This window comes from Shimazuella sp. NTD247 (assembly GCF_059510415.1).
On record NZ_JCAJZU010000001.1, the window covers coordinates 748,833 to 806,503 of the forward strand.

57 protein-coding genes, 3 pseudogenes and 1 other annotated feature (2 of these 61 cut by a window edge) are annotated in these 57,671 nt (G+C 38.4%); of the genes and pseudogenes, 11 read left to right on the forward strand and 49 right to left on the reverse strand.

Annotation, left to right across the window (positions count from 1 at the left end; translation table 11 throughout):
* Window positions 1-2,445, forward strand: the 3' portion of a protein-coding gene (locus AC5WOC_RS03720; protein WP_496054027.1) for a BclA C-terminal domain-containing protein. Its footprint begins 93 nt before the window's first position; only the last 2,445 of its 2,538 coding nucleotides appear in the window; the start codon falls outside the window, past its left edge; it ends in the stop codon at window positions 2,443-2,445.
* A 148-nt stretch (window positions 2,446-2,593) separates the two neighbouring features.
* On the opposite strand, the gene AC5WOC_RS03725 is transcribed toward AC5WOC_RS03720, so the two are convergent.
* The 4 genes and pseudogenes from AC5WOC_RS03725 to AC5WOC_RS03740 all read right to left on the reverse strand — a co-directional run bounded on the left by AC5WOC_RS03725 (window position 2,594) and on the right by AC5WOC_RS03740 (window position 5,046).
* A complete protein-coding gene (locus AC5WOC_RS03725; protein ID WP_496054028.1) occupies window positions 2,594-2,965 on the reverse strand; it encodes a DUF192 domain-containing protein in 372 nt (123 codons plus the stop codon).
* A 215-nt stretch (window positions 2,966-3,180) separates the two neighbouring features.
* A complete protein-coding gene (locus AC5WOC_RS03730; protein WP_496054029.1) occupies window positions 3,181-3,924 on the reverse strand; it encodes an MBL fold metallo-hydrolase in 744 nt (247 codons plus the stop codon).
* A 292-nt stretch (window positions 3,925-4,216) separates the two neighbouring features.
* Window positions 4,217-4,369: pseudogene (locus AC5WOC_RS03735) on the reverse strand (phosphoribulokinase); the annotation flags it as partial.
* A gap of 124 nt (window positions 4,370-4,493) precedes the next feature.
* Window positions 4,494-5,046 (reverse strand): annotated as a pseudogene (locus tag AC5WOC_RS03740) (recombinase family protein).
* A 188-nt stretch (window positions 5,047-5,234) separates the two neighbouring features.
* Window positions 5,235-5,434, forward strand: a binding site (T-box leader).
* A gap of 37 nt (window positions 5,435-5,471) precedes the next feature.
* Here AC5WOC_RS03740 and proS point away from each other — a divergent pair.
* Window positions 5,472-6,902: a proline--tRNA ligase gene (proS, locus tag AC5WOC_RS03745; protein WP_496054030.1), complete on the forward strand. Its 1,431-nt coding sequence runs from the start codon at window positions 5,472-5,474 to the stop codon at window positions 6,900-6,902.
* A 248-nt stretch (window positions 6,903-7,150) separates the two neighbouring features.
* Window positions 7,151-7,408, forward strand: coding sequence for a hypothetical protein (locus AC5WOC_RS03750; RefSeq protein ID WP_496054031.1), 258 nt, complete (start codon window positions 7,151-7,153; stop codon window positions 7,406-7,408).
* An 81-nt stretch (window positions 7,409-7,489) separates the two neighbouring features.
* Here AC5WOC_RS03750 and AC5WOC_RS03755 read toward each other — a convergent pair whose 3' ends face one another.
* From AC5WOC_RS03755 to recA, 16 genes are all read right to left on the reverse strand, one after another.
* Window positions 7,490-7,864: a VOC family protein gene (locus AC5WOC_RS03755; RefSeq protein ID WP_496054032.1), complete on the reverse strand. Its 375-nt coding sequence runs from the start codon at window positions 7,862-7,864 to the stop codon at window positions 7,490-7,492.
* Between the two features lie 41 nt (window positions 7,865-7,905).
* Window positions 7,906-8,421: an SRPBCC domain-containing protein gene (locus AC5WOC_RS03760; protein ID WP_496054033.1), complete on the reverse strand. Its 516-nt coding sequence runs from the start codon at window positions 8,419-8,421 to the stop codon at window positions 7,906-7,908.
* 12 nt (window positions 8,422-8,433) lie between these two features.
* Complete coding sequence (locus tag AC5WOC_RS03765; RefSeq protein WP_496054034.1) at window positions 8,434-8,781, reverse strand: ArsR/SmtB family transcription factor; 348 nt, start codon at window positions 8,779-8,781, stop codon at window positions 8,434-8,436.
* Between the two features lie 157 nt (window positions 8,782-8,938).
* On the reverse strand, window positions 8,939-9,682 hold the full coding sequence (locus tag AC5WOC_RS03770; protein WP_496054035.1) for an SDR family NAD(P)-dependent oxidoreductase: 744 nt from the start codon (window positions 9,680-9,682) through the stop codon (window positions 8,939-8,941).
* Between the two features lie 116 nt (window positions 9,683-9,798).
* Entirely contained in the window at window positions 9,799-10,665 is an 867-nt protein-coding gene (locus AC5WOC_RS03775) for a 2-oxoacid:ferredoxin oxidoreductase subunit beta (RefSeq protein WP_496054036.1), read from the reverse strand.
* The gene (locus tag AC5WOC_RS03780; RefSeq protein WP_496054037.1) at window positions 10,652-12,412 is read right to left on the reverse strand and encodes a 2-oxoacid:acceptor oxidoreductase subunit alpha; all 1,761 of its coding nucleotides are present in this window, start codon (window positions 12,410-12,412) and stop codon (window positions 10,652-10,654) included. Before AC5WOC_RS03780 ends, AC5WOC_RS03775 begins: the two co-directional genes overlap by 14 nt.
* A gap of 161 nt (window positions 12,413-12,573) precedes the next feature.
* The gene (locus AC5WOC_RS03785; protein WP_496054038.1) at window positions 12,574-13,533 is read right to left on the reverse strand and encodes a dipeptidase; all 960 of its coding nucleotides are present in this window, start codon (window positions 13,531-13,533) and stop codon (window positions 12,574-12,576) included.
* A 57-nt stretch (window positions 13,534-13,590) separates the two neighbouring features.
* The gene (locus tag AC5WOC_RS03790; protein WP_022737614.1) at window positions 13,591-13,851 is read right to left on the reverse strand and encodes a stage V sporulation protein S; all 261 of its coding nucleotides are present in this window, start codon (window positions 13,849-13,851) and stop codon (window positions 13,591-13,593) included.
* Between the two features lie 113 nt (window positions 13,852-13,964).
* Window positions 13,965-14,762: a TIGR00282 family metallophosphoesterase gene (locus AC5WOC_RS03795; RefSeq protein WP_496054164.1), complete on the reverse strand. Its 798-nt coding sequence runs from the start codon at window positions 14,760-14,762 to the stop codon at window positions 13,965-13,967.
* A gap of 62 nt (window positions 14,763-14,824) precedes the next feature.
* On the reverse strand, window positions 14,825-16,318 hold the full coding sequence (gene rny, locus AC5WOC_RS03800; RefSeq protein ID WP_496054165.1) for a ribonuclease Y: 1,494 nt from the start codon (window positions 16,316-16,318) through the stop codon (window positions 14,825-14,827).
* A 440-nt stretch (window positions 16,319-16,758) separates the two neighbouring features.
* A complete protein-coding gene (locus AC5WOC_RS03805; protein ID WP_496054039.1) occupies window positions 16,759-17,433 on the reverse strand; it encodes an OLD family protein in 675 nt (224 codons plus the stop codon).
* A complete protein-coding gene (locus tag AC5WOC_RS03810; protein ID WP_496054040.1) occupies window positions 17,423-17,677 on the reverse strand; it encodes a hypothetical protein in 255 nt (84 codons plus the stop codon). Before AC5WOC_RS03810 ends, AC5WOC_RS03805 begins: the two co-directional genes overlap by 11 nt.
* The gene (locus AC5WOC_RS03815; RefSeq protein ID WP_496054041.1) at window positions 17,652-19,136 is read right to left on the reverse strand and encodes an AAA family ATPase; all 1,485 of its coding nucleotides are present in this window, start codon (window positions 19,134-19,136) and stop codon (window positions 17,652-17,654) included. Before AC5WOC_RS03815 ends, AC5WOC_RS03810 begins: the two co-directional genes overlap by 26 nt.
* Window positions 19,133-20,122, reverse strand: coding sequence for a metallophosphoesterase family protein (locus AC5WOC_RS03820; protein WP_496054042.1), 990 nt, complete (start codon window positions 20,120-20,122; stop codon window positions 19,133-19,135). Before AC5WOC_RS03820 ends, AC5WOC_RS03815 begins: the two co-directional genes overlap by 4 nt.
* 2 nt (window positions 20,123-20,124) lie before the next feature.
* Complete coding sequence (locus AC5WOC_RS03825; protein WP_496054043.1) at window positions 20,125-20,757, reverse strand: regulatory protein RecX; 633 nt, start codon at window positions 20,755-20,757, stop codon at window positions 20,125-20,127.
* Window positions 20,754-21,854 (reverse strand): recombinase RecA, encoded by a 1,101-nt coding sequence (gene recA / locus AC5WOC_RS03830; protein ID WP_496054044.1) that lies wholly within the window; start codon window positions 21,852-21,854, stop codon window positions 20,754-20,756. Before recA ends, AC5WOC_RS03825 begins: the two co-directional genes overlap by 4 nt.
* A 236-nt stretch (window positions 21,855-22,090) precedes the next feature.
* Here recA and AC5WOC_RS03835 point away from each other — a divergent pair, with 236 nt between their 5' ends.
* On the forward strand, window positions 22,091-22,405 hold the full coding sequence (locus AC5WOC_RS03835; protein ID WP_496054045.1) for a metal-sulfur cluster assembly factor: 315 nt from the start codon (window positions 22,091-22,093) through the stop codon (window positions 22,403-22,405).
* A 90-nt stretch (window positions 22,406-22,495) separates the two neighbouring features.
* Here the strand turns inward: AC5WOC_RS03835 and AC5WOC_RS03840 are convergent, their stop codons facing one another.
* The 22 genes from AC5WOC_RS03840 to AC5WOC_RS03945 all read right to left on the reverse strand — a co-directional run bounded on the left by AC5WOC_RS03840 (window position 22,496) and on the right by AC5WOC_RS03945 (window position 44,392).
* On the reverse strand, window positions 22,496-22,870 hold the full coding sequence (locus AC5WOC_RS03840) for a hypothetical protein (RefSeq protein ID WP_496054046.1): 375 nt from the start codon (window positions 22,868-22,870) through the stop codon (window positions 22,496-22,498).
* 222 nt (window positions 22,871-23,092) lie between these two features.
* Window positions 23,093-23,467, reverse strand: coding sequence for a hypothetical protein (locus tag AC5WOC_RS03845; protein WP_496054047.1), 375 nt, complete (start codon window positions 23,465-23,467; stop codon window positions 23,093-23,095).
* A gap of 1,042 nt (window positions 23,468-24,509) precedes the next feature.
* Window positions 24,510-26,174, reverse strand: a complete 1,665-nt coding sequence (locus AC5WOC_RS03850) for a DEAD/DEAH box helicase (protein ID WP_496054048.1) — start codon at window positions 26,172-26,174, stop codon at window positions 24,510-24,512.
* Window positions 26,171-27,424 carry a competence/damage-inducible protein A gene (locus tag AC5WOC_RS03855; protein ID WP_496054049.1) on the reverse strand — a complete coding sequence of 418 codons (1,254 nt, stop codon included), beginning with the start codon at window positions 27,422-27,424 and terminating at the stop codon, window positions 26,171-26,173. The genes AC5WOC_RS03850 and AC5WOC_RS03855 overlap by 4 nt, the downstream gene beginning before the upstream one ends.
* Before the next feature lie 11 nt (window positions 27,425-27,435).
* Window positions 27,436-28,020: a CDP-diacylglycerol--glycerol-3-phosphate 3-phosphatidyltransferase gene (pgsA, locus tag AC5WOC_RS03860; protein ID WP_496054050.1), complete on the reverse strand. Its 585-nt coding sequence runs from the start codon at window positions 28,018-28,020 to the stop codon at window positions 27,436-27,438.
* A 249-nt stretch (window positions 28,021-28,269) separates the two neighbouring features.
* Window positions 28,270-29,061: a helix-turn-helix domain-containing protein gene (locus AC5WOC_RS03865; RefSeq protein WP_496054051.1), complete on the reverse strand. Its 792-nt coding sequence runs from the start codon at window positions 29,059-29,061 to the stop codon at window positions 28,270-28,272.
* Between the two features lie 57 nt (window positions 29,062-29,118).
* Window positions 29,119-30,774 (reverse strand): helix-turn-helix domain-containing protein, encoded by a 1,656-nt coding sequence (locus AC5WOC_RS03870; protein WP_496054052.1) that lies wholly within the window; start codon window positions 30,772-30,774, stop codon window positions 29,119-29,121.
* A 75-nt stretch (window positions 30,775-30,849) separates the two neighbouring features.
* On the reverse strand, window positions 30,850-31,449 hold the full coding sequence (locus AC5WOC_RS03875) for a helix-turn-helix domain-containing protein (RefSeq protein ID WP_496054053.1): 600 nt from the start codon (window positions 31,447-31,449) through the stop codon (window positions 30,850-30,852).
* A 16-nt stretch (window positions 31,450-31,465) separates the two neighbouring features.
* Window positions 31,466-31,837: a helix-turn-helix domain-containing protein gene (locus AC5WOC_RS03880; RefSeq protein WP_496054166.1), complete on the reverse strand. Its 372-nt coding sequence runs from the start codon at window positions 31,835-31,837 to the stop codon at window positions 31,466-31,468.
* Window positions 31,838-31,860: 23 nt separating this feature from the next.
* Window positions 31,861-32,616, reverse strand: coding sequence for a DUF3388 domain-containing protein (locus tag AC5WOC_RS03885; RefSeq protein ID WP_496054054.1), 756 nt, complete (start codon window positions 32,614-32,616; stop codon window positions 31,861-31,863).
* A gap of 248 nt (window positions 32,617-32,864) precedes the next feature.
* Window positions 32,865-33,113, reverse strand: coding sequence for a DUF3243 domain-containing protein (locus AC5WOC_RS03890; protein WP_496054055.1), 249 nt, complete (start codon window positions 33,111-33,113; stop codon window positions 32,865-32,867).
* Between the two features lie 153 nt (window positions 33,114-33,266).
* A complete protein-coding gene (locus AC5WOC_RS03895; protein WP_496054056.1) occupies window positions 33,267-33,578 on the reverse strand; it encodes a hypothetical protein in 312 nt (103 codons plus the stop codon).
* 72 nt (window positions 33,579-33,650) lie between these two features.
* Window positions 33,651-34,397: an elongation factor P 5-aminopentanone reductase gene (ymfI, locus tag AC5WOC_RS03900; RefSeq protein ID WP_496054057.1), complete on the reverse strand. Its 747-nt coding sequence runs from the start codon at window positions 34,395-34,397 to the stop codon at window positions 33,651-33,653.
* The gene (yfmH, locus tag AC5WOC_RS03905) at window positions 34,397-35,689 is read right to left on the reverse strand and encodes an EF-P 5-aminopentanol modification-associated protein YfmH (protein WP_496054058.1); all 1,293 of its coding nucleotides are present in this window, start codon (window positions 35,687-35,689) and stop codon (window positions 34,397-34,399) included. Before yfmH ends, ymfI begins: the two co-directional genes overlap by 1 nt.
* Window positions 35,686-36,978 (reverse strand): EF-P 5-aminopentanol modification-associated protein YfmF, encoded by a 1,293-nt coding sequence (gene yfmF / locus AC5WOC_RS03910; RefSeq protein ID WP_496054059.1) that lies wholly within the window; start codon window positions 36,976-36,978, stop codon window positions 35,686-35,688. The genes yfmH and yfmF overlap by 4 nt, the downstream gene beginning before the upstream one ends.
* A gap of 422 nt (window positions 36,979-37,400) precedes the next feature.
* Window positions 37,401-39,755, reverse strand: coding sequence for an FtsK/SpoIIIE family DNA translocase (locus AC5WOC_RS03915; protein ID WP_496054060.1), 2,355 nt, complete (start codon window positions 39,753-39,755; stop codon window positions 37,401-37,403).
* 123 nt (window positions 39,756-39,878) lie between these two features.
* A complete protein-coding gene (locus AC5WOC_RS03920) occupies window positions 39,879-40,091 on the reverse strand; it encodes a YlzJ-like family protein (RefSeq protein WP_496054061.1) in 213 nt (70 codons plus the stop codon).
* On the reverse strand, window positions 40,066-40,791 hold the full coding sequence (locus AC5WOC_RS03925; protein WP_496054062.1) for a ClpP family protease: 726 nt from the start codon (window positions 40,789-40,791) through the stop codon (window positions 40,066-40,068). The genes AC5WOC_RS03920 and AC5WOC_RS03925 overlap by 26 nt, the downstream gene beginning before the upstream one ends.
* Before the next feature lie 56 nt (window positions 40,792-40,847).
* Entirely contained in the window at window positions 40,848-41,729 is an 882-nt protein-coding gene (locus tag AC5WOC_RS03930) for a hypothetical protein (protein ID WP_496054063.1), read from the reverse strand.
* A 133-nt stretch (window positions 41,730-41,862) separates the two neighbouring features.
* Window positions 41,863-42,225: a VOC family protein gene (locus AC5WOC_RS03935; RefSeq protein ID WP_496054064.1), complete on the reverse strand. Its 363-nt coding sequence runs from the start codon at window positions 42,223-42,225 to the stop codon at window positions 41,863-41,865.
* A 99-nt stretch (window positions 42,226-42,324) separates the two neighbouring features.
* Window positions 42,325-43,947, reverse strand: coding sequence for an MDR family MFS transporter (locus AC5WOC_RS03940; RefSeq protein ID WP_496054065.1), 1,623 nt, complete (start codon window positions 43,945-43,947; stop codon window positions 42,325-42,327).
* A 7-nt stretch (window positions 43,948-43,954) separates the two neighbouring features.
* The gene (locus AC5WOC_RS03945) at window positions 43,955-44,392 is read right to left on the reverse strand and encodes a MarR family winged helix-turn-helix transcriptional regulator (protein WP_496054066.1); all 438 of its coding nucleotides are present in this window, start codon (window positions 44,390-44,392) and stop codon (window positions 43,955-43,957) included.
* A 412-nt stretch (window positions 44,393-44,804) separates the two neighbouring features.
* Here AC5WOC_RS03945 and AC5WOC_RS03950 point away from each other — a divergent pair, with 412 nt between their 5' ends.
* The 6 genes from AC5WOC_RS03950 to nagE are packed head-to-tail and all read left to right on the forward strand — an operon-like array spanning window position 44,805 to window position 51,348.
* Window positions 44,805-45,671 (forward strand): PRD domain-containing protein, encoded by an 867-nt coding sequence (locus tag AC5WOC_RS03950; RefSeq protein WP_496054067.1) that lies wholly within the window; start codon window positions 44,805-44,807, stop codon window positions 45,669-45,671.
* On the forward strand, window positions 45,672-46,157 hold the full coding sequence (locus AC5WOC_RS03955) for a PTS sugar transporter subunit IIA (RefSeq protein WP_496054068.1): 486 nt from the start codon (window positions 45,672-45,674) through the stop codon (window positions 46,155-46,157). It abuts the gene before it with no gap.
* A gap of 10 nt (window positions 46,158-46,167) precedes the next feature.
* A complete protein-coding gene (nagA, locus tag AC5WOC_RS03960; protein WP_496054069.1) occupies window positions 46,168-47,343 on the forward strand; it encodes an N-acetylglucosamine-6-phosphate deacetylase in 1,176 nt (391 codons plus the stop codon).
* Entirely contained in the window at window positions 47,340-48,095 is a 756-nt protein-coding gene (nagB, locus tag AC5WOC_RS03965; protein ID WP_496054070.1) for a glucosamine-6-phosphate deaminase, read from the forward strand. The genes nagA and nagB overlap by 4 nt, the downstream gene beginning before the upstream one ends.
* 47 nt (window positions 48,096-48,142) lie before the next feature.
* On the forward strand, window positions 48,143-49,864 hold the full coding sequence (gene ptsP, locus AC5WOC_RS03970) for a phosphoenolpyruvate--protein phosphotransferase (RefSeq protein WP_496054071.1): 1,722 nt from the start codon (window positions 48,143-48,145) through the stop codon (window positions 49,862-49,864).
* Window positions 49,865-49,899: 35 nt separating this feature from the next.
* Entirely contained in the window at window positions 49,900-51,348 is a 1,449-nt protein-coding gene (gene nagE / locus AC5WOC_RS03975; RefSeq protein ID WP_496054072.1) for an N-acetylglucosamine-specific PTS transporter subunit IIBC, read from the forward strand.
* A gap of 48 nt (window positions 51,349-51,396) precedes the next feature.
* Here nagE and AC5WOC_RS03980 read toward each other — a convergent pair whose 3' ends face one another.
* On the reverse strand, window positions 51,397-52,362 hold the full coding sequence (locus AC5WOC_RS03980) for an N-acetylglucosamine kinase (RefSeq protein WP_496054073.1): 966 nt from the start codon (window positions 52,360-52,362) through the stop codon (window positions 51,397-51,399).
* Window positions 52,363-52,836: 474 nt separating this feature from the next.
* Between AC5WOC_RS03980 and AC5WOC_RS03985 the strand changes: the two genes are divergently transcribed.
* The gene (locus AC5WOC_RS03985; protein ID WP_496054074.1) at window positions 52,837-53,451 is read left to right on the forward strand and encodes a PH domain-containing protein; all 615 of its coding nucleotides are present in this window, start codon (window positions 52,837-52,839) and stop codon (window positions 53,449-53,451) included.
* Window positions 53,452-53,553: 102 nt separating this feature from the next.
* Here AC5WOC_RS03985 and AC5WOC_RS03990 read toward each other — a convergent pair whose 3' ends face one another.
* From AC5WOC_RS03990 to AC5WOC_RS04015, 6 genes and pseudogenes are all read right to left on the reverse strand, one after another.
* Complete coding sequence (locus AC5WOC_RS03990) at window positions 53,554-53,892, reverse strand: hypothetical protein (RefSeq protein WP_496054075.1); 339 nt, start codon at window positions 53,890-53,892, stop codon at window positions 53,554-53,556.
* 659 nt (window positions 53,893-54,551) lie between these two features.
* Window positions 54,552-54,952: pseudogene (locus AC5WOC_RS03995) on the reverse strand (RNA-guided endonuclease TnpB family protein); the annotation flags it as partial.
* Window positions 54,953-55,271: 319 nt separating this feature from the next.
* Window positions 55,272-55,715, reverse strand: coding sequence for a nucleoside-diphosphate kinase (gene ndk / locus AC5WOC_RS04000; RefSeq protein WP_496054076.1), 444 nt, complete (start codon window positions 55,713-55,715; stop codon window positions 55,272-55,274).
* Between the two features lie 75 nt (window positions 55,716-55,790).
* A complete protein-coding gene (locus tag AC5WOC_RS04005) occupies window positions 55,791-56,762 on the reverse strand; it encodes a polyprenyl synthetase family protein (RefSeq protein ID WP_496054077.1) in 972 nt (323 codons plus the stop codon).
* Window positions 56,763-56,780: 18 nt separating this feature from the next.
* Window positions 56,781-57,617 (reverse strand): menaquinone biosynthesis protein, encoded by an 837-nt coding sequence (locus AC5WOC_RS04010; RefSeq protein WP_496054078.1) that lies wholly within the window; start codon window positions 57,615-57,617, stop codon window positions 56,781-56,783.
* A gap of 14 nt (window positions 57,618-57,631) precedes the next feature.
* Window positions 57,632-57,671, reverse strand: partial view of a UbiA-like polyprenyltransferase gene (locus AC5WOC_RS04015; protein WP_496054079.1) — the final stretch only. It continues 827 nt past the right edge of the window; only the last 40 of its 867 coding nucleotides appear in the window; its start codon lies off the right edge, out of view; its stop codon occupies window positions 57,632-57,634.

Genomic DNA, 57,671 nt, shown 5'->3' on the forward strand with positions numbered 1-57,671 from the left:
AATTGTAATTCTCTACCGTGCCAACCCATTATCCCATTCCCTTGTTGTATAGGGCCAAAAGGGCCTACTGGCTCTACTGGACCAATCGGACCTAGAGGAGTAACTGGGGCTACTGGGGCTACTGGGGCTACTGGGGCTACTGGGCCTACCGGCTCTACCGGGGTCACGGGAACTACTGGGGCCACTGGCGTTACCGGAGCTTCTGGAGCTACCGGCTCTACTGGGACTTCTGGAACTACTGGAGCTACTGGGACTTCTGGAACTACTGGAGCTACCGGGACTACTGGAGCTACCGGAACTACTGGAGCCACGGGAACTACTGGCGTTACCGGAACTACTGGAGCCACGGGAACTACTGGAGCCACGGGAACTACTGGCGTTACCGGAACTACTGGAGCCACGGGAACTACTGGAGCCACGGGAACTACTGGAGCCACGGGAACTACGGGAGCTTCTGGGACTACCGGAGCCACGGGAACTACTGGAGCTTCTGGGACTACCGGAGCTTCTGGAACCACTGGGACTACCGGAACCACTGGGACTACCGGGGTTACGGGAACCACTGGGACTACCGGAACTACTGGAGCCACGGGAACTACTGGAGCCACGGGAACTACTGGAGCTTCTGGGACTACCGGAGCCACGGGAACTACTGGAGCTTCTGGAACTACGGGAGCCACGGGAACTACGGGAGCCACGGGAACTACGGGAGCCACGGGAACTACTGGAGCCACGGGAACTACGGGAGCCACGGGAACTACGGGAGCTTCTGGGACTACTGGAACTACGGGAACCACTGGGACTACCGGAACTACGGGAACCACTGGGACTACCGGAACTACGGGAACTACTGGCGTTACCGGAACTACGGGAGCCACTGGGACTACCGGAACTACGGGAACCACTGGGACTACCGGAACTACGGGAACTACTGGCGTTACCGGAACTACGGGAGCCACGGGAACTACTGGAGCCACGGGAACTACTGGAGCCACTGGGACTACCGGAACCACTGGGACTACCGGAACTACGGGAACCACTGGGACTACCGGAACCACTGGGACTACCGGAACTACGGGAACCACTGGGACTACCGGAACCACTGGGACTACTGGAACTACGGGAACTACTGGCGTTACCGGAACTACTGGAGCCACGGGAACTACTGGAGCCACGGGAACTACTGGAGCCACGGGAACTACTGGAGCTTCTGGGACTACCGGAGCTTCTGGAACTACTGGAGCTTCTGGGACTACCGGAGCTTCTGGAACTACGGGAGCCACGGGAACTACTGGAGCTTCTGGGACTACCGGAGCTTCTGGGACTACCGGAGCCACGGGAACTACTGGAGCCACGGGAACTACTGGAGCTTCTGGGACTACCGGAGCTTCTGGAACTACTGGAGCCACGGGAACTACTGGAGCTTCTGGGACTACCGGAGCTTCTGGAACTACTGGCGTTACCGGAACTACTGGAGCTTCTGGGACTACTGGGCCTACCGGAACTACGGGAACTACTGGAGCTACGGGAACTACTGGAGCTACGGGAACCACTGGGACTACCGGAACTACGGGAACCACTGGGACTACCGGAACTACTGGAGCCACGGGAACTACTGGAGCCACGGGAACTACTGGAGCTTCTGGAACTACTGGAGCCACGGGAACTACTGGAGCCACGGGAACTACTGGAGCCACGGGAACTACTGGAGCTTCTGGAACTACTGGAGCCACGGGAACTACTGGAGCTTCTGGAACTACTGGAGCCACGGGAACTACTGGAGCCACGGGAACTACTGGAGCCACGGGAACTACTGGAGCCACGGGAACTACTGGAGCCACGGGAACTACTGGAGCCACGGGAACTACTGGAGCCACGGGAACTACTGGAACCACGGGAACTACTGGAACCACTGGGACTACCGGAACCACTGGGACTACCGGAACTACGGGAACCACTGGGACTACCGGAACCACTGGGACTACTGGAACTACGGGAACTACTGGAGCCACCGGCTCTACTGGGGCTACTGGAACGGCTATAACAGCGAACTTCGGTTTTGCTGCGAATACCTCAGGAGCATCTATTGCGGTAATATTAGGAGGAACAGTCGTCCCTCTTCCTGATGCACAAAATTTATCACCAGATATTACAGTAAATGGATCAAATACAATATTTACTATAGCTCAAGGAGGAAGTTACTATATTTCTTATGGCGTTCATTTAACAGCTAGTTTATTACTAGGTTCAAGATTAATTGTTAATGGTTCACCTTTAACACAATCTGTAATTGCCCCAGCCGTTAGCGCTTCCAGTTTTAATACAGATACCATTGTTACATTATCAGCAGGAACAACCATTTCACTTCAATTGTTCGGTCTATTAGGAACAGCTGTTCTCGTTACGGGCGCAGGAGCTACTTTATCAATCATAAGAATAGCTTGACCACTCCGCATGGCTAAAGCAGTGGGATATCTTGGGTAATCCATGGAGTTTAATATCTTCTCTGTTTTCACATAAGAAAAAACTTCTCATATCTAGAGAAGTTTTTTCTTTACCCAAAAGAGGCGATATAACATAAAATAACATTTCATCATACTTTATTTCTATTATTATTGCTGATTGGTTTTTCCCAGTACCATTTTTCACCAACTTGAATCATGCAACTTTGAATAGTTCCCGAATCAAATTCTATTACATGTGATGCTTTTTCATAATAACCACCATAACGATTTGGCATCACATTTTCTTCGATTGCAATAATATCACCACTTTGATGTAGATAGACGATATCGATCGGAAACTTCATTTGAAATGTATGAACCATTCTTCCACCCATGAGAAACATTCCATTACCTGCTGAATTTCTCCCAAGAAGTCCTTTCAGTAGTTCTTGTTCTGTTATGGCCAACTCCATTTTACGAAAAAAATTTCGAAATCGATAAACATCTAACCATCTTTTCAATTCTTGCCCTCCTCTCTAAAGCTATTTACATAATAGCCGCAAATATCTGTTACAATTACTTTTATTGTATTTTTTTTGAAAATTTTTCTCTTGTACATTATTAGTAATTGTATTTATTATTTATTTACTAGAAAATTCAAATCGATTTTGATAACCGAGTTAACTGCACTCAAAGCAAAATCAACTAAACTCCGACATCGGAATTCAGTTGATACTTAAAGCTTGATTTGCAAGCCAATTTGTGCAATTTGACACTTACCATTAAAATGTGTAGTTACTTCATCAAAAATTTGCTTTTTATCGTAGAAGGGATACAGATGTGTGACAAGTAATTGTTTCACTTTGAGTCTATTAGCTATTTCTGCTGCTTGATAAGTGGATAAATGATGTTTTGCATCATGCGGCATATTCGTTTGTAAATATGTCGCTTCACAAATAAATAGATCAGGAGATTTATTCATCGCATTCCAATCCGTCTCGTAACCACAATCTGCTCCATATAAAATAGTATGTTCATTATCCTTTATTTCCAATGCATAACACGGAACACTATGTTTGGTAAGATAGGTGCGGAGTTTTGTGTGTTCATCTATTTGAATGGTACTTTCTTCATTTAATTCATGAACTTCTATGTGGTCGTGGTAAGACAATTTGCGATACCAATCTTTTGGAGTTAATGGTGAATAGACTGGCAACGATGATTTTCTCAGACCTTGTTTTCTGGCCACCATCAAGGCATATTGAAGCACAAAAAAATCAGCGATATGATCATGATGCAGATGTGAGAGTACTACCATATCCAGCTCGTAAGGAGGAAAATATCTAATAAGCTGTGCCAACACACCACTTCCACAATCAAGTAATATCCTTTTTCCTGACTTTGTTGTAATCAAATACCCTGGTGTTGCTCCCTCTGCTGCTGGAAAAGGGGAATAACATCCCAGTACCGTTAATTCCATTGGTTTGCTCCTTTTTTATTGAACATCAGAAATAGTAACATCACTAAGAATAGAGTCTAGTTAGGCGATGGTTGCGAGCCACTAGATGCGTACAGCAAAGAATTAGCGATCAAGGACTCATGAAATAATTATGTTTGTGAAACAAACTTGTTTTCTATAGTTCTTTCATGCATATTAGCATTTGTTATGATCAAAAGAGTTCATCTCATCCATTATTGGGTAAATTACACTTCATCGTTCAATTGCTGGTTTTACTCCTTGATTATTTGCATTTTATCGGAAGCTTCGATAAATCTAAACCAGCTCTAACCATCTGAACATCTCTTTCTAAAGAAGACAAATGATGCGCTGATGGATGGCAAGCCGTCATTTTATAACGATGAGTTTCATTCTGATATGTATAGTCGATGATTGCATGCTTTCGTAGGTTTGAGCTAACAATATATCTTTTCATCATATATTTTGAGCCAATTTATGATTTCTTGTAATTACTTATCCATCACTCTCTCCCTTTTACTGATATACTCCTCTTGTTTACTTATATGATATCGAAATATTCTTCCTTTTTATTATACATGAATTCGATTTATTGCCCTATATAGAGAATCTTGAGATATTCTTGTTACTGAAACAATCTCTTTAACAGAATATTCTTTGCTGTCATACTTCCGAAGTGCAACAGTGAGCTTTTCTTTGTCTAGCTTGGGTCTACCTAATGTTTTTCCACGCTTTTTACTTGCTTCGAGTCCTTCTTTTACTCTCTAAGCAATAAGATATCTTTCTAATTCAGTAATTACGCACATCATTTGGAACATCGCTTTACCTGTAGAGGTCCTTGTATCCATATTTCCCTTTAAAGAAATGAATTGAAATCCTACCTCTTCCAACTGTTGAATAATGCTGAGGATATCCAATGTTTTACGTCCTAAACGAGAAATACTCTCTACTACAACTGTATCACCATTCCTGAATATATCAAAAAGTTGATGAAGACCTTTTCAATTTTTGATAGTACCAGTAAACTTCTCTATTACTATTTTTTGCAATCATATTCAGAAAGAATACGAATTTGACGATCTATGTTTTGGTCAACAGTAGAAACATGCCATACCCAATAATCATATGGAACCTTCAGTAAACTTGTATATTTTTATTTTACGTTTACTGCTTCACTTGTCTTTGATTTTATTAGCATTATCTTTTCCCGAAAATAATTACCAAAAAGATTACCAATAACCTCTACAATAAAGTTGCCTCTAGTATTGATTTTGAATTGATTTACATATATACTATCTCAAAAATTAAATATCAAAACATCGTTGATTAGGATTAGTAATTTGAATAAACTTTCACAGAGAGGGAACACATGCTGAGAAGTTCCTAAAGACATTCAAGTGAACCTACCTTTAAGTTCTGTGTAACAAAACACAGACGGTTATATGCCGTTATTAAAATGAAGTGTAAAGCTGAGCTTTAAATTAGGGTGGTACCACCAGAGATGGTCCCTAACTTAAGGCTCAGCTTTTTTGATTAATAGGAGGAGAAAGATGTCAAAACATTTTGTTGAAAAAATCACTAACATGGAAGTTGATTTTGCCCAATGGTATACAGATGTTGTAACGAAAGCAAAACTTGTTGATTATTCAAGTGTACGAGGATGTATGATAATACGACCATATGGATACAAAATTTGGGAGATTATAAAAGATCAACTAGATAAACAAATTAAGGAAACTGGACATGAAAATGTTTATATGCCACTTTTAATACCTGAAAGTTTACTGCAAAAAGAAAAAGATCATATTGAAGGATTTGCTCCTGAAGTTGTATGGGTCACACATGGTGGTGAAGAAAAACTGCAAGAACGTTTATGTATTCGGCCTACTTCGGAGGTATTATTTGGTGAACATTTTAATAATATTATCCATTCTTATAGAGATTTACCAAAACTATACAATCAATGGGTAAATGTCGTAAGGTGGGAAAAAACAACTCGTCCTTTTCTAAGAACACTAGAATTTTTGTGGCAAGAAGGTCATACTTGTCATGAAACGGAAGAAGAGGCTATTAATGAAACGGAAAAAATGCTCAATGTATATTCAACATTATGTGAAGATCTATTAGCTATCCCTGTTATTAAAGGTAAAAAAACGAATAAAGAAAAATTTGCTGGAGCTAAATTCACATACACAGCAGAGAGTCTCATGCATGATGGTAAAGCACTACAAACAGCAACCTCCCACTTTTTAGGTGACGGATTTGCTAAGGTTTTTGGAATTAACTTTTTGAACAGGGATGGAGAGCTACAAAATGTTCAACAAACTTCTTGGGGATTTACAACACGAATAATAGGAGCAATGATTATGGTTCATGGTGATAATAGAGGATTAGTCTTACCTCCAAAAGTGGCTCCTACACAAGTGATGATTGTTCCAATTGCTCAACACAAGGAAGGTGTTTTAGATCATGCTTATTCCATCATGAGTAGACTTTCAAACTTGGTACGAATTGATATTGATGCAAGTGATAAACAACCAGGATGGAAATTTAATGAATATGAGATGCAGGGAATTCCAATACGTTTAGAGGTAGGACCAAAAGATATTGAAAAGAAGCAAGTAGTGTTAGTAAGACGTGATTCTGGAGAGAAAATAAGTGTTGCATTAAATGATTTAGAAAGTACTATTCAAAAGATTTTATCAGATATCCAAATTAGTATGTATTTAAAAGCTGCAAATCACCTTAAAAACAAAACATCAACTGTCTTTGATTTAGAAGAATTCAAACATACTTTAAATATTGAAAATTGTTTTATTAAAGCTATGTGGTGTGGTGATGTAGCTTGTGAGGATTTGATAAAAGAGGAAAGTGGTGCAACATCTCGTTGCATTCCATTTGAACAAGTTCAGCTTTCAGATAAATGTGTTTGCTGTAATAAAGAGGCAAAACACATGGTATATTGGGCAAAAGCATATTGAGCTCTTGTTCATTACAGAAAACCAGCTAGTATCTGTCGGGATATTAGCTGGTTTTCTCTTCAATCGAAATGATGAAAACTATGCTACTTTCAATTTAATCGGGGTAGAACCAATGGTACTATCCCTTAGAGTAAAATATGACATCAATTTCAATCATGATTATCGAAAGAGATAACTATAAATTTCGAAGAATCTATGCTATTCTTCTTAAGAAACAGTCAAATTCAAACTCCAATACAAGGAGCATCGTGTCTACTACGGAAATCATTGGAAAGATTCGATTTACCATTGAACTGGATGATGAATTGGTAAATGCAGATGTCAAAAATAGGCAGATTGTTCTTCTTAGTCCAGCAAATTATCGTCCCTTTTGTTGTCTTCGAGTAGATAGAAACAAAGTGTATGCAGATAACAAACTTCAGGCTGTTCTGTCAGCTGGTGAGAAAAAAGAACTTACATTTCCTGTTGACGGAGAAATTATTACAGTGAAAATGGAAATGACATAATACTCAAATGGACCACATCTGTCCTGCGAAAACAAGACAGATGTGGTCCATCATTAAATCCCACCGCATTTTAACATTAAGCTATTTTCTCTCCATTACTGCAAAATAATTCCCTTCCACATCGGAAAAGTTAAATACTTTTCCAGAAGGCATATTTACTAAATCTCCAACAGTGACTTCTTTATTTTTGAAGTCTTGATATAAGCTGTCTAGATCCTCTGAAAAGAACAGTAGTGATGGTGTATTGAGATTTAATTCAGGTTGCATTTTTGCAATTTGTTCTTTGTTGTGGAGTACAATGCTTGTATCTGCCCCTGCTGGAGCAACTTCAAACCATCTCATATCTCCCTGACTCTCCTCAGAAACCAAGCGAAAACCTACTTTTTCTGTCCAAAATTTTAATACTTTTTCCTGATCGTTGACATACAACATCACTTGACCTAATTTCTGAATCATTTTCTTTCCTCGCTTTTTATTTATTTGATTTTCATTTTTCCTTATATTAATTCGTTTAAATGCTCTTCTAAACGATCCCAAGTCTGAGTTATTCCAGGTAGCATTCCCATATCCAATACAGACTGAAGATCCTCAGCAGACACATATTCAGCTCGATTGATCAGCTGCGTTTTTCCACCCAGATCGATAAATTCCATTTTATTTATGGTCGCTGGCATAGAATCATTAATATTTCCTTGTTCATCAGAAAAATAATCCGTATAAATGATCATTTCTGGCTCAACAATTTCTTTATAAACACATTTTCCCCACGATTCCATACCATAAAAATCACCTTGGTTTTTATCAACACATTTCATACAATAATGCCAAACTCCGTCTGGCTGAAAATCAATATGACAAACCGTCAACTCCCATCCTCTTGGTCCCCACCAATGTTTAAGGTGTTCTGCTTCTTTGAACATTTGAAAAACAAGATCTCGTGGTGCGTCAAAAACACGCTCTAAAACGAGTATCCGATCTTTTTCCACTCTAGAAACCAATTTATTGTTAGACATTGCAAATACTCCTCACTTTTCCATTTCTTTTTTTTGTAATCGCTGTAAATAGTCATCCAAATTGTCAAATCTCTCTTCCATAACACGCTGAAAAGATCGCAACCAAGAATTCATGACTATAAACGGCTCGGGTTTTAACTTATAAATTCGCCTATTGGCGTCCGCATTTACTTCTAATATTCCACTTTCACTAAGCACCTTCAGATGTTTTGAGGTTTGAGGTTGACGTATCCCTAATCGAATAGCTATTTCCCCAACTGTCAAAGGACCATCACGCAAGAGCTGAATAATATTCAACCGATTTCTTTCCGCCAAAGCACTTAGTATCGTCACCTCCATGTCCGGATCCTTCCCTGACATGTGAAATCACCTCTTAAATATAATTTTTCGTATCTTTTCCAACTCCTTTATACCAATTTCTTTCTAATTAAATATACCATAACGGGAATATTCCTGTAAAGGAATATTTATAACGAAGTTACAATTCATCCTATTTCTTTTTCAATTCTCTCTAAATTTACTGTGCGGTGTATCCTCCATCAACCAGAAGTGTCGTACCTGTTATAAATGAAGCTTCTTCACTTGCAAGAAATAATACAGATGATGCTACTTCTTCTGCTCTGCCTAGTCTCCCCATCGGGTGAAGGTCAATGAGATGCTGCTTTACTTGATCATCTAATTTTGAAAGCAGTGGTGTGTCAATATACCCAGGACAAATCGCATTTACACGAATACCTTCTTTGGCATAATCAATACCAAGTGTTTGTGTGAGTAGCTTCACTCCTCCTTTGGCAGCAGCATAGCTGGTAACACTGCCTTTTCCCACATGACTATGGATCGAGCCGCAATTTACAATCGTTCCTTTCGTTTGCTGTTTTAACATCTGTTCAATAGCATATTTGTCTGTAAGATATACACCTGTGAGATTAATATCAATTGTTCTTTTCCACCTAGCTAAATCAAGTTGGTGAATTGGTCCATCATTTGCAATACCAGCATTTGCAAAAACAACATCTACTTGTCCATATTTTTCAACTGTTTTGAAGACCATCCTTTGGACATCATCTTCATTTGTTACATCTATTTTTATAAAAAAAGCTTCCACGCCTTGCTCAAGTAACTCTTTTTCTAATTCAGAACCACGATCAGAAAAATCTGCAATAACTACTTTTGCTTGTTTTTCAGCAAACTTACGAATTGCTGCTTCTCCAATACCACTTGCTCCACCTGTGACAAGAGCAACCTTCCCTTTAAAACTCATTCATTATTTCCTCATTTCATTATGATTTAATTAGTCTTTCCTACTATGACCGTGTCGAATGAGCTTTATTCTTAACAAAAAAAAAGAGAGTTGGTTTTCCAACTCTCTTTACGTATTTATGCGAATTCACTTATCAAGCGATCAAATTGTTCCTCTGTGAGTTTTAGATCTTGTTTAACAAGGGGTTCTTCTTTGTAACCTTTGATCAATTCTTCATAAGATGGTCTTTCCGAATTTTGATAAATAATTCCTGTTACGAGACCATTATGTTCCATTAATGTCTGCATTGCTTGACCTCGGTTGGATGGATCATAATCGTCTATGTCATCCAAACTGGTTAGATTTTGTTTAAACCAGTCATACGTATTGATTTTATTATACGTAACACAAGGACTATAAACATTAATAAGTGAAAATCCTTTGTGTTTAATTCCAGCTTCAATAATTGCAGTCATTCCTTTTAAATCACTGGAAACTGTCTGAGCAACAAAACCAGCACCTACCGTTAAAGCCATTTCCATCGGTGAGATCGCAGCTTCAATCGAACCGTTTGGTGTACTTTTTGTTTTGAATCCCATATCAGAACGTGGAGAAGTTTGGCCTTTTGTCAAACCATAGATTTGGTTATCCATAACAATATATGTGATATCTACATTTCTACGAATCGCATGTATGGTATGTCCCATACCTATAGCAAATCCATCTCCATCCCCACCAGAAGCGATAACAGTTAGATCACGATTTGCCAACTTCAAACCTTGTGCAATTGGTAGTGAACGTCCATGTACACCATGAAAACCGTAAGAATTAACATACCCTGCAATACGTCCGGAACAACCAATTCCTGATACAATAGCAACTTCTTCAGGTTCTTTTCCTAAGTTAGCAAAAGCACGTTGCATAGATGCTAAAACCGTGAAGTCACCACAACCAGGGCACCAGTTTGGTTTCACTTTGTTGCGGAATTCTTTAAACGTTGCCATGAACCAACAGCTCCTTACACTCTTTATAAATTTCCATAGGCAAGAATGGGTTACCGTCATATTTACCAACGTGAACCAATTTTTCAGCCATACCTACGTTCAATTTGATAAGCGAGGTCAGTTGCCCAGTTGCATTGTTTTCAATGACAATAACTTTTTTTGCTTTCTCCATTTGTTCTTTTACTGCTTCACTTGGGAAAGGCATCAATTGACGGATATGAGCATGGTTTACTTTTAAACCATCTGCTTCTAAACGGTTCATTGCCTCTTGAATCGTTCCATAGGTAGAATTAAGTCCAACAATCAACAGATCTGCATCTTCGTGGCGTACATCTGCATGAATTGGATTTGGAAAAGATAGGTTTTGAAGTTTAGATAAGCGTTTATCCATCATCTTTTTACGGTTGACAGCACCTTCAAATGGACGACCTAATTCATTATGCTCTACCCCTGTCACATGGTGAAGCCCATGTTTTTTACCTGGCAGCACACGACGAGAAATACCATCTTCTGTAAATTCATAGCGCGGGAATAACTCTGAATTTTCCAACTCTGGTAATTCCTCTTCTTCTGCTACAAGTTTTCCACGACGAATCTCGATCTTGTTATAATCAAGTGGTTCCACCGTTTGTTTCCCTAAAGATAAGGCTAGATCTGTTACAATGATAACTGGACACTGGTATTCTTCTGCTAGGTTAAATGCTTCAATGGTGTCATAGAAACACTCTTCTACTGAACTAGGGGCAATAACAATCTTTGGAATCTCCCCATGTGTACTATATAACATAGCAAGTATGTCACTTTGTTCTTGTTTGGTAGGTAGACCTGTACTTGGACCACCACGCTGTGTATCAACAATTACACAAGGTTGTTCTGTCATTCCTGCAAGTCCAATTGCTTCTGTCATTAAAGAAAGGCCAGGACCAGCGGATGCAGTTAAAGCACGAACCCCGCCATAATTGGAGCCAATTGTCATTGTAATAGCTGCTATCTCATCTTCGGTTTGCACTACTGTACCACCAAACTCAGGAAGACGACGGATTAAATATTCCATAATTTCTGATGATGGAGTAATGGGATAAGCAGCCATTAATCTCGCGCCGCCTGCAACTGCACCAAATGCAATCGCATCATTTCCTATCATATATAGTCGTTTCTTTCCATCAGATGGAGCTAAAGTGAAATCTTTTATGGAAAGACTAGAAATTTCAGTTTTAACAAATTCAATTCCTCTTGTGATTGCATTCATGTTTTTATCAATCACTTGTTGTCCTTTTTTAGCAAAACGATCTGTCAAAACTTCACGGAATGATTCAACGGAAATACCTAGTAATGCTACCGACGCACCGACAGCAACCATGTTTTTCATTTGAGCCATACCAACTTCTTCAGCAATCTTTGTTAAGGGCACAGCAATCAGATGTGCCTTGATGCCTTCTGGAACAGTAGGATTGAATTTTGCGTCAGCTAATATTACACCGCCATCAATTAGTTCATAAGCATTCAGATCAATGGTTTCTTGATCAAATGCTACTAGAATGTCTAAATCATCAGAAATGGAACTAGTTGGTGTTGTGCTTATACGTATTTTGGTGTTGGAGTGACCTCCTTTAATACGGGAAGAAAAATGACGATATCCAAAAAGAAAGTAACCTTGCCGATTCAGTACTGTGGCTAACGTTTCCCCAGCACTATCAATTCCTTCTCCCTGCTGTCCGCCTACTTTCCAGGAAAGCTGGTTAATCATGAACTCATCTCCTTTAATACTTCAACGCCAAACAATCATCTGGTAAGCTTGCCCCAGATGTGCTGAAAAACACTATTCATTTTTTATTATAGTAGAGTACAAAACTATCTATTGCCATTTCTAATTCTATTCCTGTGTACTAGAAATTGCAACAAGCAATCTTATCTTAGTGAATTTTTATAAAAATGATATGCATTCCAATAGGACCATTTTTGAACCATTTCATCTGGGTAACACATTTTCAACAGTTGATAAAAAACAGGGACATCGTATGCTGTTTTCAAGTCTTTTAGTTTATAAACCATACCATCAAAATCGGAACCAAATGCAATATGGTTTTCTCCACCAAGATGGCAGATATGGTCAATATGGTGTAATAAGTGCTCCATTGCTGCCTCCTGATAAGGATGAAATACAAATTGAGGAACATATGTAATACCAATTAACCCTTTTAAAGAGATGATGGCTTGGATCTGCGCATCAGTTAAATTTCTAGGATGGTAACAAATCTTTTGACAATTGGAATGAGAAGCCATAACTTTCAAACCAGGAATATTTACAGCATCCCAGAAACTTTGTTCAGAGAGATGGGAAACATCTAGAATCATCCCCAATTTCACCATCTCTTCTAAACATCTCTTTCCAAAATTAGTAAGACCTCCATTTCGCTCTTCTAAGCACCCATCTGCAAGTGAATTTGCACCATTCCAAGTAAATCCTAATTGTCGAACTCCAAGGCGATAAAACGACCGTAAAAGAGAAATATCCCTACCAATTGCTTCTGCTCCTTCAATGGATAATACAGAAAGCAAATGACCATGTGAAAGCGCATCCAATTCTGTATGACGCCGGACAATGGGAATTTGCGGCTCGATCAACTCATAAAACAAATCAATTTGCTTTAAAACTGCCTGTAATTTTTCTGAAGGTGGCACAACTTCAGGAACAAAAATGGCAAAGTTTTGTAAAAGAACATTACTATTTCGCAATGCTTCAAGGGTGACATCTAGAAGGGATTCTTCAAGCAAAAATATATTTTCAGGCAAGTTACCATTAGGTATATCTCTCGCTCTTTTCCAAAGCTGATAGAGTACATCACAATGATTATCAATCCAATACATGCTATCACTTCCTCTAAAAAGGAAAAAACCTGCTATAAGATAACAGGTTTTGACGTATTATCGAGGTTCCACAATTAATTTTATCGCCGTGCGTTCTTCACCATCGATGACAATGTCGGTAAAGGCAGGGATGCAGATGAGATCAATTCCACTTGGTGCAACAAATCCTCGTGCGATTGCAACCGCTTTAACAGCTTGGTTTAGTGCACCTGCGCCGATTGCTTGCATTTCGGCTTGACCTCTCTCACGCAAAACACCTGCAAGTGCACCTGCGACGGAATTGGGATTCGATTTTGCTGAAACTTTTAATACTTCCATGAATGTACCTCCTCGATGGTTGGAGTAAGTCCACTCCTATCATATTCGACTAAAGTGTAAAAATTCCTTCTTAAAAAAGTAGACAGAACCGAAATATTGCAAAGAAAAGTATTTCAATTTAACCATGGTGTGTCATTATCAATTCGAATGCGTTTTAATTTTTTTGTTCGTTTGGTTACTGAATCAAAATCCACCAGCACTCCTTGTAACACAAACCCATCATTAGATGTTTCAAATCGAACAGGCAACTGGGTAATAAATCTCCGTACTACTGCCTCAACCTCCATTCCAATAACGCCATTGTATGGTCCAGTCATGCCTATATCGGTTAAATAACCGGTACCTTTGGGTAAGATTCTTTCATCTGCTGTCTGTACATGTGTATGCGTTCCAACCACTGCTGATACCCTTCCATCTAAATACCATGCAAGAGCTTGTTTTTCAGAAGTCGTTTCTGCATGCATGTCCACTAAAATATATGGTTTTCCAGGTAGTGATTTTATTATTTTATCTACTGTTCGAAAAGGACAGTCCAAAGAAATAGAGGAGAATGTCCTTCCTAACAAATTAATAATGACTAATTTTCCTTTTGATGAGGAAAGAATTGTATATCCCTTTCCTGGTGTACCTTCTGGATAATTAGCTGGTCGAATTAGCCTTTCTTCCTCATCAATAAAATCAAAGATCTCCGCTTGTCCCCAAGTGTGGTTTCCCATCGTGACACAATCTACACCAAGAGCACGAAATTCATGGTATATCTCTTTTGTGAGCCCTCTTCCATTTAAAGCTGCATTTTCACCATTTACAATCGTAAGATCTGGATGATAGGTACTTTTAAGCGAAGATAAATATGTTTTGAGGGTTTCTCGACCAGTTTGACCTACAATATCTCCAATCATTAAAATTCGCATTAGCAATGTATCCTTCTTTCTAAGAGTTAAATGGAAAAAAATAAAGTGGCACATAGGCCACTTTATTTTGCATATTCTACAGATCGAGTCTCTCGAATGACAGTTACTTTGATATGTCCTGGGTAATCTAGCTGATTTTCAATTTGCTTCGTAATCTCTCGAGCTAATCTCGTTGCCTCTGCATCATCGACTTCCTCTGGCCGTACAATAATACGACATTCTCGTCCCGCCTGAATAGCGTATGATTTTTCAACGCCTTCAAAAGACTCACATATTGCTTCTAGTTTTTCTAAACGGCGAATATACGCCTCTAATGTTTCTCGACGTGCACCGGGTCTAGCAGCTGATAAAGCATCAGCTGCTCTCACTAAAACAGCAATAACACTTTCCGCTTCCACATCACCATGATGAGAAGCAATACTGTTAATAACAACCGGATGTTCATGAAATTTCTTCGCTAGCTCGACACCAATTTCTACATGTGAACCTTCAATTTCATGGTCAATTGCTTTTCCTACATCGTGTAACAAACCTGCTCGTTTGGCAAGATGAATGTCCTCACCTAACTCAGCAGCAAGCAGTCCACTGAGATAAGACACTTCCATCGAATGTTTTAAAACATTTTGCCCATAGCTTGTACGGAATTTTAATCGACCAACGATCTTAATCAAATCAGGATGTAAACCATGTACACCTGTTTCAAAGGTAGCCTGTTCTCCATATTCTCTAATTCTTTCATCGACATCACGACGAGCTTTTTCTACCATTTCTTCAATTCTAGCTGGATGAATTCGGCCATCGGCAACTAATTTTTCCAATGCAACCCGTGCAACCTCTCTACGAATTGGATCAAATCCAGATAAGATGACTGCTTCGGGTGTATCATCAATAATCAGATCAATACCAGTGAGTGTTTCCAGTGTACGTATATTACGACCTTCTCGACCGATAATACGCCCTTTCATTTCATCATTTGGTAAAGTTACTACAGAGACAGTAGTTTCTGCAACGTGATCAGCAGCACAACGTTGAATTGCTAACGATAAAATATTACGTGCTTTTTTATCGCCTTCTTCAATGGCCGCCTGTTCCATTTCTTTTATTAATTGTGCTGTTTCATGTCGCATTTCATCTTCTACCCGTTTCATAATAATTTGACGGGCTTCTTCTGTTGACAAACCTGAAATTCGTTCCATTTCTTTTACTTGGGCTACCTTTAAGTCCTCTACTTCTTCAAGTCGGATAGCTATGGTATTCTCACGTTCATTTAGTTCATTTTCACGTTTCTCCAGATTTTGTTGTCTTACATCAAATGTCTCTTCTTTTTGAACGATTCTCCGTTCCATCCGGGAGAGTTCGTTTCGCTGTTCACGTATTTCCTGTTCTGCTTCGCTCCGCAATTGGTATACTTCATCTCGAGATTCAAGAATCTTTTCTTTCTTCATCGCTTCTGAATCCTGTTTTGCCTTTTCTAGTATCAATTCAGCTTGTTTCTCAGCACTACCAATACGAGATTCAGCAATACTCTTCCGTAGCCAATATCCAGCAAATCCCATGATTAGCGAGGCGAACAGCAGCAGGATATGCCCTGTGTCTAGCACTGTAGTGTTCACCTCCCCTATTCTTTTATATCAACCTTCATCCTATTTTTGATGAGGTTTCTTACTATCAGAATCAAAGCATTTCTAATCTAAACCTAGAAAAACTCTTTTTCTCTAGTAAGTACTCGTGCCTTTTTGTACATGGCAGTTCTAAATAAAAGCAAGGCCCTTCAAACACAACAAAAGTTAAGTTTACCAAGTTTTTGAATTCCAAGCTGTACGCTATCCCGTCACATAAAGTATTTACTTGGTTCACACAAGTGAGTGAGTTTAAAAACAAGACCGAACGCATCGGTCTATCTGTTTTACCGTGTTGTTTCCAAAAGCAAAACACATCAAATTGAGGTTGTATCTTAAGAAGGATAAAAGAAAAAGATACAAATCAATTGTATTCGTTATGAATTCCCATTGTCAAGGCGACGACTAAGATGAACCTCTGATTTTCCATCTTTTAGACGTACAAAGAACGCTTGGTCAGCAGATTCTGTTAGGTGTGTATTATGCGTCACAAACAAGATCTGTCTTTCAAATGTTTCATAAACAGACTGTAAAAACTGTGTCATTGGTAATATATAATCTTCACTAACATGTTTTCCTGGTTCATCGAGTAAAATGGGGCCTTCCAACCGTGGCCGAATAGTTTCCAAAAATGCAATACGCAGTGCTAAGGAGATAATATCAACCACTCCCCCGCCTCGTGCATCTTGTGGTTTTGTACGAATGCTTTCTCCATTCCATTCTGTTACTACATAAAACTCAGCAGTTGGATTTTTATCCGCTGGTGATAGATCAATCTCAAAACGAAAAGAAGAACCAAACACATATTGTAGAGCATTTGTCACTAGTGTTTCTAATTGAGCTTTTGCTTGTTTTCGTGCATATTCACCAGATTTTTGAAAAAGCAGACGTACCTTTTCATATAGCTCTTGCTGTTGTTGTATAGTATCTATCTGCTGCTGCAATTCTTCCAAATCCTTGACCAATAAATCTTTTGTAGTTTTTCGTCGATCCCATTCTAGTCTCGCCTTTTTTAGTTTGTAATCCATTTGCGCAAACTTACTAGTCTCCATCTACCAGTAACTCCTCTGGAAGAAGTTGTTCGACATCCTGTAATCCTTTTTTTACTTCCTGCTCCAATCGATTGATTTCTTCCGTTAGTTGATCTGGTTTCACTCCTAGTTGCTCCAACTCCATTAATATATCTCTTTCCTGTTTTTCCAGATTTTCCAATTTTAATTCCGCTCTTCTACGTAAATCTTTTGCTTCTTCAATTTTTGTTTTGATAAACTTAATCTTCTCTTCCAGCTGCTGCATATTTACTTCCCCCTTCTATCTCTTCCAATAAATGTTGAATTAAGTGATCATTAATTTCTGAACCACAAATCGGACACTCGCCATGCTCTGCTAAAAGATTGCCGTACTCCATTACTAAATTTCGTAAGTTATCATTCACATCAGCTAGCCATGTGTATCCTCTTTTTATTCGCTCTTGTTTATCTGCTAATTCTGTATTATATCTGTGTAGTTGATGGAGATTTTCCATATTTGCATCTACTTGCGGCATATGTTGTCCAAGTACCCGCAGTAATTCACGATTTTGAGAAATTTTTTGATTTGTCTTTACTTTTTCGCTTTGCATAAATTCCCATTCTCGTTCTTTCTTTTTTAGAATCTCTTTTTTTTGAATTGCTATTTCGGTTTCGTTTATTGTAATCAAAGCCACATCTATTTGATTTGTTTGCTCCATCGTTTTGCTATATTCCTTTTTGTCTATCTCTACTCGCTGCAAAGTTTGTTGTAACTTTTGATATTTGGTCATCTTTTGCAGTATTGCTGACAAAACAGACTGCTTTTCTTCTGCTTCTGCGAGTCTTGCAGTTCTTTGATAGATCACCTGTTGTTCTGTTTTTTCTATACTATGAATCTGGTAACGTTTGTCTAAAATACGATACTGACGAAGATATAATAATTTATTCTCGATGGAACTGCAGAGTAATTCCGCTTCCTTTAGATGCGGGTAACGTTCCATAATTGCTTGTTGTTCTTGTTGCTCTTCCTCATTCATTCGAAACTTTTGTTCCAGTTGTTTCAATTGATGAAGGAATGCTTGTTTTTTTCTAACTTCAGCAGCCTTTTCCTCTGCTTTTAAAAGCAAAACTTCTAATTGATCGATATTTTCATAAGGAAGCAATTTTTGTTCCAAGTTTTCCACTTGTTGCTTCATGTATTTGTTTCTCGAATTTAATTGAATTCGATCACTGTTCAATTTCTTTAGTGCTTGGTCAATTAAATGGGCACCACTTACTAGACCAATGGTCTTCGCTTTTACACCACTAGAGTCAGATAAGAGAAAAGGACCGTCTAACTGATTCCCCACTTGTAAATATGTATTTTTTTGTTCCAACTGCAGAGGTTTTAATTGATGTGCTTCCACAATTTCAGCTGGAACCTCAGAACCAAATCCTTCAAATATAAGTGGCTCTATTTCCTCTGGTTTATATAATAAATAACGGTTGATTGTACTATGGTTGCGAATTCTTTTGATGATTGTATTATCGCTCAAATGTAATTCTACTTCGCAAGCGTTTGCACCAACACGTATATATTCGGTTCCTCTAGGATAATTAAAGAGCACCCATCTCAGTGCACGAAGAATAGCACTCTTTCCGCTGTCAGACGGCCCAACAAATACATTCAATCCTGGATGAAAATCAAACTCAGTATGTACATGAGATTGGAAGTTTTTTATGATTAATCTTTTAAAATGTATCATGATTCCCTTTCTCCTTCCAACTCTTGTACTTCTCCAATCCGTCTTAGTGCTTCTTTCTTTACATTTACATCCAACGCATCTAGTTTTGCGATCTCTTCGATAATCTCTTCTACCTGAATTCCTTGATAAATACCAGCAGCACTTACTTCTTGAGCAAATTGAACCCATTTTTCCTGTCTGTATAATGATTCTTCTTGAATTGTTCGATCAAAGATATCTTCCCCCTTAGCTGCAGATCGCAACTTTTGAAAACGAATTTTGATTTCTTCGTCCATTTCAATCAACACTACTTGGGGAATTCTCTTTATCTCTGATTGTTGATTCGATAGCCTGGCAATTGAACCTGGGTTGATAATATATTTATTGTTTTTCATTTGCATTGGAAAGCCACCATGATAATGTCCTGTGAGTAATATGTCTGCATCACTTTCTACTTCTAATAGAGAAGAAATCATCGTGTGAGGAACACCTTCTGGTAAGGCTTTTTCTACCAACATTCCATGAACCATATGTATACAATAATCTGCTTGAAGCTGATTGGTAACGGCATAATCATTAGAAATATCTCTTTTATCTAGATCATAATGAAAAGGCTGCCCTGTCAATTGGACTTTAAGTTTACCGTCTGTTAACGCTAAGAAATCATTTGGTTTAATTAATGTTATTACTCCAAAAGCTTCCAATAATCCCAACATCGTACGTTCCACTGTAGCTGGATTGTGACCATATATATCATGATTACCAGCTATAGCAAAAACAGGTGCTGAAAACTTTCGAAACAATTGGGCAAACTCTCGTACTACTGCTGGTGACAAATTTGGCCGATCAAAAACATCGCCACCATGCAATACATAGTCAATCTCATTTTCTTCGGCTATTTGAATGATTTCGTTCACTTTTCGTTTCATCGAATCAACGAAATCATCTGTACGCCCTCTTGGAGACGTACCTCGAATATGCGTATCTGTAAAATAAAGCAGACGCATGATTAATCCTCCTGATCTCGTTTGATTCTTATATGTTGCAATGCCTGACGAACAAGATGCGATGCAAATCCCCGTCGCAATAAATAAGATCCCAGCCGGCGTTCTATTGTCGGCCAATCTTCTTGATAAAGACGCGAATAGCGCCTCTCGGCGACTTCTGTCACCAACTGGCGCTCTTCCCGGTAATGCTCTTCTTGAATCACTTCATCTATGTAATCAGACGCAATACCTTTGCGCTTCAGTTCCTGCTTTAATCGATTAATTCCTAGTTTTTTACCTGTTTGTCTTTCTCTGATCCAATTAACTGCATATTGTTTATCATCCAAATAACCTTGCTGCTTCATAGAAGCTAATACAGACTGAATCAAAACCTCGTCAAATCCCTTTTGTAATAAATGTTGCTTTGCCTCCATCATTGTCCTAGGGCGATAACTGACATAGCGAAAAAAGGCTTGAGTCACATGGTGCCGCTCCCCAGCCTCTGTAATTTCCGCTAAATCAGCAGCTTCTATCTCCATACCTTTATGTAATCCATACTTGACTAAAACATCCTCATGGACAGAGAGTATTGACTCCCCATCCACTTGGATTTCATACCGTTTCTGTTTTTGTCTTACAATCGAGGAAATAATCACTTGAGATCAAACAGCGGAGCAGATTCTTCTTCCGCTTTCTCCTTTGCTTTGCGGCCACGTTTTGGCTTCTCTTCTTCCTCAGTTGCTGCAGTCTCTTGTTCTACCTGCATAATAGGCAGCTCATGGTGAGTACGAATTTGATTCTCAATTTGGACAAAAATGTTTTTGTTTTCTTTTAAAAACTGTTTGGCATTTTCTCTTCCTTGACCCATGCGATCTCCGTTATAAGAATACCAAGCACCGCTTTTATTGACAATCTCCAACTCGGTTGCAATATCTAACGCACTGCCTTCTCTGGATATCCCTTCGCCAAACATGATATCTACTTCTGCTACTTTGAACGGAGGAGCTACTTTATTTTTGACTACCTTAATTTTTGTACGATTCCCAGCAATATCTGTCCCCTGTTTGATTGCTTCTGCGCGTCGAACTTCTAAGCGGACACTAGAGTAGAATTTCAACGCACGACCACCAGGTGTGGTTTCTGGATTTCCAAACATAACGCCAACTTTTTCACGAATTTGGTTAATGAAGATGGCAATTGTTTTGGATTTATTGATAGCACCAGACAACTTCCGCAACGCTTGTGACATAAGTCTTGCTTGTAGACCTACATGGGAATCTCCCATTTCTCCTTCAATCTCTGCTTTTGGAACAAGTGCTGCTACTGAGTCAATAACAATAATATCGATCGCACCACTTCGTACCAGCGCCTCAGATATCTCCAGTGCTTGTTCTCCAGTGTCTGGCTGGGATAACAGCAAATCAGAAATATCTACTCCTAGTTTTTGCGCATATACAGGATCTAAGGCATGCTCCGCATCGATAAATGCTGCTTGTCCACCGTTCCTTTGAATTTCTGCTATAGCATGTAGAGCCACAGTGGTTTTACCTGATGATTCTGGTCCGTATACTTCGATAATTCGACCACGAGGATATCCACCAACTCCAAGAGCAATATCCAAAGCAAGCGCACCACTGGAAATGGTCTCGACTTGATGGGATGTTTCATCTCCCATTTTCATAATCGAACCTTTCCCGAATTGTTTCTCTATTTGTCTTAAAGCCATTTCTAATGCTTGTTTACGATCTGACATATGTATAAACCGCTCCCTTTGTGTTATAAAGTTAGAATCATTGCATTATTCTTACTTATTTTTTGTTTGTCTAGATAGTTGTAGGAAGTAAGAAGTCATTCATCACTTTCATCTTCTCTATCATAACTTGTTTTGAAATGGATAACAAGCCTTTTCACGAACATTTATTCTATAAAATTAGCAGAGCAATAGAAGTTGACGATATGTGGTAATCTAATTTTATAGGAGGTGGACAGATGGATAAAGAACAACTCAGAAGCCAAATCATGGAACAGCTGGAAGAAGTCAACGATCCTGAGTTAAATATTGATATTGTCAATTTGGGATTGGTTTATGATATTGCTATCAATGACAGTAACAATGTAAAGATCACGATGACCTTGACAGCAATGGGATGTCCATTAGCGGGTATGATCAATGGTCTTGTTGAAGATGCTGTTCGCAAAGTAGAAGGCGTCAATGAAATCGAAGTAGATATTGTATGGGATCCACCTTGGGATAAAAGTCGTATGTCGCGTTATGCCAAAATCGCCCTTGGGATTCCTGATTAAGTAAAATCCCCCTAACACCTATGTGCTAGGGGGTGTTTTTTTCTATTAGCAGACAGCAACAAAATTCATGTCACCATCTACTATGGGGCACTACTCATTCAAATCTTCTTTTGGAAGCCAGTGAATAAGCCGATTGAGAACCATCTTGTACTGTTTCATCTCCGGTACCGAATGTTTAAACTTGTTTGGTGTATTCTTTAGAATCTCTTCATGAAGGCCTTTCATCTTTTCCAGCCGATCACGAATAGTACCCAACGACACTTGATCATGTGATGTCGTCAGCTTTGGGGAACTTTTTTTTAGCAGTCCTTCTGTCGTGGAAACAAAAGCATCGATTGCTTTTGTAACATTGTTTAGTTCTTCACAAAAAGAATCTTGTGTAATTTTCCTTTTCCTGATGAAGCTTTTGACAGCGATATCAATTTCAGTCTGACGATCGAAGATATCTTGAAGTACGGCGTGCAAAACTTCCTCCAACAATAGTTTTAGAATAGACAATATTAATTATAAGTAATGTTTCGTTTTATTTCTATGCAAATTCATACACTGGCTTTTACATGAAACACACCCCAGCACATTGCCTTTTGTGCAAGGGTGTTTATCTATAGAAATGAAATTATATTCCAGCAGAGTAGTGCGTGATCAACTGATAAAATCAGGATCACACCCTACTCCAGCCACTGTGACTCAGAGGGACACCTTGAGCCAAGCGATGGTGTTCTCCAGCGTCTGGATACTTCCGTCGTACTCCCGCTGGGTGATGCTGGTCACACTCTCCGATGACCACCAGTCCGCGCTCTTCAGATCGATGATCTGCTGAAGCTGGGAAGCAGCTTCCTTCCTCTCCCCCGACCAGACACTGAGCGGTTCGGAGTTCATGATGATCTTCTGACAGAAACTGGCGCAGACCCACAGATTGAGTCGGAACACAGCCTGAGCCTCGGTAGCGCTCTTCATCGTCTCGGCAGCCAGAAGCACTGCCCTGGCCATGAGACGGATATGGTCCACCATGTCCTCTACGTAGAGCTCGACGTTTTCGCCAAGGCTCGGGTGACTGCTCACAGTGACCTCCACTTTACTTGAACGGATAAGATAAATATAACATATTATTCGAAATCTACATACAAAAACCCTCCTTTTTAATATAAAGGGAGGTTGTTTTGACTTATTTTAAATTACAAATGTAATAGAACATGCATGGACTGGATCCTCTAAAGAGAGGATCCAGTCTGTCAGAAACTAAAGATTGCGGAGACGTCCCTCCAGCTCTGCAATCGCAGCTTCAGTCGCTGCGACCAACTGGGAGTTCCCACTCTTCCGGAATGCAGCTAGCTCCTGCCGAAGCTCACCAAGGCGCTTTCGGACGGCACTCTTATTAGTGAGATCGATGCCCGTCCCCGTCGTCTTATCCTTAGATCTCTTAAACTTCATCTCTACCTCTCAGGAATCCGACTCTGACAGTTCTCATTATAGTTAAAATCAAGGGAATAATCAATTATATCTGATGGAAAATATGAGAAGATAGATAATAGACAATCCAGAAGTTAAATCATGGAACAATTAGAGGATCAAAGATCTTTTATATTGGAAATATGAAATAGTGCAAAAATTGCTCTTGATATCAGTATGAAGTAAAACACCCCAGCACTTGTTTTGTGCTAGGGTCATATTTATCAAACATATATTATTGACCATCGGAGCAATCGCAGTCAACCGATAAATCGAAACTACAAACTAATCTCGCTGTAGTGTCAGCGCTTGGAATGAAACCAGTCAAGAACTGCCCGCAGCCTCAACTATTTCGATTAGCAGACGGTGTCATTTATAGGCATGAAATGATATACCAGCACCGTAAACCCTCACCACCTCTCGAAAAGCCGGCTGAATTCCCGGCACGTCACCCAGTTCGGTGATCGACATGACAGCTTTGGTATGACGTTCGAGAAGCGTCAGAGCCTTCGAAACGGGAAAATCCACAGTGGGACGAAGCTCAGGTGGCTACTCATAACGACTCCTTGATCATAAACGGACAAGTTACTTATTTCGTAGCATATTGCGAATAAATAAAACACATCTAAACATGTAGATGTGTTTTATTGGGAAGTTAGCCTCTTGCATTTACTTCCGGTCTGCGATTTCGATTGTAATTATCTCTAGAATCTCGTGAATCTCTTGTAGTTGGTCTTGGTGCACTGGTTCTTGGTCTTGCAGGTTCCATATTTACCCGCATTCCATTGATACGTGATTGCTGCAATGCTTCATAAACAAATGGAGCGATTTCTTCTTGAACTTCTACAAAGGAGAAACGATCATAAATGTTGATGCGTCCAACTTGACGCAGTCCAATGCCAGCATGGTCTGCGATCGCTTTTGCCAATTCCTGTGGACGAAGATTGCTATTGCGCCCTACATTGATAAAGAAACGAACCATGCCTGGTGAAGCTCCTGTTTCACCAAAATTGTACGATGCATCACTTGCTTTGTTAAAACGTTCAAAAAAAGTGAGATAAAGGGAAGCTGCCGCTACCTTCTCTGGAGAGAACCTGCCGGATAGTTGTTCAATCATATCTTCAAACAAGGAAAGATCCGCTTCTGAACGGATTGTCTCTTCGATTTGTGAAATCCAGCTTTGCTGTTGCTTTGCTGCTACTTCTTCCAATGTTGGCAGCTCACGGGATACAAGTTTTGCACCTGTTTCCTGCTCAATCAATCGCAGTTGCTTCATTTCCCGAGGAGTGATCAATGTCAAGGCAATTCCAGCACGTCCTGCACGTCCAGTACGACCGATACGATGTACATAGCTCTCCACATCTTGTGGAATATCATAGTTGATAACGTGTGTTACACTACCAACATCAATACCGCGTGCAGCTACATCCGTTGCAACAAGCAGCTCTATCTCGCCTTGACGGAACTGTCCCATCACACGATCACGTTGTTGTTGTTGAAGGTCACCATGGAGCCCACCAGCTAAATAGCCGCGCACTTGCAGTGCTTCTGTTAGATCATCCACACCTTTTTTAGTACGACAGAAAACGATTGCCAATTCAATCTCTTCACTATCTAATATTCTGCACAGTGCTTCAACTTTCATATTTTCTAATACACGATAATATACTTGTTGAATCATAGGAACCGTAACTTCACCTCTATTAATGGTGATATACTTCGGTTTTCTCATATATTTATGGGATAACTGTCGAATTGCTGGTGGCATAGTTGCAGAAAATAGTAAAAGTTGACGCTGACCAGGTAGAAAGCGCAAAACGGTTTCAATATCCTCAATAAAGCCCATATCTAACATTTCATCCGCTTCATCTAATACAATCACTTCTACCCCATCGGTTTTCAGGGTTCTTCTCCGTAAATGATCCAATAAACGTCCCGGAGTCCCAATAACCACATGTACACCTTGCTGTAATGCCTTAATTTGTCTAATAATAGATTGCCCACCATATATAGGCAATGTTTTCACTCTTTTTGGTCTACCGATCCGTCTTAATTCTTCAGAAACCTGAATAGCTAGCTCACGAGTAGGAGTTAGAATAATACTTTGCACACGGTTGTCTGATGGATCAATTCGTTCTAAAACAGGGATGCCAAAAGCAGCAGTCTTCCCTGTCCCAGTTTGCGCTTGACCAATTACATCTTCGCCACGTATAACAGCAGGAATACACTCCGCTTGAATAGGGGATGGTTCTTCATAACCAATATCTTGAATCCCCTTCATAATGTCACTACTTAAATCAAAATCCTCAAAACGTTTCATATCGTAGTTTCACCTTTCTTTAATCGCTCAAATAAGAAGAACAATGCATGTTTTGCTGCTGATTGTTGAATTCGTTTTCTATCACCTTTTAAAGAGAGCTGAAATACAGTTGTCGAATCCCCCGCTTGAGCTAAACCGATGTAAACAAGACCTACTGGTTTTCCTTCAGAAGGATCAGGACCAGCGACACCTGTTACACTAATAGCAAAATCAGTTTGAAATTGTTTGTTTGTTTTTTCAGCTAACTGCTTTGCGGTTTCCTTACTCACTGCACCATGTTCTCTTAGCACTTCATCGGAAACACCAACAATATGATCTTTTATCTCGTTGGTGTAAGAAACAATTGCTCCTTTAACAGCACCACTTGCTCCAGACACAGTAGTCAACAAATGCACAAGTAAGCCACCAGTACAACTCTCTGCAGTAGAAATACACTTTTTGGCATCGAGTAAACGTTGAATGACCACTTCTTCCAGTGATTCATTTCGTTCGCTGTAACAGTAATCCCCGATTCTGGAAAGTATATCCAAACGAATGGGTTCAATCAAACTTCTTGCTGTTTCTTCTGTCTGTGCATGAGCAGTTATACGCAGTGTAACACCTATTTCTAGTGCATATGTTGCTATAATAGGATTGTCATTATCAGTAATCAAATCTTTGATTTTTTCTTCCAAAGCAGATTCGCCTATTCCAAAAAATGACATCGGATGTGAATAGATGATCTCTTCCTTTGGTAATAGTTTTTTTAAAAATGGTAGGATTTGCGAGTCAAACATTGGTCTAAGTTCACCGGGAGGACCAGGTAATAAAATATACGTAACTCCATCTTTGGTTACGGACAAACCTGGAGCAGTACCTTTTTCATTGGGGAAAACAGTTCCAGAGGGAAAAACCAATGCTTGTTTATAGTTACTTAAAGGAATAGAAGAATTTCGATTGCTAAAAAATTTTTCTAAATGTTGACGCCAGTTTTCATCTTCAACAAGCGTCTCACCAAGCACATCAGCTAACGTCTCTTTTGTTAAATCATCAAGCGTAGGTCCCAAACCACCACATAAGAAAACCAATTGAGACCTGTGATGCGCTATCTGTAACATTTCTGCTAATCGGTCTGCTTCATCTCCAACGGAAGTATGATATGCAATATCAATTCCAAGAGGAACACATGCACGTGAAATATAATGAGAATGAGTGTTTAGTGTAAAACCTAGCATGAGTTCTGATCCAACTGTAATTACTTCTGCTTGCATGAAGCAACTCCTTATCCATTTTTAGTTAGGGAGACAATTTTCCTATTCTTATAAAAATAGTCGAGTCCTGATAAAATGGTGATAATGACAGCTAACCAAGTAGCGATGATGGAAAAGGGGAAAGAAAAGTTAGAAAACGGGAAATTATTCAACATAAGTGATACAATCGCTACGATTTGTACGATGGTTTTTATTTTGCCAAGTGTACTCGCTGCAATGATATGCCCTTCTGCTACAGCAATCAAACGTAGTCCCGTCACGGCAAACTCACGGCTTATAATGACAATTGCAATCCATGCTGGGAGCCGCTGCATGTCTACAAGAGAGATAAGAGCAGCGGTTATGAGTAATTTGTCGGCAAGCGGATCTAAAAATTTCCCTAGATTCGTAACAGTTTTGTTTTTTCTTGCTATGTAGCCATCCAAACCATCTGTTACCGCGGCAATAATAAAAACAAATGTAGCAATCAACTCACTAACTCTAAGTGTTACCACACCAAGTCGCACAATCCCAAAATCAAAGCGAATCAGTAAAAAAATCATCACTACAGGCACAAGAAAAATACGTACTAATGTTATTTTATTGGCCAAGTTCACCAACAACTACCTCCCTGGTCTACTTCTCTTGGCTGGGAAGGGAGATGAAGATAAGCCGTTATCCCGATGCCATGGGTTTATTGTACGAACATAACGCGCACATTTTTTATTTAAGAAACATTCTCAGTCTTCATCACTATTATCCACTATTTCCAATCAAAATGTAAGAACTAAAAATCGAGAAAGCAAATCCTTTCGTAAGTATAAACTACAGCAGAGAGTGATGTCAAAATCTCGATATGCAAAATATTAATTTGTTACAATTTTAAATTCATATGCTGTTCCACTTTTTTGAGTTTCTGTATCAATAATAACATCATTTACTTTTAATACTGCATTACTCGGATTATCAAGATATACAAACAGCCACTTTTTTCCGCTCAGATCAAAAGATTCGCTCTTTGATAATTCTTTACTAGCTAAAATATTTCCTTTCTTATTATCTTCTCGAACTCGAAATGTCACATTACTTAACGATTGTATTTGAAGATGAAGGCTTTCAGCTTGAGAAATATACCAAGTCTGAGAGTTTTCAGTTGGAGACGAGGCTTTTTGAAGTGCAAATATCGGTCTTTGTGTGTTTACTACAGGAGTAGGCACGATTGCTTTTTGCGATTGTGGATTTATGTCAGCTTGGCTTGGTTTTTCATTCAAGACGAAAAACAATACAAATCCTACTATCAGTACAATTGCTATGCCTCCAATGAAATAGTATCGATACATGTACAAAAATGTATTCGATGATTTTTTCGTTCGATTGGTTCGATTAGGTAAAGATTGCTTTCGGCTTCCTCTAGGAGCAAATGCACTCTGCTCTGTTGTTTTTGAATGAAAATAACACTCAATAATCGGATTAGGATCAATTTCTAGGAAATCTGCATATGCAAAAATATACTCTTTTACTTTCTGTTCATTCATTTTTAATAAATGGAAATTTTCGTTCTCCAATGCTTGTAAATATGGTACTGGTATCGATAAATGATCAGAAATATCTTTTAAATTGAGAAAAGACATTTCACGTACTTCTTTCAGCTGATTCACCAAGTCTCTCCCCTATCTGTATATAAAAAAGAACAGCCCAAAAGAGGGCCATTGCTCTTATTTTTTCACAATGTGTATTACTCTGCTTGATGCAACAGGCGTACCATTAACAGTAACTTTTATATTATCAGGTGAACCTAAAACAATATAAAGGTCTGGAACACTGTCAAATGTATGATTATATTTTAATGACGCATCCTTACTAGTTAAAGTAACATCTTTTATATACTTTTTAGGATCAGTCGTAGGTGCTTGTCCCGTACGAATTTGAACCCATGAAGTTCCTGACGGATTTAACACTACTTTTGCAGTATTTGTACCAGTCAGAGTATATAGACCAGCAGATTCTTTCACAAGACTACCTTCGCTAGTGGCTGTATTTTGCGTTTGTTGCGAAGGAGAGACTGGTTGTTGTTTTTGTTCTGATTGAGTCTGAGTGGAAACAACTTCTTTTGTATTTTTATCTTGACTTTCCTTTGTATCATCACCTGACATGAGATACACTGTTACTCCCCCAAGTAAGAGTACTGCAACTATACAAGCGATCATCACACGACTACTAAAAAATCCAGATGCCTTTTTAGTAGGTCGATTTCGCATGGAACTTCTGCTTAATGATGAGACGCTCGATTCTTGTGATCCTGATACTTCTTTAAAACCTTCGGTAGTTCGTGAACGAGAAGTTCTTGATTGTAATGAAGTCTCGCTCTTCTCATTTTCCATCCGTCTCGGTTCTTCTGATTCTGATTGTACTTTGGAAAACTTGTTCGTCATTGTAGGCAATGTCTGTGAATTGCGGAAACGTGTTGACCGAGATAATGATCCAGTTTCTTGATTCACTTGATTCGGCTTCGTTTCTTCCAGATTAGGTTTTGTGATTTGATTCACAGTTTGCTCTGGCTGCGTTTGCTTTTTCATCGCCAATGTACGTGACAATGTAGGCGATTCTGAATTTTTATTCAACCTAGACGGAACAAATTGTGCTGAGCTACTCACCGTCGATTGCGGTCCTGTTACTTGTTTTTTTAGTTTTGACGTTTGTGATTTGGTAATAGATTGTTCGCGTTGTTCTGTGTTTGTTGTTTTTACTACTGGATTTTCATTAGTCGCAAATCTCTTTTCTTTGGCCGTATTAGACGAATCACGGGTTGTGAGTGCTTGCGATGGTATCAGAGAAGGGAATTTGCGTTCTGGTTTCGCTTTACTGGAGCTATTGGAAAGAACTTGTGGTTTTAATGTCTTCTCCAATTCCTCTCTTCTCTGCATCGTCGGAAGTTTGCCTGTATTTGATACAGGATTAGCAATCGTTAATGCTGTCTTCGCCGTTGTACGATTTGCCGCAACCGATGGTTTTGTGTTTTGGGATGTAACAGGCATTGCTCCTGTAAATCCAAATTTATGCATACCTGTTTGACTCAATTTATTCAATTGCTCGGTCAATTGAGTTGCATCAAATTGACCTGTCTGATATCGCTCTGCTTGTTCCTTTTTCCGATATTCACGTAAAATATAATGCGGCTCTACTTTTACGCAATTCGCGTAAGAGCGCAGATAGGTACGCACATAAAACGGACTAGGTAATTTATCAAAATCGCCCTTTTCAATCGCTTCTAGAAATGATTTTTGAATTCTTGTTTTCTCTTGTACTTCGTCGAGGGACAGTCCTACCGACTCTCGGGCTTGTCGAAGAAAGTTACCGATTTCGACAGACACCCCAGCCACCTCCTGAAAGGTTGTACCGATGAAAATCGAAACACACGTACAACCGACATGAAATTGTCATAAATTTTATCTGAGCATAACACTAGTTTCTGAGACTGTCAAAGGTTTCACCTTGTCAGATATTTCTGCAACCTTTGAAGTAGTCGCATGAAGGTAGAAAACAATGCCAGAAGCAATTAACAGCAACAGAAAACCTACTATTAACATTACATTATAAAACTTTGCAAACCCTGAATCTTTGTCATTTTTCTTCTTTCTCGACTTTTTATTTTGCGATTGTTTTTTAACAGTTGCACGTGACATGGTTACCATCTTTTCCGAAGTGCGTCCAAAATCCTTCTTTTGACTTCTAGAAAGAGTAGTTGTAGCTCCAGAATTTTGAAGCTCCTGTTCTCGCTGAACCCTTGTTGTTCGTGACAATCGCTCTGTTTGAATTTGGTTTTTTTCTTGATAAATTTTATTTATTTTTCTGGGATCGAGATTTACATAAATTGAGTATTTGCGAAGATATGATCGAACATAAACAGGACCCGGCAGGTCACCAAATTCCCCACGTTCCATCGCCTTTAAGTATCTTAGTTCTATTCTTGTAGCTTCAGACAATTCCTCAATGGAAATACCTAACTGTTCACGTGCTGATCGCAAATGGTATCCCAAGTCTTCCAAAATTTTCATCCTCCCTCTACTGAAACAACATGTAAACCATACCCATTATCAGGATAATAGCTACAATAAACCAGAGAGAAGAAATCTTCTTTCTTTGCGCTGGTGACCGCTTAGGTAATTCTACTGCTTCTGTCTTTGGTCTTATTGGCGCGGGTGACTGCGTTTGTGTTTGCGCGGCGTCGAAAAGTTGCATCATAGAATTTATATTGAGATGAAGATATTTCGCATATGTTTTCATAAATACGCGTGCATAAAACTTACTGGGTAGAAGATTATACTCTTCTGTTTCCAATGCTTGCAAATATTTTTTCTCAATGTTCGTGAGGTCTGCCATATCTTCAAGCGAATAGTTCTTTTTTTCACGCGCTTGTTTCAAATACTTACCCACGCCAGCCAAGTGCATTATCCCCCTTAGAAATCCTGATCCAGCTCGTCGAGCGTAATGGTTTCTGATGAATCTTGTTTCAATTCGATAATGTAATCAAAATCATCCAGCGAATACTCTGTTTGTTGGACAAAAACATCGGGATGTTCAATTACTTTGGTTGCGTTTAAGCTCATAATTTCACGTAATAACATCTGATGCTCCTCATCGCCTCTGCGAGTAGACATGACACCATCAATGATGAAAACCCTTTCCTCCGAAAATTCATCTCTTGTCAGTCGATTTCGCATTGTTTGTTTTAACAAAGTAGAGGATAAAAAAATCCATCTTTTATTAGCACAAACGCTTGAGGCGACAATTGATTCCGTTTTTCCAATCCGAGGCATTCCCCTAATTCCTATTAGTTGATGCCCTTTTCTTTGAAATAGCTCTGCCATAAAATCAACCAATATACCTAACTCTTCTCTAGTGAAGAAGTAAGTACGCATATCTTCAGACGAACGCTCTAAGTATCTACCATGTCGAATCGCAATTCGATCGACTAACTTAGGCGGTCGAAGTGCTGTTAGTGTAATGTCTTCGACTTGTAACAATATATGACGAAGTGATTCGATCTTATCGTGGTTACTCGTTTCCAGCAGTAATCCACGTCGACGATTTTCAACACCATTAATCGTGATAATATTGATAGCAAGCATCCCTAAAATAGAGGCAACATCACCTAATAAACCTGGTCTATTTTTATGTATTTGGTACTCCATGTACCATTCTTGACTTGCCATGATACCACCTCTCAAAGGAATGACAGGCTTCATGAGCTATAAACATAAGTATAGCACATGTTCTGAACTCTCGAAAGAGATCAGCCCTATAAAACTCTAGCGTCAACGAAGAAAACCAAATAATAAGTAAGGGAATTCCCCGTATTATCATAAGTTTACCGATTTATGATAATATTGTGTAGTCCAATTCCTTACAATTGCTAAAAGAAAACGTCTGACATCCTTTTCTAGAATGCCAGACGTTTTGCTTATTTATGATCGACTAATTTCACCATTAATTCAGCCATTACACGTTGTTGATTTTCGTCAGCAACATCCCACAATTCTTTTAATAAACGCTCTTGTTCGTTTTTCGGATCAACATCTTTTGCTAAGTAATCGCCAATTTCATATGCCAAATCATGGATGGTTGATTGATCCATTCCAAGATTAGAAGCTTGCTCTACACGAGCTTGTAAAAACTGTTTCCATTCATCAAAGTTGTGCAAAACTGTCATGACATCTTCCTCCTAATGTGAGTAACATTCTAAAAGTAATATCACCACATTAAAAGGAAATTATGCATACAAAACCTATATTTAAAACAATTGATTTTTCGGGGAGTAACTACTGTCAACCGATACGATCGGGACAGTAGTACTCCAACACAGCTATGCTCCCGGCGCGGGAGGCAGACATTCGAGGATTTTCTCGAATGCGGGGATGAACTGCTGCCAGTCCTTCCCTCCTGCCTCCGACTCGTCGTAGAAGCGACACAACCGGGCTGCCTCACATACGTGATAGTGAACCGGAGTGATCGAGTATGACTCGTCCTCCGAAAGCAGCTGCTGCGGTGTCTCTGCCCAATCCTCTGCCAGAGCGGCGAAGCCCTTAACCAGGGAGAACAGGAGATCTGTTCCGCCATCAAGCGCGGCGATACGAATCGATCCGCCGATCTTCTCCATGGTGCTCATGCGGATCATGAAACCTCCTAATAACAGGATGATTGGTGTATCACAAGTTTACTATATTTTCAAAAGAAATGGAAACACATATTAATACCATGCACCATTTACATGTATCACTTGCCCGGTGACATAGGATGATTTTTCTTCACATAAATGACTTACCATCGAAGCAATTTCTTGTGGGGTTCCAAGCCTTCCGATTGGTATATCATCAGCCAGCTGCTGTTTTTCCTCTAGTGTCAATTGATTGTTCAATAGCTCTGTATCAACTGCTCCAGGCGCAACAACATTTACCGTTATTCCAGATAATGCGACTTCTTTTGCTAAAGCTTTTGCCATTCCATGAAGTGCTGATTTTGCTGTCGAATATAATACTTCGGTTGCCCCGCCAACTGATCCCCATATTGAAGACAAAAATATGATTCTTCCCCACTTTTGTTCGATTTGATAAGGAAGAACTGCTCGTGCAAGCAGAAATGCCCCTTTGACATGAACATTCATCAAACGATTATATTGCTCCATATCTGCATCTTGGAACAAACCAACTTCTGTATGACCCGCAGCGTGTATTAAAATAGATGGTTTTCCTAAAGAAAAATGAATAGCTTGATAAACTTGGGCTACTTCTTCTTCTTTGGACACATCTAAAGCAAAAGGAACAGCATCTACTCCCATTTCTTTACAAGCCTGTGCTACATGATCTGCTTTTTCTTTGTTAAACTGGTAACAAACAACGATATCTAAGCCTGTTCTAGCTAACTCCAACGCAATTGCAGAACCTATACCGCCACTAGCACCAGTAACCCAGGCTACTTTTTTCGAAGACAGATCCATTATTTTGGCATAACCAATGAGACTGCAAATTGTTCTGGTTGAAAATGAGTCTGTAGTCTTTCATTCACGTCTTCCAAAGTTAATTTTTCTAAAGTAGGAATAATATCAAACAAATCTGCTTCTTGAAAACGATAACTCGTAAATTGATTAGCGATCCATTCTAAAGAATTAAGTGACCGCAGACTCGCACCTATCCTCTTTTTTTGAATACGATCAAATTCTTCTTGCGTGATTCCACCATTTGCTATACGACGTGGAACCTCTTGTTGAACTCTATTAATCAATTCCTCTGGTTGATGTGTATCTCCCCCAAACATGGTAAATCCATAACCAGGCTCCAACGAATAATCGAATCCAAATGTTTCATCAATAATTCCATCGTCATACAGTGATTGGTAAAAATCAGAGGATGTACTGAATATTGCATCCAAACAAATTTGGGTTGCTAATTCCTGTTTTAAACGATCCGTTCCAACTCGGTTTACTTCGGTATTTTTTTCTTTATAACCCATCAAACATTTTGGAGTCTGAACACTTAACTTCATCACTTTTTTGGCTTCTGCCACTGTATTAGATTCTTCCGGGTAAAAACGATTAATTTTAGCAGGTGCAGCAAACTTTTTCTCTGCTTGGTTAGCGTGAATCAATTTCATAGTCTCTTCTGCTTCTATCGCGCCAACCACGAAGAGCAACATATTACTGGGATGATAAAAAGTATGATAACAATCGTATAACGTTTCCTTTGTAATTTTACTAATGGACTCAACTGTACCTGCAATATCAATTTTGACTGGGTGATTTTTATAAAAAGCTTCAATCAGACCAAAATAAGACCGCCAGTCAGGATTATCATCATACATTTTTATTTCTTGCCCAATAATACCTTTTTCCTTCTCTACATTTTGATCTGTAAAATAAGGCGCTTGAACAAAATCTAATAAAGTCAGCAAATTTTCTGTTGTATTCTCTGTGCACGAAAATAAGTATGCAGTACGTGTAAAACTTGTAAATGCGTTTGCTGCTGCACCTTGTTTTGCAAACTGTTGAAACACATCTTCACCTGATTCCTGTTCAAACATTTTATGTTCCAAGAAATGAGCAATGCCATCAGGTACAGCATGTTTTTCTTGACCTTCTCTTTGAAATGTATTATCAATTGAACCATATTTGGTTGTAAAAGTAGCATAAGTTTTTTGAAATCCAGGTTTCGGGAGCAAGTACACTTCTAATCCATTTGCCAATTTGTCATAGTAAAGTGTTTCTTTTAATTGAGGATGATCTAATTTTTTCATTGTTTCTCCCCCTCTAATCCACGCAAACAATAAATCGTGTCCAGTTCAACTAACTGTGCCACTTCTTGGATATCATCCTTTGTAATGGCATTTACTTTCTGTAGCAAATCATCCAACGATCTCGGTCTTCCACTTAAAACAGACTGAAAATGAAATCCAATTAATTCAAAAGCTCGATCTTGTCCTTCTCGAAACTGATTGGAAAGTGTGGCTTTTGTCTGTTCTAATTCTCGATCAGTAATTTCGCCGTTACGCATTGCATTTAACTGCTGTTTGATAATTTCAATAGCCCGATCCAAGTTTTGTTCCTCAATTCCGCTTTGGATAAAGAGCAGACCCTTGTGACTTTCAATCGCAGAAGAGCAGTAATAAGCAAGGCTTTCTTTCTCACGGACATTCATGAATAATTTAGAATGTGCAAATCCACCTAATATCCCGTTATACATTAATAGTGCGGGATATTTATCATCTCGAAGAGAAATTTGGGTACGACATCCCATGTTTAATTTTCCTTGATTAACATCTAGACGATCCACAGCCATTTTTATTTGATCCACATGATGCGAGATTTCAGCAAATGGCACCTCTGCTCTTGCTGCACTTTGCAATTTGCTATCAAAGTATTTATTGAACAAAGTCTTTACTTCATTTGGATCCACATCACCAACACAATATAGATCGATCGGGGCTTGATCCAGTACTTGTTGATAATACTCATATAGGGATTTTGCATCAATAGAAGATATATCATCAGCTATTCCATAGTTATATAGAGAATAAGCTTCTCCATCACACATGGTTTGCACACACCGTTCTGCTGCATAGCGGATTTTATCATCAGGTAAACTGTCTATTTTTTGTTTTAAATTTTTCTTTTCTGCTTCCACAAATGGTTTATGAAACTGCCCATTCTCAGCGAAAGGATTTAAAATCATCTCACAAAATAACTGGACACCTTCTTTTAAAAGCGAAGATGCATCTTGTAAATATGTTTCATTTGCTAAATCCATTCCAAATTGAAAAACCTGTCTGTCTCCTCGCTTAAAGACATCACCAAAAGACCCTGCTCCATAAAGTTGATTCAATTTCTGACGAAGGGCCACTGTCGTAGGATAGTTTTTTGTTGCTCTACCTAATACATTTGGTAGTAATGCATTTTTTGTCACTGTATCCCGCTGCAATGGATTGGTTAAAAAAGCAGAGAAAGTCGTAGTTTTAAACTTATCACTAGGGCAAATATGGAGGCGAATACTCCCTAAGTTTTCTGTTTGAAAAGTTGCAAAAGACATTTATACACCTCTTTTTCTAATTCTTACTAAACAATCCAGATAACCCTCTTCAACCACATTATTCTTTTTATTCTCATGGTTATTATTATTAAAAAGATATGGGTATCTTCTTTATCTTACCGTTAATAAAGCCCAGTTTGTAGTACTCTATTATGTTTTGTTTCGTGAAGTACTGACAATTTTTTCGCAGATTTTCGCTATGTAAATCTGTATCTTTTCCTATACTCCAATTGTTTCCCCAACAAAGCCTTATTTTCCTCCGTAGGTTTCTAAATATCTGAAAACGCTCAATCGACATTGTTCACCATAACGCTTCAGATGAACTATTGAATTCAGCAAATAGTATGTGTCGAAATAATATTTCCTATGAAAAGATCTTGCTTTTCATAAAAAAAGACATGCTCTATAAAAAAGCTGTCTTTTCAAATTGATTCATTCACTTGCTCCGAGGTGGGATTATTTGTATTTTGTTGTTGTTTCCATTCTTCCACGGATAATCTAACTTCTCTTGGTTTACTTCCTTCATAAGGCCCAACGATACCATTTTGTTCCATACTATCAATCAATCTTGCCGCACGAGAATAACCAATCCTTAGCCTACGCTGCAATAAAGATACCGAGGCAGTTTTTGCTTCGACTACCAACTGAACAGCTTGTAAATATAATTCGTCTTCTGGGCTGTCTACTTGGTTTCCTTCCACTGCTGTTGGTATCATTTCTTGAACATACTTCGCCTCTTGCTGTTGTTTCACAAATGAAACTACTTCCTCCACTTCCTCATCTGATAAATACGTCCCTTGAAGTCGAACGGGTTTAGAAGCACCAACAGGTAAATAAAGCATATCCCCTCTTCCTAGTAGTTTCTCTGCTCCACCCATATCTAAAATAGTTCTGGAATCAGTTTGAGCAGATACTGCAAATGCAATTCGCGAAGGAATATTGGCTTTGATGACTCCTGTGATAACATCGACTGAAGGTCGTTGTGTTGCAATAATGAGGTGTATCCCTGCTGCTCTTGCCATCTGAGCCAAGCGGCAGATGGCATCTTCTACATCTGCTGGAGCAACCATCATCAAATCTGCTAATTCATCAACAATTACAACGATATACGGCAGTTTTTGCTTGCCTTCTTCCCCAGAAATCAATGTATTATATCGTTCAATATCTCTTGCTCCTATATTTGCGAACAATTCATAGCGTTTTTCCATCTCTTTTACCACTTTTTTTAGTGCAATTGCCGCTCTTCGCGGATCCGTTACCACCGGAGCTAACAAATGAGGAATACCATTATATATATTGAGTTCTACCATCTTTGGATCGATCATCATCAATTTTACTTCGTCCGGTTTGGCTTTATATAACAAACTTACAATGATCCCGTTGATACATACACTTTTTCCGGAACCAGTAGCACCGGCTACTAATAAATGTGGCATTTTTGAAAGAACTGCCACTTGTGGATCACCAGATATATCTCTTCCCAAAGAAATAGTTAACTTTGAGACTGAGTCTTGATAGTCGCTGCTCTCAATAATATCTCGGAGGCCCACCATAGCCACTTCTGAATTAGGAACCTCGATTCCGATTGCTGATTTACCAGGTATCGGTGCTTCAATCCGTATATCCTTTGCTGCAAGGACTAGAGCTAAATCATCTGCCAAATTAACGATTCTGCTCACCTTTACTCCTACTTGGGGCTGAATCTCATAGCGAGTAACTGCTGGACCTCGATGAATATGTATAACACGAGCTGATACACCAAAGCTTTCTAATGTATCGACTAATTTATCTGCATTGTTGTTTAAATCTTGTTTATCAGCAATCGGTGTTTTCTTTTGTTCTGCTAAAATTGAAATGGGAGGCAATAAATAGTTCTCATTGGAGGTCTGTACTTCAAATGGAACTTCTATATTTTCTTCATCTTTAACAGTGACTATTTTTTCATCCGATTTTTTTTCTTCTGGTCTTTTCTCCACTTCCAGCGTAAGTTGCACATTCTCTTTCTTACTAACTTTTTTCAGTGGAACTTCTTCAAAATCAAATATGGTTGGTTTTACATTTTCATGTTCTTCTATGATTGGATCTTTTGTTACATTACCAATTGTTGTTTTGCGATTTCTCTTGCTCACTTGTTTCTCTTTTTGTTGATAAGAAGATACATAAGAAGCAAGTTTGGTTTTCCAGATCTTCTTTTTGTTCTCCCAGAAATGGCTAAACTGATGGAAAAACTTCACATAGGAAAAACCAGTTATTAATAAAAATCCGCATAAAAACAATGCACAAAGAGCTACTACAGTACCAATGCTTTCAAAAAGAAAGTAGAACAGGGCAAATACTACTGCACCAATCATTCCGCCTCCCACATCAAGCGGTAGACGAGAATCTCGTTCAGACAATAACAACTGCCAAGTTTTATCTAATATGGATCCTTGAAACCCTTTTGCTATTAATATTTGAAAGGTGAAGTAATGCGAAAAAGCCAAAAGAGAGAGCAGCACTAGAATAATTCCGGTCATTCGAGGAGACCATTCATTAGGCCATCTTCTTTTTAGCATCACAAAAAAACCTAATCCCACTCCAATGAGCGGAACTAGAAAATCATAAGAACCAACAAAAAACCGAGACAAATAAGTCAAGTTTCTGCCAATTGCCCCCAAACTAGCCATGTCTATGATAGAAAGGGCTAAAATCGTTATTCCATAAATCTCATATAGTAATTCCCTTTTAAATTTTTCCGTTTTTGGTGCGCTTATTGGTTTTGTTGCTTTTTTCGCCATTTCATCCAACTCCCTGTAACCTATCACCAGCATTATAACATGGATAAGCATGTCAAGTGAGTTTTTTTGGTATTTTTATGGATGTATTTGGCATATATAGAAATATTTATCGTTGCATGTTTATTAAAAATACAAGACATTTCCCGGTTGAAAACGCGGATCAAGAAAATGATTTAGATCAGGGCTTAGTAAACGTACTACTTTTATCCCCTTTCCAGCTTCCTCTACTAATAAAGGAACTCCATCATAGATTGTTTCATGAAAGGTCTTGGTATCATTTTGGTTTAACATTTCACTATATATTAATTCCTCAGGAAGAAGTGTCCAATGAGTCATCGGTGCTCGCCTCCTTTTTTTCCTTAATCATTCGAGACAACTCTTGCAAAGCATCAGAAATTCCCCCAACACGATCAATCAGACCTATCTCCACAGCATCTTTACCAACCACATTTGTTCCAATATCCCTAGCAAGATCACCTGTACGAAACATCAACTCACGCAACTTAGCATCTGTTACTTTAGAGTGACTGGAGATAAAGCGGATCACTCGATCTTGCATTTTTTCCAAATACTCAAATGTCTGGGGAACACCGATCACCAAACCTGTTAAACGAATCGGATGTATGGTCATTGTTGCTGTTTCAGCGATAAAAGAAACATCAGATGAAACAGCAATTGGTGCACCAATACTGTGTCCACCTCCAAGTACAATGGAAACAGTCGGTTTACTCATCGTTGCAATCATTTCAGAGATTGCCAAGCCTGCTTCTACATCACCACCAACGGTATTTAAGATAAGAACGACTCCTTCTATCTTTGGGTTTTGTTCTGCAGCGACAATCTGAGGAATAACATGCTCGTATTTAGTTGTTTTGTTTTGTGGTGGCATTACCAGATGCCCTTCGATCTGCCCAATAATCGGCAAACAAAAAATATTTGATTCCATTTGTGGGACATTGGTCTGACCTAATTGCTGGATTGCCTGTATAACATTTTTCTTTTTTGCTTCTTCTTGGATTTCTGGTTCATCGTTCATGTCTAAACCCACCTTTCTTTTGTTTCTTTAGTATGATCCAAACAAAAAAACCCATCCTAAGATTCAGGATGAGTTTCTTTTCTGGCTAACAGATATGCAACACTAAAGCATACCACTACCAGACAAGCTAGAGCATGATTCAATTCATTACCAGCAGTTTGAGGTAATGTTCCTGGCTTTGTTTTTGGATCAGGTGTTTCTCCAGAAGCGAGTGCCACCTCATTTGAAAGAACACTCTTGGGATTATTTTGTACTGCAGGCTCTTGATTTGTATCATCGGCATTTTTTGAAACAATTGCTGATTTACTACTGTCCTTTGTCACAGGTACAGATGGTTTTAATTTCGATAAGGGAGATGATTGCTCTTCCTTCTGAGTAGTTTTTGATGAAGAAATCGAAGATGTTTCAGACTTATGCTTATCTTGTGTTTTATCTGTTGCTGTTTGACTAGAAGATTTCGCCTCCGATTTTGGCGAGGATGTTGCTTTTTCCGATTTATCTGTTTTTTGCTCTTCTTTTTTCGATGAAACTTCTTCCTTCTGCTTACTCGCATTGTTCTTACTACCAGCTGATTCTGTTTCTTTTGACTTCATATCAGATTTAACCTCTGGTTCGTCAATAGATGGATCTTCTGTTGGAGCATCAATCGGCGGTTTGAGCGGAGCCAATTCAGCAGTATGGGAATTCGACTCAACCTCTGGTACTTTTTGTTCTACATGTGCTTTCGCTGTTGGTTCATCCAATGGTGATTGATTTGGGTGTAACTCACTTGTACTGAAAGCAAAAGCACTTCCAATTCCTGTGGATAATCCAAGCATTGTAGCACAGAAAATAATTAAAATGATATTGCTTTGTTTATATTTTTGTTTTGGAGCCGGCAACGCCTTTTGCACAATGGACTCGACTCGGAACCCTTCCAATGCTTTTTTGGGATCCATACTCCACCCCTCCTTTCGGAGCTATTCTAATATTATGACAAATACTTTGAAATAGCAACATTTTATCCGAAATTTAGGAATATATTGCCTATTTATTTCTCATTCAATAAACAAAAGCTGAAGGCTTTATCCCTCAGCTTTTTAACAGATAATCGTTTCCTTCATTATCTTGAAACTGTACAAATGTCCCCCACTGCATTTTTTGAGGTTCTCCAGTAAAAGATACTCCTTTGTCTTTCATCTTTCGATAATCTCGATAGACATCTTTGCTGTAAAAAACGATTGATGCTTGATGTTCCGTTGCATTTTTTATCATCGTTTTCGGATAAATGACTAAATGAGATTCAGCATGCTCTGGAGCTACTTCTAGCCAGTAAGCATTTGGCCCCATCTGTTTCTTTTCTTTCCTGACAAATCCAACTTGATTTATCCAAAAATCTTCCGCTGCTTCTTGATTATCTACATAGATTGCAACTGTCGCTATTTTTTCTAACATTTTCGTTCTCCTATATCTATTAACTATATTCAACAGTTTTCCATAGAAACAGAAGAACTATCCATAAAAAAACTCCCCGCTTATAGGGGAGTAATTCTATTAAGAAGCTTTTTGATCTTCCGAGTTTGGCTCCTCTTCCTTCCCAGAAACCTTCACATTTTTGAGAAATGGCGTAAATATTAGTCCAACTAAAACGAATATCAGGCCAACGATAAATACCAAATGTAAGGAATCCACTAAAGTTCCTTTGAGAACCGGAACAAATATTTGTTGCATAACAGGAGGAATTTTATTCATCGTCTCAGGACTTAGTAACATTGAATATAATCCCTGTGGATTGTGTACGACCAAATCCTTCATTTTAGCAACCATTTCATGCGCTTGAGGAGGAAGCTTATCTAAAGTTGGAAGCAATTGATCGGAAAGCAAAGTAGACGATTTATGATTCATTACAGCTCCAAGAATAGTCATTCCAAAAGTTCCACCAATTTGGCGAAAAAACTGGCTGGAAGAAGTCACCACACCTAGTTCTGCCTTAGAAAATGCCTCTTGTAAAGCAAGTGTCAATAATGGCATGACAAGTCCCATACCAAGTCCTAAAATAACCATATCTGTCATCGCCTGAATCTTGGTTGTCTCCATCGTCATCGTAGATAACAAGTAGAAACCAAAAGACATCACTGCCATACCAACAAGCATTTGAATACGAATTCCTACTCTACGAACCAGTTGACCAGAAAGTATGCTTGTAAGGATCATAGCAAACATCATTGGTGTCATAATTGTCCCTGATTCAGAAGCGCTGATACCAACAATTCCTTGCATGAACAAGGGAACGAACATAATCGCACCAAACATCCCCAGCGACATAAGAAATCCAATACCATTTAACAAGGTGAATGTTTTGTTTTTAAATAAATACATAGGTAAAATTGGCTCTTCTGCACGATTCTCTACAAATACAAAAGCTGCAAGACTTACTAAAGAAACGGCAAATAAGGCCAGAATCTGCCAAGAACCCCAAGCATATTCTTTTCCACCAAAAGTCAACGCTAGAAGCAAACTCACTACTCCGACTATCATTGTAAACATACCAAGTAAATCAAACTTAACCGGACCAGTTGATTTATGACCTTTAAGTCCCATAGCAATAAAAATAAATGCTAATACACCTACAGGTAGATTGATATAGAAAACCCAGCTCCAGTTCAGGGAGTCAACAATCCAACCGCCAATTTGCGGACCAACTACCGAAGCCAAAGCAAAGATACCCCCGAATACTCCTTGCCACTTTGCTCTTTGTGCACCAGTAAAAATATCTCCAATAATAATCATTGCCATTGGCATCATAATTCCGCCGCCGAGTCCTTGTAATGCCCGGTAATAGATCAACTGATCCATCGTTGAAGCAATACCGCATAGCGCTGATCCTACCATAAAAATAAAGATCCCTGTTAAATAAACGATCTTTCTTCCAAGTAGATCAGCCAATTTTCCTGCTATCGGTACAATCGCAGTAGATGTTAACATGTAAGCAGTTGTCAACCATGTCATTAGATCTAAACCGCCTAATTCCCCAACAATTTTAGGCATTGCTGTACCGACAATCGTATTATCCAATGCAGCAAATAACATCGCTACAATAAGTCCTGTAATCAATAATCCGTTTCCTGATTTTTTTCGTCCTTCTACAACCGGGAAACTTGCCGTATTCTGGCTCAAACCATGTTCACTCCTTGATGTCTACACGGGAAATTTTTTCATAAATAGAAAGTAATGAATCAAGTTCTGATCGATCCAAATGTGAGAGATATTTTAATAATATTTTTTTCCGTTTTTGATGTGCTTCTTCTAATATTTCTTTTCCTACGTCAGAAATTTGTATAAACACAACTCTACGATCATGCTCATCACGTTCCCGCAAGACATATCCTTGTTTTAAAAGTCTATCGATCATCGCCGTGATCGCACTTGGCTTCACAGACATTTCATCTGCCAATCCAGAAACGGTACTTTTGCCGCCGTTATAGAGTAGTTGCATTATATAAAATTGAGGGCCTGTTAATTTAGGCTCACAATCCGTCGTTTTTTTGCTAATCCGCCGCATTGTCAATAGAAAAATTTCTTGAAGCCGTTCAATATATTCTTCTAATTCTGCCTGTTTCATTTTTCCACTCCTTTCCTAATAATATGTAGCATCATAAAAAATTGATACATTTAATATTTAACTTAATTAACTGTACGATACTATAACATATCCGTCAAGTCTTCTGGAGAAACTCATTTTCATTATAAATAATTGGGCGAAAATTAGGAAATGTCGATCACATGGACCAAATTCTTTTAAAGATTAATATGTTCCATTAGAATATGTAACCTTTGTCATTGGAAAAATTGCCATGAACAAAATAATTTACAAATCCTATTTTAAAGTTTATATTATTTATAAGAAATTTAAAACGCTTTCATTGGCGTGTTACTGGTAATGCAGGCATAAGCCAAAAAAGATCATGAGAATAGGGTCTTTTTTGGCTTTTTCCTGTGTATCTTTTTATCTAAAATAAAGTAAGGTGTTGATGATGTTTAAACCAAATGGATATACCATTGAGCATGTTTTTAATAACAATGTGGTTTTAGTTATTGATCCTTCTACCAATAAAGAAACGATATTGTTAGGAAAAGGCATTGGTTTCCAGCAAAAAAAAGGGACCATCTTGCTCTATACTGATACTAGGATAGAGAAAAAATTTTATATGGAAGATGAACGATATCTGGAACAGTACCGTCATTTACTGACTCAAGTGGATAAAGATGTGTTTGGGATCTCCGAAGAAATCATTGGGCTTATTTCCAAAGATCTTACCAATAATATAAATGAATATGTCCATTTAGCCCTACCAGACCATATTCAATTTGCTCTCTATCGCATCCGAAATGGTTTGCAAATTATTAATCCTTTTTTATTCGAAATTAAGACACTTTATAACCGGGAATTTGCACTAGCAAAACAAGCAGCTGCTCTGTTAACAGATACCTTTCAGCTTGATATACCGGAAGGTGAAATTGGATTTCTTGCTCTGCATATCCACTCAGCATTAAATGATATACCTGTTCATCGAACAATGACATTTGCCAGCTTATTAGCTGAATTTGCCGAGATGATTGAAAAAGATAACAATGGGAATCTATCTGTAAATAGAGCAAGCACGGATTATCTCCAATTTGTAACAAATTTTCGATTTGCCATTGAACGAGGAAAAAATGGGAATTTCATACCCGCCTCACTACTTTCAAAATTAAAGGAAATTATGCCTACTGCATTCGAATATTCGCAAAAACTATTTTGGTTAATTGAAAAACGTTTGGAGATAATTCCAAATAAGGATGAAATCACATTGCTATGTATCGATATTGCTCGATTACTTCATAAAGGAGACAAAAAATAAATGTTTTCCAAATGGTTTTCATCCAAAAAGTCCATTGTATTCGCTCCCGTTTCTGGTGAAGCAGTGGACTTGGAACAAGTTCCTGATCCTGTTTTTTCAAAAAAAATGACTGGTGATGGAATCGCTATCATACCGAGCGAGGGTAAAGTTTTTTCACCTTTTGACGGGAAAGTAGTCCATCTCTTTGAAACGAATCATGCCATTATTGTAGAGAGTACAAATCATCTTCAAATTTTAATCCATATCGGAATCGATACGGTTCAACAAAATGGTGATGGTTTTGCTTCTCATGTTCAAATAGGAAAAGAGATAAAAAAGGGAGACCTGTTGATTACATTTGATCGCAATGGTTTAAAAGCTGCAGGCTACGAAATAATTTCACCTATTGTCATCCTAAATGGAGACATCGTAAAGGAAAAAATAATAGGAAAAACAGGTATGATAAAAGCGGGTAGTGATGAGTTATTCTTGATTACATTGAAGTAGGTGTTTTTTAATGCCCAAAACTGCACTATACGGAAAAGTAATTACGAGACATCATTGTATTGATGATGGCTTGGTTGTCGTAGAAGACAAAAAAATCAGCTTTGTAGGCAGTAAACATGATTACCGAGAAAACGACTCTTTCAGCAACTATATCGCATATCCTGATAGTCTCATTATTCCGGGATTGATTGACATTCATGTTCATGGAAATGCAAATTTAGACGTAATGGATGCCAAAATCAACTCGCTGCGCGGGATAGCAAAGAGTTTATGCAGTTTCGGAGTAACTAGTTTTTTAGCAACTACCATGACAATGTCAATTTCAAAAATTTTATCAGCACTAGAAAATATCACTGCTTATCAAAAACGAGATGAACCTTACGCACAATTAATTGGAGTTCACCTAGAAGGACCATTTATCAGTCCGAAACAAAAAGGTGCACAAAAAGAGGAAGACATTTTATGTCCAACTCAGTCCAATTTACTTCCGATATTAAACCTATTACAAGATCAGTTACGTATTGTTACACTGGCCCCGGAAATGCCATATGCATTAGAGGCAATTAAACTCCTTACAGAAAACAAAGTCATATGCTCTATCGGCCATACGAATGCAACGATAGAAGAAGCAAATAAAGGACTAAAAGCAGGTGCTAGTCATTTCACTCACTTATACAATGCGATGCGTGGATTACATCATAGAGAGCCAGGAGTAGTTGGAAGTTCATTTACAAATAATGAAACTTCCTGTGATGTGATTGCAGATATGATTCATGTACATCCAAGTGCTGTAAAAATAGCTTATGATCAAAAAACACGAGAAAAATTAATCTTGATTAGTGATGGAATGCGTGCTGTTGGAATGGGAGATGGTACTTTTGAATTAGGAGGGCAAACGGTTCATGTACATCGCTGTATCGCCAGATTAGATGATGGTACGTTAGCAGGAAGTACACTAACATTGAATAAAGCAATTCAAAATCTGGTTCAAATTGTTGGAATTCCACTGGTAGACGCTGTTTACATGGCATCCACTGCTCCTGCTAAAAAACTCGGAATTGATGCAGAAAAGGGCAGTTTAGAAATAGGAAAAGATGCAGATATAACAGTTCTTACCGAAAATTTCGATGTACATCTCACCATGATTCAAGGCCAACTCGCATACCAGGAGGGTGCTTCCAATTGATACAGTTAGTTGTCTATGAAGATTATCAAACACTAAGCAGACAAACAGCAAAATATATTGCAGATTTAGTCCATAAGAAACCAGACACAATTCTTGGACTAGCTACAGGTAGTACCCCGTTAGGGTTATACCAAGAACTGGTTCAATTATACGAAAGTCAACGGATTGATTTTTCAAAAGCAATTACATTTAATCTAGATGAGTATGTTGGTTTAACCAAAGAGCATCCACAAAGTTACTATCATTTTATGCACGAACACCTTTTTTCAAAAGTAAATATCAATCCAGCTAACATCCATTTCCCAAAAGGGATATTTGAGCACGCAGATGATGTCTGTGCTGAATACGAACAACAGTTAGAGGAAACAGGTCCAATCGACTTGCAAATTCTCGGGATTGGTTCCAATGGTCATATTGGATTTAACGAACCTGCAAAACGGATGACGTTAACAACACATATCACCGATTTAGCTGAGAGAACCATTACTGATAATGCGAGATTTTTTCATGACACGAATGAGGTGCCCCGGCAAGCAATTACAATGGGCATCGGGAATATTATGCGTGCGAAAACCATTTTATTAATGGCACACAAAGCAACCAAAGCCGAAGCGATAGATGCTATTTTTACAGGTGTGGTTGATCCAAATATTCCTGCATCAATCCTGCAACTGCACTCGGATGTTTTAGTTTTTGTCACCAAAGAGGTAGCAAATAGGTTAAAACACCAATCAATTCTATCCATACACTAAAAAAGATATTTCTTACTATAAATTTAGAAAATGAGAGGTTATCTATTATGTTGAAAGGAATTCCTGTATCACCTGGTGTTGCGATCAGCAAAGCTTTTATATTAAAAAACACTTCAATCCCTACTGAAAAAAGAACAATAAAACAAGAAGAAATAGAAGCTGAAAAACAAAAACTGCAAATGGGATTAGCAAAAACAGAAAAACAGCTGATGGATCTTCATCAGCAATTATTAAAAACTGTCGGTGAAGAACAAGCAGAAATCATGTCTGCTCATCTAGTTTTATTACAAGATCCTGCATTTATCGATGAAATTAATAACCACATTCAAAACGACCTTGTTGATGTACCTTCTGCAGTACAACTAGCTGTTGATCAATTTGTGCAAATATTTGAGAGTATCGAAGATGAATATATGCGTGAAAGGGCCACAGATATTAAAGATATAGGTAGTAGATTAATCTCCAACTTACTTGGCAAAAAAGAAGAAAATCAGATAAATACAGAAGGCACTTTCATTTTGGTTTCTGATGATTTGACTCCTTCGGAAACTGTTACTCTACCAAGAGAACGGGTTCTTGGCATTATTGTAGCAAAGGGTGGAAAAACATCACATGCAGCCATTTTAGCTCGTTCATTGGGAATTCCAGCGATTATGGGAGTTGGTGAACGATTAGAGAAAGAAATTAAGTCGGATGACTCGGTTATTATCGATGGATCTACTGGAGAGATTTTTGTAGACCCCGACGAAAAACTTATCACCACTTACCAAGAAAAACAAGTGGAAGAAGAAAAAGAGAAACAACAACTGTCTCTATTACGTGATAAAAAAGCTGTAACCAAAGATGGGACTCGAGTAGAACTGGTAGCAAATATTAAAGGACCTCAGGATGCAGAAGAAGTATTGGAACAAGGAGGAGAAGGGATAGGTTTATTTCGAAGTGAGTTCCTTTTTATGGATCGATCTTCCCTGCCTTCCGAAGAGGAACAATACAATGCATATGCAGAAGTAGTTAAAAAACTGGGTGATCGTCCAGTAATTATTCGTACGCTTGATATCGGGGGGGACAAGCACCTACCGTACCTCGATTTACCGAAAGAGATGAATCCATTTCTGGGCTGGCGTGCGATCCGGATTTCTTTGAGCAGACCAGCCCTATTTCAAACGCAACTTCGTGCGCTTCTACGTGCTAGCGCCCATGGAAAAGTAAGAATTATGTTCCCGATGATTTCTCATTTGGAGCAGATCCGGGCAATCAAAAAAATAGTAGATGAAACAAAGGAGCAATTAACCGCAAAATCAATTGCATTTGATCCAAATATTGAACTTGGTATTATGATTGAAATCCCTAGTTCTTGTTTGATCGCTGATGAGTTAGCCAAAGAAGTTGATTTCTTTAGCATCGGTACAAATGATTTGGTGCAATATACACTGGCAGTTGACCGAATGAATGAAAATATTTCGGATCTGTATGATCATTTTCATCCTGCTGTTCTGCGTTTGATCAAAATGGTAATTGATGCATCTCATCGCAATAATATTTGGACTGGAATGTGCGGTGAAATGGCAGGTGATTTGCAAGCAACAGAAATATTGCTTGGACTAGGTTTAGATGAATTTAGTGTTTCTCCTACCCTACTACCTAGAATAAAGCATCGAATTTTAGAACTTACCATCAACCAAGCAAAACAGACAGCAGAACATGCACTCCAATTAAGTACACCCGCTGAAGTGCAAGCATTTTTAACCTCTTCTCAACCTGTCAGTTAAAGTAAATAACTGATTTTTATAAGGAGGTTTTTGTAGTGCTAGCTTTTTTACAAAAAATCGGTAAATCTCTCATGCTACCTGTTGCGAGTTTACCAGCTGCAGCCATTCTGCTTCGGTTTGGTGCCATTGATTACGTAAAAGATTTCCATTTTGGCACGAATGTTGGTGGATTTATTAATCAGTATATTGCCCCATTTCTTTTAGCTGGCGGTTCTGCAATTTTTGATAATCTTGCCCTCATATTTGCTGTTGGGATTGCACTAGGTTTAGCAGGAGATGGTGTAGCCGCTCTTGCTGCTGTGATGGCTTATGAAATTCTAGTTAACGTATTAGCCAAAGTACCAGCTGCATTCGGCTTTATTGCTAATGATGTAAAACTAGATATGGGAGTTTTAGGTGGTATTTTAGCTGGTGGATTAGCTGCTTATTTCTATCATAAATATCATGATATCAAACTTCCTGATTGGCTTGGATTTTTTGGTGGAAAACGATTTGTACCTATTATTACCTCATTAACGATGGTTATTGTAGCATTGTTATTTGGTATAATTTGGGGCCCAGTTCAACATATTCTGGACATTTTTGGAAACTGGGTAGTGAGTTTAGGAGCAATTGGCGCTGGAGTCTATCAATTTTTTAACCGTTTGCTCATTCCATTTGGTCTACATCATGTTATCAACTCTATCGCATGGTTCCAAATCGGCAGTTTCACGGACCCAGTTACCCATAAGGTAATCCATGGAGATTTATACCGTTATTTCGCTGGAGACAAGACTGCTGGAATGTTTATGGCTGGTTTTTATCCCATTCTTATGTTTGCTCTACCCGGAGCAGCACTGGCAATTATCCATACTGCAAAACCCGAGAAGAAAAAATTGATCTCCTCTATTTTTATCGGATCTGCATTAGCGGCTTTTCTAACAGGTATTACCGAACCAATTGAATTCGCCTTTATGTTTGTTGCTCCAGCACTTTATATTGTACATGCTATTTTATCTGGTATAGCTGGTTATATTGTCACTGCAATGGGAATTAAAATTGGTTTTGGCTTCTCTGCTGGATTAATCGATTACTTTCTTGCATATGGAAAAGCAACAAAACCATTATTGCTCATTCCCATTGGACTTATTTTCGCAGTAATATATTATCTCCTTTTCCGTATTATCATAACCAAATTCAACTTAAAGACCCCTGGGCGCGAAGAGGATACATTCGTCGCAGAGAACAAAAATGAAAACGGTTCCAGTATTAATGAGAAAGCAGCTCAAGTGTTGGCGTACGTCGGTGGAGCAGAAAATATCATTGATGTGGATGCTTGTATAACGCGTCTCCGACTTCGAGTAAAAGATGATAAACTCACCGATGATTCTGGTCTAAAAAGTTTGGGAGCAGCAGGAGTAATGAAATTAGGTAAAGGTGCTGTACAAGTGGTATTTGGTACACAATCGGAGCAAATAAAAGACGCAATGAAAAAATTATTATAATAAATTCAAAAAACAACCCCTTACTTTTTATAGTAAGAGGTTGTTTTTCTAAACTTGCTTTGTTGCTAAATAGTATGCACCTTTTGTAGCAGGACTGTCTTCCAAAATATAATGAATTGGTATATTAATTTTTTCAGAAAGATACTTTTTATAGCTCGTTAATACTTGAGGAATATGTTTAAAAATACTGCCACTTAATCCAATTGTCACTTCTTGATCTAAGTTTAATTTTTTCAAACAATTCCACGTCATTCTGCCTAACTTCTGCCCTGCATTATCCAAAATTTTATTTGCGAGCGCATCTCCTTCTTCAGCAACACGAGTCACTACTCTACAGAGTTTTGCGATATCCGCCTTTGGTCTGCTATAAGCATATAGTTTAATGTCTTGTGGATCAGTATAGTTCATTTCCGTTAATAGTTCCTGACTGAGTTTACTTAGTGGAAGCATTTCGTCAGTTTCTACTATCATTTGACGAAATGCTTCCATAACGATCCAATATCCACTACCTTCATCACCAAGAAGATGTCCCCATCCTCCAGTAAACACACATGTATCTCCTTTTATTCCTACAGCTATCGCCCCTGTACCAGATATCGCTAAAATTCCATCCTTCCCTTTTAACGTCGCTGCATGTGCAATAATGGAATCATTGACAACACTGACCTTGGTTTGAAATTTATCTGCAATGATTTGTATTAATTCTTCCTTATTTTCAATCCCTTCACTACCTGCAATTCCTAAATAAATATATTCGCATTCCTCTTTTGGAAGGTTACCTTGCGCCCCGGCAATGGCAGCTAAAATATGATCGGTTGCTAAGTTAAAATCAACCATCACATTGCTAAATCCACTCTTACCTTCTCCTAGTGCATTTCCTTCTAAATCGTAAGCGATCGCAACCGTTTTGGTTCCGCCACCATCTACTCCAATTACATAACGCACTTCTAACACCCTTCCTTTTTTAGAAAGCAAATTTCTTTCATGCTTTAACGCATTAACTCTCTTGGTCAATATGAACCTACTTACTACGTGACTAAAATATGTTTGCTATATATTCAAAACAAATTATTCCAATCTCTTTGCAAACATCTAATCACGTAGTAAATGCAGATTAAATGATCATTCGAGTACATAGTAAAAAGTTCAGTCATAAAAATTTTTCCTACTACATTTTCTTACCACTGTTCTTTCTTTCTCGCAATGCTAAATATAATTTTGCTTGAATTTAGTGGCTCTGTACACAAAATATTTCTTTTTTTATCATTTCGTTCCTTTGTTTAAAATATGGAACATCATTTAACCAGTACAATAAAATTATAAATAAAATTTATGAAGTTTACTATAAACATTTATTCCATTAAAAATAATAATCATTCCACTGTATATATGGAAAAAAGTGAAGATGAAAATAGAATCAGGTGAAAATAATATGCTATAATTTTATTGGTTATTGTTCATAAAACTAAAAACGAAAGGCTTGGTAAAATGTTTGGTAAAGTAGCAGCTGATGTTTTAGGTTTGAGCAATGTAGGAGTGGTAATTAAACCTGCTGACTATGACAAAGTGGATACTGATGACTATGTCATGCATGAAGACGGAGAGAAAATATTTTTCTTAATTAAATCCAAATCCGATGAATATTGTTTTACAAATAAGGCACTTATACATCTCGATGGTACAAGTGCAGTGAGTAAAAAACGACTTTTATATCGATATGACTACTATCAAAATCATATTTCCGGTGTAATGTTAGAAACGGCTGGAACCGTAGACCTTGATGTAGAGTTGAAATTCAAAATCGGCTCAGAATTGTTTAGTATCGACATACAGAAAAAACAGTTAGAAGAAGTGAAAGATCTATACAAAACTTTAATAAAAATATCTGAAATAACGATAGAGAATACTGCCTATCTTCAGTACTCTGAACAGAGTCTTAACCTGGCATCCAATACATTAAGTAGAATTACAAGCGAGGAAGCCAATGTTGTAGAACAATTTAAGGCTATTAATGATTTTGCTTTTACATGGCTGAAAGAAAACAAAAATACTTATGTTGTCAAAGATTTTGGATTTGTGTTTGAGAAATATATCAATAACTAAGTTTAAAAGACCAATCGGAATAACCGATTGGTCTTTTAAATAGATGAATTTTAATTAGATTATAAGGGCGTTCTGTCTCCAAGAGATGGAGACAGTCCTCATTCATAAATCCGAAACAGAACGGAGCTTCAAGTCCAAGTAGAGATCTACTGAACGAAACTTGTGAACGTAATCGCTCAAATCTGCCACTTGAATAATGCCGTCCTTACGAAGAATGAGGTGTTTGAAAAGATAGCATCCGGGAAATTCCTTCCCAGCAATAGTTATAATCCCTTCCAAAAAATGCTCCCCTCGCATTTCTCTCCATTTTTCATTTGGAGTAGAAACTAGAAATGTGATACCTTGCATTTCTACATCGGCGACATCAGTTACTCGGTAACATTTTTTCTTCTGCCTCGGTGAGATCGCTTCTACTCGCCAGAGAGATTTAACTTTATTCATCACTTCCCCTTCAAACTTTCTACGTATGTTATCAGACTATGTCTATGAAAACAAAACACCATCATACATATGTATCTAAAAATATCGCAATTATCGGTTTCATTCTACGTTTTAATCCATTTTACGCTTATTTACTTAGTGATTTAAATTGCGAAAAATTTTTTGAATATCCGAAAACGATAGATGTACCAACAAATTACTACATATCATCAAATCGGCAGATGGTAATTCGTCTTTTGTAATACCACGAATCCGAAAATTCAATATTTTCACTTTGCAATTTTTGTTTATTTGTTTTAATTATTTCTGATACAATATCAATTCCAAAATACTGAATATTGTCTAGTGAAATCTTACTCATCCAATAAAAATTTCCACAAGGAGCATCAAGAACGCCCTTTATTTCGAATAAATATGGCGGTTTTCCGCATGAATGGTTTTACCTCTACTATGGATGAACCCTCGAGCTGATTTTGATTCTATTCCACCCTATAGATTGCCTGTTGACACTCCCACGGCTAAAGCCGTGGGATTCTTGGGTAGTTCACGCACGCAGTCCATTTCTGTTTTGTGCAACTCCCAAGTTCAGGGGTGTGCCATCACCTCATCCCATGCAGTTATGATGTACCTCCATGGACGGCGTATCTGTTACCAGTACGCTAGGCTGCTAAACCGGATATCGCTTTAGCGATATTGATCGCGCCATTGAGATCTGCATGGCTACGATAGCCACATTCCTTACAACAAAAATGAAGTCCCTTGCGATTTGCTTTATAGCAATGACCATTTTTGCATGTTTGGCTGGTATATTTCGGATTTACCAATTCAAATCGAATTCCAGCCATCTCGGATTTGTAGCGAATGTATTCTCGTAGTTGATAAAATGACCATGAATGAAGATTGCGACCTTGATCCGTGCGTTTCGATTTTGCTGTATTGCAAATGCCGCTCAAATCTTCCATCCGTATCACGCCAACACCGTTGGCAATGCACGGTCGACGATTTGACGACTGATCCAATGATTTTGTTCTCGCATCCAGCGTGATTCTTTGTTTTCGATCGCTTGATTGAATGTGATCGTTGGCATGTGTTCCCCCCTTTTCTTCCTCGATACACTTCCTATGGTATAAGTTTATTCAAACAACAGTAATGAATATAGCAAAAAATAGTTGCTCTAAGCGTTCCCTTTCTAAGGGATACCGAGCAACGCTGTCTTCCCTCCCACGATTGAAACCGTGGGCTTTCAGACAGCAGAATTCTGTAAAAATATCTTTCATTTTTCCCACTCTCTTAATGTCTTTTTAACTGTTCCTAAAAAAATGGCTTCCTTGTAGTTATCTCACAAGGAAGCCTGACAATTAATGATAACATCTCATTTACTAGATCCAACGGTTGATTGTTTTTTCATATTCTACTTGTTCATTCACTGGGAACCACAGTGCAAGCTCACGCTCTGCACTCTCAGGAGAATCAGAACCATGAATGATATTCATTCCTACACTAATTCCAAAATCTCCCCGAACGGTTCCTGGTAAAGCTTCTGATGGATTTGTTTTGCCCATCATTTGACGTGCTGTTGCAATTACATTATCTCCTGCTAAAACAAAAGCGAAAACAGGGCTAGAAGTAATAAATTCAACGAGTTCACCAAAAAAAGGACGTTCTTTATGCTCTGCATAATGTTTCTCAGCTAATTCGGTAGAAACACTCATTAATTTTGCTCCTAGCAATTGAAAACCTTTTTTTTCAAAACGAGAAACAATTTCTCCTACTAATCCACGTTGTACACCATCTGGTTTAATCATAATAAATGTTTTTTCCATCAAAAGATCCTCCAATATGTATAGATAGATAACGAACCAAATTTTATCAAGCTTAATAAGGAAACGCAAGATTCATTAATAATTTCTTCCTACAATAAAATCAGCTAACATCTTTAGTAATTTTTTTTCATGTATGTCTGGTAGTTTATCAAGTTCATCGAGCGCTTTTTGAAGATATTGTTCGGAAAGTTTCAATGTAAAATCATTTCCGCCTGCTTTACGAACTAAGGAAAGCGTTTCAGGTGTAAGTGTCTGTGTTCCTTCTGAAGATAAAAAGGTATATATTGCCTCTTTTTCTGATTCAGGTAAATATTTAAGAGCATATATTACAGGGAGTGTCACATTCCCCTGTTTCAGGTCACTCCCTGCTGGTTTACCCAATGTTTTTTCGTCACCAGTAAAATCAAGCACATCATCTGTTAATTGAAATGCCATTCCAACATAATATCCATAAAGTCTTAAATGATTAATAACTTTTGGATTTGCTTCACTAACAATAGCTCCTAAATGACAACTGGTAGACATTAAAAGTGCTGTCTTTCGTTTTATTCTCGATAAATACTGTTTAATAGATGGATGAGGTTTGTATAAGTCCCTAATCTGATCAATCTCACCTTTGCACATCAAATAAATTGCTTGTGAGAGTGATTGATGTACTTTTGGAATTTGAATATCAGAGATGATTTGCAATGCACGGGAAATATTATAATCTCCAACATACATCGCAACACGGTTATCCCACTGTGCTTTTACTGTTGGCTTTCCTCTTCGCAAAGATGAATTATCAATAACATCATCATGTACTAATGTCGCCATGTGAATTAGCTCCAAAGCAACAGCAGTTCGAATCACTTGTTCTCGATTCCCTTTACCAAATCGTCCTGCCAGCAGTACAAAAACCGGGCGCATTCTTTTACCGCCAGCCCGGAGTAAATGAGTAGAAGACTGCTTAAGTTCCAGCTGATTTGTATCCACAGACAAAGCCAACAATTCTTCTACTCTTTCTAAATCAGTTTTTATATGTCGATAAATGCTTGCTAGTCGCAAATTCCTCACCCTGTTAACTTAGATGTGTACAGGTAGATCCATAAGTTCTATTTTCACTTCTTTATCAATTAGACCAGCTAGTTTTGCATAGTGGTAAAAAGCGGACAGCCCTTCTTGTTCCTCTGATCCAAAATCATAGATTAAACCAGTAAAATACTTTTTCCAACTAGCTATATTTCCACCTAGTAGCTCTATGGCTTCTTGGATTACGGGCATAAGTTCTTGTCTGCCACGTTTTTTGGCCTCCATAAACCGTTGATAGATAAGTGATAGTGTCTCCTGTCTTTCCTCGGCTACTTGACGATTTACTGCCCAGATAGCAAATGTCATTGGTAATCCTGTCTGTTTATACCATTCTAGACCTAAATCGTATACATAATATTTTTTGTTTTTCCAATTTGCAAGTATTGCGTCATCCCCAATAAGTAATGCTGCGTCTGCCTGATCCATCATTTTATCCAACTCAGGTTCTTCAATAGAATAAGCCGGAGTTCCTTCTGAAAAATATTCCAGTAGTATCTTTAGCAAGTTAATCGATGAAGCGGATCGATTGGTCAAAGCAATTTTTTTATTTTTCACTGCATCGAAAGAATCATATTTACTAAATAAAAAAATTGAACCTACTTCGCCTTTTGCGCTAACAGATAAATCAGGCATCACTACATATTTCGAAAAGTTTTCTGCATAGGCAAAAGAAGATATTGGACTCATATCAATCTTACCTGCTGCCATTGATTGGTTTAATTTTGAAGGCACTTTGGAAATGAGCTCAATTGGTAAATCAGTGAAATGAAAATAGTGATAAACAGGCAAAACATTTGTAAAGGCAATCTTTCCAATTTGAATCGGCTGCATGATTGTCCCCTCCTTTATCGAGTTAAAACATCGATTAATGAGAAACAAAATACA

Excerpts from the sequence above, each read along its gene's own strand:
- AC5WOC_RS03730 (WP_496054029.1), bottom strand. The coding sequence starts at position 3,924 with ATGGAATTAACGGTACTGGGATGTTATTCCCCTTTTCCAGCAGCAGAG.
- proS (WP_496054030.1), top strand. The coding sequence starts at position 5,472 with ATGTCAAAACATTTTGTTGAAAAAATCACTAACATGGAAGTTGATTTT.
- AC5WOC_RS03755 (WP_496054032.1), bottom strand. The coding sequence starts at position 7,864 with ATGATTCAGAAATTAGGTCAAGTGATGTTGTATGTCAACGATCAGGAA.
- AC5WOC_RS03760 (WP_496054033.1), bottom strand. The coding sequence starts at position 8,421 with ATGTCTAACAATAAATTGGTTTCTAGAGTGGAAAAAGATCGGATACTC.
- AC5WOC_RS03765 (WP_496054034.1), bottom strand. The coding sequence starts at position 8,781 with ATGTCAGGGAAGGATCCGGACATGGAGGTGACGATACTAAGTGCTTTG.
- AC5WOC_RS03770 (WP_496054035.1), bottom strand. The coding sequence starts at position 9,682 with ATGAGTTTTAAAGGGAAGGTTGCTCTTGTCACAGGTGGAGCAAGTGGT.
- AC5WOC_RS03775 (WP_496054036.1), bottom strand. The coding sequence starts at position 10,665 with ATGGCAACGTTTAAAGAATTCCGCAACAAAGTGAAACCAAACTGGTGC.
- AC5WOC_RS03780 (WP_496054037.1), bottom strand. The coding sequence starts at position 12,412 with ATGATTAACCAGCTTTCCTGGAAAGTAGGCGGACAGCAGGGAGAAGGA.
- AC5WOC_RS03785 (WP_496054038.1), bottom strand. The coding sequence starts at position 13,533 with ATGTATTGGATTGATAATCATTGTGATGTACTCTATCAGCTTTGGAAA.
- AC5WOC_RS03790 (WP_022737614.1), bottom strand. The coding sequence starts at position 13,851 with ATGGAAGTATTAAAAGTTTCAGCAAAATCGAATCCCAATTCCGTCGCA.
- AC5WOC_RS03795 (WP_496054164.1), bottom strand. The coding sequence starts at position 14,762 with ATGCGAATTTTAATGATTGGAGATATTGTAGGTCAAACTGGTCGAGAA.
- rny (WP_496054165.1), bottom strand. The coding sequence starts at position 16,318 with ATGGGATTTGCTGGATATTGGCTACGGAAGAGTATTGCTGAATCTCGT.
- AC5WOC_RS03805 (WP_496054039.1), bottom strand. The coding sequence starts at position 17,433 with ATGGAGACTAGTAAGTTTGCGCAAATGGATTACAAACTAAAAAAGGCG.
- AC5WOC_RS03810 (WP_496054040.1), bottom strand. The coding sequence starts at position 17,677 with ATGCAGCAGCTGGAAGAGAAGATTAAGTTTATCAAAACAAAAATTGAA.
- AC5WOC_RS03815 (WP_496054041.1), bottom strand. The coding sequence starts at position 19,136 with ATGATACATTTTAAAAGATTAATCATAAAAAACTTCCAATCTCATGTA.
- AC5WOC_RS03820 (WP_496054042.1), bottom strand. The coding sequence starts at position 20,122 with ATGCGTCTGCTTTATTTTACAGATACGCATATTCGAGGTACGTCTCCA.
- recA (WP_496054044.1), bottom strand. The coding sequence starts at position 21,854 with ATGTCAGATCGTAAACAAGCATTAGAAATGGCTTTAAGACAAATAGAG.
- AC5WOC_RS03835 (WP_496054045.1), top strand. The coding sequence starts at position 22,091 with ATGGATAAAGAACAACTCAGAAGCCAAATCATGGAACAGCTGGAAGAA.
- AC5WOC_RS03850 (WP_496054048.1), bottom strand. The coding sequence starts at position 26,174 with ATGAAACGTTTTGAGGATTTTGATTTAAGTAGTGACATTATGAAGGGG.
- AC5WOC_RS03855 (WP_496054049.1), bottom strand. The coding sequence starts at position 27,424 with ATGCAAGCAGAAGTAATTACAGTTGGATCAGAACTCATGCTAGGTTTT.
- AC5WOC_RS03885 (WP_496054054.1), bottom strand. The coding sequence starts at position 32,616 with ATGGCAAGTCAAGAATGGTACATGGAGTACCAAATACATAAAAATAGA.
- AC5WOC_RS03890 (WP_496054055.1), bottom strand. The coding sequence starts at position 33,113 with ATGACAGTTTTGCACAACTTTGATGAATGGAAACAGTTTTTACAAGCT.
- AC5WOC_RS03895 (WP_496054056.1), bottom strand. The coding sequence starts at position 33,578 with ATGATCCGCATGAGCACCATGGAGAAGATCGGCGGATCGATTCGTATC.
- ymfI (WP_496054057.1), bottom strand. The coding sequence starts at position 34,397 with ATGGATCTGTCTTCGAAAAAAGTAGCCTGGGTTACTGGTGCTAGTGGC.
- yfmH (WP_496054058.1), bottom strand. The coding sequence starts at position 35,689 with ATGAAAAAATTAGATCATCCTCAATTAAAAGAAACACTTTACTATGAC.
- yfmF (WP_496054059.1), bottom strand. The coding sequence starts at position 36,978 with ATGTCTTTTGCAACTTTTCAAACAGAAAACTTAGGGAGTATTCGCCTC.
- AC5WOC_RS03915 (WP_496054060.1), bottom strand. The coding sequence starts at position 39,755 with ATGGCGAAAAAAGCAACAAAACCAATAAGCGCACCAAAAACGGAAAAA.
- AC5WOC_RS03920 (WP_496054061.1), bottom strand. The coding sequence starts at position 40,091 with ATGACTCATTGGACACTTCTTCCTGAGGAATTAATATATAGTGAAATG.
- AC5WOC_RS03925 (WP_496054062.1), bottom strand. The coding sequence starts at position 40,791 with ATGAACGATGAACCAGAAATCCAAGAAGAAGCAAAAAAGAAAAATGTT.
- AC5WOC_RS03930 (WP_496054063.1), bottom strand. The coding sequence starts at position 41,729 with ATGGATCCCAAAAAAGCATTGGAAGGGTTCCGAGTCGAGTCCATTGTG.
- AC5WOC_RS03935 (WP_496054064.1), bottom strand. The coding sequence starts at position 42,225 with ATGTTAGAAAAAATAGCGACAGTTGCAATCTATGTAGATAATCAAGAA.
- AC5WOC_RS03945 (WP_496054066.1), bottom strand. The coding sequence starts at position 44,392 with ATGAAACAGGCAGAATTAGAAGAATATATTGAACGGCTTCAAGAAATT.
- AC5WOC_RS03950 (WP_496054067.1), top strand. The coding sequence starts at position 44,805 with ATGTTTAAACCAAATGGATATACCATTGAGCATGTTTTTAATAACAAT.
- AC5WOC_RS03955 (WP_496054068.1), top strand. The coding sequence starts at position 45,672 with ATGTTTTCCAAATGGTTTTCATCCAAAAAGTCCATTGTATTCGCTCCC.
- nagA (WP_496054069.1), top strand. The coding sequence starts at position 46,168 with ATGCCCAAAACTGCACTATACGGAAAAGTAATTACGAGACATCATTGT.
- ptsP (WP_496054071.1), top strand. The coding sequence starts at position 48,143 with ATGTTGAAAGGAATTCCTGTATCACCTGGTGTTGCGATCAGCAAAGCT.
- AC5WOC_RS03985 (WP_496054074.1), top strand. The coding sequence starts at position 52,837 with ATGTTTGGTAAAGTAGCAGCTGATGTTTTAGGTTTGAGCAATGTAGGA.
- AC5WOC_RS03990 (WP_496054075.1), bottom strand. The coding sequence starts at position 53,892 with ATGAATAAAGTTAAATCTCTCTGGCGAGTAGAAGCGATCTCACCGAGG.
- ndk (WP_496054076.1), bottom strand. The coding sequence starts at position 55,715 with ATGGAAAAAACATTTATTATGATTAAACCAGATGGTGTACAACGTGGA.
- AC5WOC_RS04010 (WP_496054078.1), bottom strand. The coding sequence starts at position 57,617 with ATGCAGCCGATTCAAATTGGAAAGATTGCCTTTACAAATGTTTTGCCT.